The organism is Rhodococcus sp. NPDC060084, assembly GCF_042730335.1.
GTDB lineage: Bacteria > Actinomycetota > Actinomycetes > Mycobacteriales > Mycobacteriaceae > Rhodococcus.
Window position 1 is genome coordinate 1 of the sequence record NZ_JBHWWX010000021.1, and the last position, 55,894, is coordinate 55,894.

Here is a 55,894-nt window from a genome sequence, read left to right on the forward strand (position 1 = left end):
ATCCCCGAGAGCTTCAGGGATCGCGGCGCCGCCGACTGCGGTGTGCCTCAGTCCTTGGGTCCACCTGCCACGTAGATGACCTGCCCGGAGACGAACCCCGCACCCTCGGATGCGAGGAACGAGGCGGTGTGTGCGATGTCGTCGGGCTTGCCGACACGCGCGACCGGGATCTGTGCCGCGGCGGCCTTCTTGTAATCCTCGAACGGCACCCCGACGCGCTCTGCGGTAGCGGCGGTCATCTCGGTCTCGATGAAGCCCGGCGCAATCGCGTTGGCGGTGACACCGAACTTGCCCAGTTCGATGGAGAGTGTCTTGGTGAAGCCCTGCATGCCCGCCTTGGCCGCAGAGTAGTTGACCTGTCCGCGATTTCCCTGCGCCGACGTGCTCGACAGATTGACGATACGTCCGAACTTGTTGTCGACCATGTACTTCTGCGTTGCGCGCGACATCAGGAACGCACCGCGCAGGTGCACAGCCATGACGGAATCCCACTCGTCGACCGTCATCTTGAACAGGAGATTGTCGCGGGTGATCCCGGCGTTGTTGATCAGCACGGTGGGCTCGCCGAGTTCCGTGGCGACCTTCTCCACGGCCGCAGCGACGGATTCTTCGTCGGCGACGTTCGCGCCCACGGCGAGCGCCTTGCCGCCGGCCGCCTCGATGGCGGAGACCGTGTCGGCGCAGGCGCCGGCGTCGAGGTCGAGAACAGCGACCTGGAGGCCGTCCTGGGCGAGTCGCTTGGCGACGGCAGCACCGATACCGCGTGCGGCTCCGGTGACGATGGCGGTGCGGACTGTTGAGCTCACTGCAAACCTCCGTGGGGGTGGATCGTCGGGATGGGTGGAGCGGTCAGTTGATGGTGAGGCCGCCGTCGACCGCGATGGTCTGACCGGTCACGTACGCGGCCGCCTCCGAGACCAGCCACACGGCAGTGGCGGCGATTTCCGCCGGGTCTCCGGTGCGGCCCAGGATGATTCGGGATTTCATGGTTTCGAGGTATCCCGGCTGGTATTCGTCGGTCATCTCGGTCCGGAAGAACCCCGGCGCAAGTGCGTTGACGCGGATGCCCTTCCGGGTGCCCCACTGCTGCGCGAGGTCGCGGGTGAGGCCGATGATGCCGGCTTTGCTGGCGGCGTAGGCGGCCTGCGGAAGACCCGCCGTGGTCAGGCCCAGCACCGACGAAATGTTCAGGACGGAGCTTCCGGGCTGCATGACGCGGCCGGCGGCCTGTGCCGCCCAGTACGACCCGTTGAGATTGATGTCGATGACGCGGCGGAACTGGTCGGGGGTTTCCTTGGTCGCGGGTACCGCGGTGCCGATCCCTGCGTTGTTGATGAGAATGTCGACCTTGCCGAGCTGCTCGACAGCCGTGTCGACCATGCGTTGCGCCTGGTCGGGATCGGCGATATCGGTCTCGACGGTTACCGCGCGGCGCCCGGCGGCACGGACGAGTTCGGCGGTCTGCTCGAGCCTGTCGACGCGGCGCGCCGCAAGAACGACGTCCGCCCCGGCCTCGGCGAGCGCCTGCGCGAACGCGACACCGAGGCCCGAGGATGCGCCGGTGACGATGGCGACGCGGTCGTCGAGACGGAATCTGTCGAGCACAGACATGCGATGATCTCCTCGGTGTGACGGGGCCTACACAAGATGTATAGCCCAGTTCTGGCGGTTTTACAAAGCAGAAAGCTCTTGAAACCCGTTAGGCCGCATGTCTTTTCAGACATGCGGCCTAGCGGTGGAATAGCTGGGGCCTATATCGGCGAGATCAGCTCAGGCGTTCGAGCACCATCGCCATACCCTGACCACCACCGACACACATCGTCTCCACACCGAACTGCTTGTCCTGCTCACGCAGATTGTTCAGCAGCGTGTTCGTGATGCGAGCGCCCGTCATACCGAACGGATGCCCCAGCGCGATCGCACCACCGGAGATATTGAGCTTGTCCTCGTCGATCCCGAGTTCGCGCGCCGACCCGAGCACCTGCACCGCGAACGCCTCGTTGATCTCGAACAGATCGATATCCGAGATTCCCATCCCCGCATTGGCCAGCGCCCGGCGAGTCGCGTCGATCGGGCCCAGACCCATGATCTCCGGCGACAAGCCCGACACCCCGGTCGAGACGATCCGCGCCAGCGGCGTCAACCCGAGGGCCTTCGCCTTGGTGTCGGACATGATCACCAGCGCCGCCGCACCGTCGTTCAGCGGGCATGCATTGCCTGCGGTGACCGTGCCGTCCGGCCGGAACACCGGCTCGAGCTGGCTGACCTTCTCGTACGTGGTGCCGGGACGCGGGCCGTCGTCGGTGGAGACCACCGTGCCGTCGGGGAGTGTGAGCGGCGTGATCTCCTTCTCGAAGAACCCCGACTTGATGGCTTCCTCGGCCCGGTTGTGCGAGCGGACGCCCCACCGGTCCTGGTCTTCGCGGGAAATCCCCGTGTAGGACGCGACGTTCTCGGCGGTCTGACCCATCGCGATGTAGACGTCGGGCAGTGTTCCTTCGGATCGCGGATCCGTCCAGGCCGTACCGCCCTGGGCAAGAGTTTCGGTCCGCGCCTCTGCGTCCGCGAACAAGGGGTTCTTGGTGTTCGGCAGGCCGTCGGCGTTGCCGGTCACGAAGCTCGACACCGACTCGACACCGGCGGAGATGAACACGTCGCCCTCGCCGGCCTTGATCGCGTGCAGCGCCATGCGGGTGGTCTGCAGCGACGACGAGCAGTACCGGTTGACGGTCACGCCGGGAAGGAAGTCGTAGCCGAGCTGCACGGCGACCACGCGGGCGATGTTGAAGCCGGACTGGCCGGCGGGCTGGCCACAGCCGACCATCAGGTCGTCGATCTCCGCCGGATCCAGGTCCGGAATCTTCGCGAGTGCCGCGGCGACCATCTGCGTGGTCATGTCGTCGGGCCGGAGTGTCTTGAGAGACCCCTTCATCGCGCGCCCGATGGGCGAGCGTACTGCTGAGACGATCACTGCTTCGGGCATCGGAAGCTCCTTCGAGAGTTGTCGGTCGGGAATCGTCTGCCGGGACTACAGGCCGAGATCGCGGCCGATGAGTTCCTTCATGATTTCGTTGGTGCCGGCCCAGATCTTCGTCACACGGGCGTCCCGCCATGCCCGCGCGACACGGTATTCGTTCATGTACCCGTACCCACCGTGGATCTGAACACACGCGTCGAGGACCTCGGACTGGGTCTGCGCACTCCACCACTTGGCCTTCGCCGCGTCGACCGCGGTGAGCTTGCCGTCGGCGTGGGCCTCGACAGCCTGGTCGACGTACGCTTCGGCGACCTCGATCTTGGTCACCAGTTCGGCGAGCAGGAACTTGTTGTACTGCATGGTGCCGATGGCCTGACCGAATGCCTTGCGTTCCTTCGAGTACTCGAGAGTCTCCAGGAGAATGTGCTTGGCATGGTGCACGTTGTTGACGGCGGAGCCGAGGCGTTCCTGCGGCAGCAGTTTCATCATCGAGATGAAGCCCATGCCTTCTTCGCCGAGGAGATTCGCGCCCGGAACCCGGACGTCCTTGAAGAACAGTTCGGCGGTGTCGGCCTCGGGCTGTCCCACCTTGTCGAGCTTGCGGCCGTTCTCGAAGCCCTCCATACCGCGCTCGACGACGAGCAGCGAAATGCCCTTGGCGCCCTTCGTGGGGTCGGTGCGGGCGGCCACGACCACCAGGTCGCAGTTGTAACCGTTGGTGATGAATGTCTTGGCGCCGTTGAGGATCCAGTCGTCGCCGTCGCGGACAGCCGTGGTCTTGAGGTTGGCGAGGTCGGAGCCGCCGGAGGGCTCGGTCATGCCGATGGCACAGATGAGTTCGCCTGTCGCACAACGGGGCAGCCAGCGTTCGCGCTGCTCCTCGTTGCCGAGGTGCACGATGTACGGAACCGTGATGTCCGAGTGGATACCCATCGAGGACGACAGCGCCATGTTGGCACGCGCGAATTCCTCGGCGACGATCGCGTTGAAGCGGTAGTCACCGGCCTCCATGCCACCGAAGCGCTCCGGGATCTCGAGCCCCAGGAAGCCCGCCTTACCGGCTTCGAGCCAGATGTCGCGGGGAATCTCGTGGCGATCGATGAGTTCCTCTGCACGGGGCAGTACGAACCGATTGACGAACTCCCGGGCCGAGTCCCGGAAGGCCTCGTGATCGGGACCGTACAGGGTGCGTCGCATCCAAAGCTCCTAGAGTGAAATAAGCGAGTGCTTATTTTCTAAGCACTCGCTTATGATGAAGCGTTGTGGTGAGCCTGTCAACCACACGAGCAGGCAAGAACTGGAGTAAACCGTGACCACACCGAGCACCGGCGTCATCAGCACCTCGAAGGCAGCCGCGCGCCTCCGCGAGGCCGCAATCGAGGCGTTCGCGGAACACGGTTACGGAGGCACGACCACCCGGCAGATCGCCACCCGGCTGGAGATGAGTCCCGCCGCGATGTATCCGCACTACAAGTCGAAGGAAGAGCTTCTCTATGCCATCTCCTACGAGGGGCACGACCTCGCCCTGCGGGTAGCGCGGGACGCCGACATCCCCGGCGCCGACGCCGTCACGCGCCTCTCCTCCGTCATCGGCCGGTTCGCCGGATGGCAAGCCGAACATCACCGGCGCGCGCGAGTCATCCAGTACGAACTGAACGCCCTCGACCGCGACCACTACCGCATCATCACCGGGCTGCGCCGGCAGACGACCCAGGTCGTCAGGGACGTGGTCGACGCGGGGCTCGAGTCCGGTGAGTTCACCGTCCCCGACGCCGAAGGCGTCACCCTCGCGCTCATGTCGCTGTGCGTCGACATCTGCCGGTGGTATCCGTCCGGCCGCTACAGCGAGCCCGAGGCCATCAGCACCCTGTACGCCGATCTCGCACTGCGCCTGGTGGGTGCGGTGCGCTAGCATCTCGCCACCAACAGATCGGGGGGTCGTGGTGGGGGAACATCGAGTCGTGTCGCGTTCCGGCGGCGAAGGAGCCGTCACCGGTTCACAGCGCGCGTACGCGCTGACATTCGTCGGACAGGGGCGGTAGCTGCATGTCGGACGACACTCCGCTGGAAGAACTCCTCCAACCTCTTATCGGCTCGGGTGTGCCCGGGTCGGTCACCAGGCGACAGGCCCGGCACGACGAACTCGCCGCGCGACTCGACGCGGGATTCGATCCCGAATACATCCGCGACTTCGAGAACTTCCACAGCATGGAGCATGCCGAGATCTATCGCATCGCCCAGACCATCAGCCCTATCGCGATGACCACACTGGCCGGTGAATGGGCCGAGCTGGGAAAGGGTTTCAGCCTTGCGGTCTCGCTCGGCACCGTGATGATCCGCGACCGGATCGCGCGGCACTGGGAAGGAGACGCAGCAACGGCGGCGGCCGAAGCCACCCGGCGTTTCGGCGAATCGGCTCAGCAACTGTGCGACGCAGCGCAGGCGGTCGCCCAGAAGTTGCACATCGCCGCGGATGTCGGGGAACGGGTCAAGTCGTCCGTTCCGCCGCCCACCGCCCGGATTCCGATGGCGTTCACCGCGCTCGATCCGGTGGCCGGGGCCGAGGCCGCACGACAAGCGGAAGCGATCCGGGTGCAGTCGGTGCATGTGATGGAATCGCTGTACAAGCCGTACTACCGGGATTCGGGTGCGGCGGTTCCGGTGCTCCCGCCGCCGTTTGTGGCGGCCACGGCGTCCGGCGGAGAGGTTGCCGGTGGCCGGCAATGGGGCGCCGCGAGCGAGTCCGGCCGAGATTCCGCGGGCGTGGATCCGACGGCGGGAGGGTTCGGCTCGAACCGCCGCGAAGACCTCGATTCCGCGACGTCCCGTACGGCCGACGGACCCCACGACAATTCGGAAGACCGTTCCGCGAAGCGCGAGAATGCGGCGCAGCCAAGCCCGTTCGAAGCTTCCGGCTCCGATCCGGCAACGACCACACCGGCCGGCGCCTCGGGACCGTCACCACTGCCCGGTCAGCCGTATGGTTCCGGGGCCTCCGGATCTCCTGCCGGCCTCGGAGCCTCCGGCGGCGCCGGCAGCGCAGGTGGCGGTGTCTCGTCACCCTGGGCTCAGGGGCTCGGCGCCGGTGCCCTCGGCGGAGCGGCACCTGCGGGAACCGACCGCTCGGCACCACAGGCAGCGGCCGGGTCACGCAACGGTGGCGCACGCCCGATGGGCATGTATCCCGGCATGATGCCGCCGAGTTCGGCGCAGGGTAGCGACGACCAGCGCCGCGTCCCCGGTTACCTCGTCACCAACGACCACGGCAACGAACTCATCGGCTCGATACCGGACACCGCGCCGCCCGTGCTGGGGGCGGACCCGACATGAGCCGACGCCTGACACCGGATCGGTTTCGGTCTCTGTGGACCGCCTCGGGAGACGACGACCTGCCGTTCCCCCTGCGGTACCGCTCCGCGGCCCGGTGGGAAGACGAACATATCGCCGACCTCCGCGCAGCCGAACGATGGCGGCAACAACTCGACGACCCTGTCCTCGAACGCGCGCTCCACATTCTGCGCGCGGGTGAGATCGCGATCGAGATCTATGCGAACTCGTCCCGTCCGGGCGAATCGCTGTTCGTCGCGGGTGCCGTCGCCGGAGAGGACGCCGTTCTGGCCCGGCAGCACGTGAACGCCGGAGACATCGAGGTCACGACCATGCCGATCGGCCGGCTTCCCGGGTCGATCGCCGCATTGCTGCCCACCGTTCCACCCGGCCGGATACCGGAGCACACCGCGCCGACACGCTCGCTCCTGGATCTGCCCGTCAACACCGCCGTGCGTCTCCCGCTCGGCGGTGGGGCGGCACCGGCCGTTCGCGACGTCCTGTTCCGACCCAGGACGGCGACCGGCAGCATCCGGCTTTTTCTCCGCTCCCCCGGCACAGGTCCTACCGGGGCGGGTGACGTGGGCTGGTTCGACATCGTCGACGACGGCCGGTATCTGTTCGTCCAGGGTGCCGACACGCGCGTGGCTCCCGGCACGACCGAAGCGCTGCACACCGAGTTGTCGTCGCGTCTGGACGTCGCACGCGCCGCACCGCGAACACAGTTCCGCCGGCCGCTGCAACCGTACTGACCAGCCTTTGCGGCGATCCGCCGACGTCCACTGTCGTCTACCCTGAAGGCCATGACGGATCGGGACCGCACCCCCGACGGCCGACCGCAGAACGCACGTCCCCGTGACGCGCTCGGCCGTCCCCTGCCACCCGGCGAAGAGGGCGTCCCGCGCGTCCCCGACGACCTCGATCTCGACACCGAGGAGACCATTTCCGAAGGGCAGCGACTGCTCGATCAGGGGCATCCGTTCCACGCCCACGAAGTGTTCGAATCCATGTGGAAAAAGGCTCCGCCCGAAGAACGCCCGCTGTGGCAGGGTCTCGCTCAGCTCGCCGTGGGCCTGACCCACCTGCTGCGCGGCAACCCCCGAGGCGCCGCCTCGCTGCTACAACAGGGCAGGTCGCGTATCCGCCACTACGAGGACGCACCACCGTACGGCCTCGACATCGACGGATTGTCCGCGTGGGCAACTCATCTCCTGACCGAGATCGAACGCGGCGACCCCACCGACGAACCACCGATCCCGATGCTGAGGATGCCCTGATGCCGATTCTCCCCATGTTCCCTCTGGGTACCGCACTACTCCCCGGAGCCGGCCTACCGCTCCACGTCTTCGAGCCGCGTTACCAGCAACTCGTACGCGACTGCTCGACCGCGCCGGACGGCCCGCGTTTCGGCGTGGTGCTCATTGCACGGGGACACGAGGTCGGCGGCGGCGATCAGCGCAACGACGTGGGGACCGTCGCGAGAATCCTCCTCGACACCGAAATCGGCGGCGGACGGCACGTTCTGGAATGCGTTGCGGAAGAACGGATCCGCATCGATCACTGGCTCCCGGACGATCCGTATCCGCGCGCGGAGGTGGAACCGTGGCCCGATACCGACTCGGGGCCGGTCGACATGGCGCCGCTGATGGAGGCACTCGAGCGTCTTCACGATCTCCTCGACCGCCTGACCGACGGCAATGCTCCACCGCTGCCGTCCCCCACGGAGCTTCCCGACGATCCGGGCGCGCGGTTGTTCGCGATCGCGCGTCACATTCCCATGGGTGAGGCGGATCGGTATGCGGTGCTCGCGACACCCGGCCCGGCCGAGCGCGTGGAGGTGCTGACCGAATCGGTCGCGACCGCCATCGACCTGGCATCGTGGAAACTGCAGAACTGACACGCCACACCTGCCGACTATGTCCGGCGATCGACGCCGTGCGCCACGGATCCCGGGGTACGGTTGTCGGACGGTTGTCCCGTCGACTCCATCGCCAGGAGAAGCCCGTGTCCGACGAAACCGATCTGTCCTATGAAACCGATCCTGATCGGGCACAAGCATTCCTCGACGAGATCGCAGTCGAGTATCGCAGTGATCCCGCGGTCGAGATGGGCACGATGTTCCGCAGCCCGGGCCTGCGCGTGGGAGGCAGAATCTTCGCGTTTCTCGGTGGGGATCAGCGCTTGATCGTCAACAGCCGGACCATGAAGGAGTGGGTTGCTTTCCCACTCGACGGAAACGACCTTGCCGGCACCTTGGACACCTGGCGGCACGCCGCCCGGGAAGCGCACAACTTCGTCGCCCGGATCTGACCTCCGCCGCTCAGCCGACGACGACCACCACGAGTGTCCGCGGACCGTGCACCCCTTCGACACGTTCGAGTTCGATGTCGCTGGTCGCGGAGGGCCCGCTGACGAGTGTGGTGGGCCGCTCGGGCACCAGCCTCGCCAGCGCCTCGGGCACACCGACTTCGAGGGTATCCAGTCCCACCAGGCACACGTGGAGGTCGGGCACCAGCGTGAGTGCTCGCCTACCCTGATCCGGGCTTCCGTCGAGGAAGATGGTGCCCGTTTCCGCACACGACACAGCCGATCCGGTGAGCACACCGTCGAGTTGCCCCAGGTCGGGAGCGGGCACTTCCGGAGAGTCGACGACGATCCGGCCATCGAATTCCGCGAGCCACGACCGGTCCAGTCCGGGCGGCACCCCGAGGCTCTGCACTCCGAGTTCGGTGAGAATCCCGGAGAGCGCACTCGCAAGTTCCGCGGAGGTGTGACGATGCACGGTCGCCTTGTAGTCACGCACCCTGTCGGCGAACATCTCGTAACGCTGGTCGTCGGGCAGTGTCCTTCCTGTCCGGTAGCGGCGGACAACCTCCCCGGGAGGAGAGTCCGACAGCATCAGTGCATCTCGGATACGCCCCATGACAACGTCTTTCGAACTCATGACTGTTCCCCCGATTGTCTCGCCCGTTCGAGGGTGACCCGGCGTTCTTCGGTGTCCCACCACTGACGGAACGTCTGTTTCGGAGGTGCGGCGATATCGCGGGCGTCGGTCCACCCGCTCAGCGGCCACGGCAGCGTCGTGATGCGACCCTTCCGTCCCGCGAGCAGTCGCGCGATGCCCGCGGCCTTCTGGGCTGCGGTCCATCGCGCGGCCGAAGACATCGCGAACGAGGCCGCCTTCATGGCCGCGGCCTCGGCGCCCGGCCGCGCGTGTTCGGCTTTCTGGTGCCGCAATTCGACCAGCAGGGACGGAATGTCGATTCGGACCGGGCAGGCGTCGAAACAGGCGCCGCACAGGCTCGACGCGAACGGCAGGGTGGCATTGGGGTCGTGGGGTTCGTCCATGCCGGCCAGTTGCGGGGTGAGCACCGCACCGATCGGGCCGGGATACGTCGACCCGTAGGCGTGACCGCCGGTGCGTTCGTACACCGGGCACACGTTCAAGCATGCTGAGCAGCGGATGCAGCGCAGCGCCGCTCGTCCGACGGTGTCCGCAAGGGTTGCGGTGCGTCCGTTGTCGAGCAGGATCAGGTGGAACGTCTGTGGTCCGTCCCCGGGGGTGACACCGGTCCACATCGAGGTGTACGGGTTCATCCGTTCCCCCGTCGACGATCGCGGGAGCAATTGGAGGAACACCTCGAGATCACGGTAGGTGGGCAGAAGCTTCTCGATACCCATGACGGTGATGAGGGTCTGCGGCAATGTCAGGCACATTCGTCCGTTGCCTTCGGATTCGACCACCGCGAGTGTCCCGGTTTCGGCGATGCCGAAGTTCGCTCCCGAGACCGCGACCGGCACCGTCATGAACTTGTGCCGCAAGTATTTCCGGGATGCTTCGGCGAGATGTGCCGGGTTCGCGTCGAGATCGGGATCCACGCCGTCCATCTCGCTGAGGAAGATGCTGCGAATCTCGGACCGGTTGCGATGGATGGCGGGCACGAGAATGTGCGACGGTGTGTCGTGGCCGAGTTGGACGATGAGTTCGGCGAGGTCGGTCTCGTGCGCGGTGATGCCCTCGGACTCGAGATGTTCGTTGAGACCGATCTCCTGGGTGGCCATGGACTTCACCTTGATGACTTCGTCCGCCCCCGCTTCCCGAACCAGTTGTGTCACCAGTGCATTGGCCTCGTCGGCATCTGCGGCCCAATGCACCACACCGCCCCGTGCGACGACGGCTGCTTCGAACTGCTCGAGCAACTCGGGTAGTCGCGCGAGCACGTCGTTCTTGATTCCCTCTCCGGCGACCCGGAGGTCTTCCCAGTCCGGTAATTCTTCGGTGACCGCCAGTCGCTTGCCGCGGATCGTGTGCGTCGCTTTACCGATATTGCGCCGCAGTTGCGCGTCGGCGAGTTCGTGTCGTGCTGCGGCAGGGAAGGTTTCGGTTCCGCGCACGTTTCCGGTGCCGCGCGGCGGGATCGGCGGCATCCCCAGCGAGGCCGCGGTCACGATCCCACCACCGGGGCGGGTTCGCGGACGGACGCGAGAATCTCGGCGAGATGCAGGGTGCGTGTCCCCATCCGCAGACGCGACATTCCCCCGCCGATGTGCATGAGGCACGACGAATCTCCGGCCGTGCAGACCTCGGCACCCGTCGAGGCCACATTTCTGATCTTGTCGCCGAGCATCGCGGTGGACGTCTCCGCATTCTTGATCGCGAACGTTCCACCGAACCCGCAACACACGTCGGCTTCGGGAAGTTCGACGAGGTCGATGTCGCGTACCCGGCGCAGCAACCGGAGCGGCTTGTCTCCCACCCTGATCATCCGCAACGAGTGGCAGGTCGGGTGGTAGGTGACACGGTGGGGGAACGACGCACCTACGTCGGTCACCCCCAGCACGTCGACGAGCAGTTCCGACAACTCGTACGTCTTGGCCTTCACCACCTCCACCCGTCCGCGGAGCGCCGGAGTTCCATAGCGGTCGGCCACGATGTGGTGCTGGTGACGGATCGACCCTGTGCACGATCCGGACGGCACCACGACCGCGTCGATCGCGGTGTCGCCGAACTCCTCGGCGAAGTTCTCCACGAGCGGCAGCGCGTCCGGCTGGTATCCGGTGTTGATGTGCATCTGGCCGCAGCAGGTCTGTCCGGGCGGGAACACCACCTCGTGTCCGAGTCTCGTGAGCAGGACAGCGGTGGCCTCGAGCGCGGACGGGAAGAGGGTGTCGCCGAGACATGTGCCGAACAGCGCGATCCGCATCGAGTTCTCCGCATCAATCTGTGGTCCGTCCCACACTATCGCCGGCGGCGGGAACCCTGGTGAAATCGTCTCCGAAAGTCGTGTATCGTTGGTCAGGCAACGCGGGGTGGAGCAGCTCGGTAGCTCGCTGGGCTCATAACCCAGAGGTCGCAGGTTCAAATCCTGTCCCCGCTACCACCACCGGCCCGGACTCTCACGAGTCCGGGCCGGTTTTGCTTTCCCCACGGTAGATTCGCTGTGCCTGCATCAGTAGCGGCCGCGGGGGCGACATGGACGACGTAGACAGCCCGGAACCGACGAGGGCGCCGCGGGGTGGTGCCCGGCGCGTCGAGCGCTCCGGACTTCCCCGCTGGTTCCGCCCCGTGATCCTCTACGTCCTGTTCGCGATCGCCGCGTACCAGATGTCCGGGTGGCTCTTCCACAATCTCAAAGGCTTCCTCGGGCTGCTGTTCCTCGCGTGGCTCTTCAGCATCACCGTCGAGCCCGTCGTGGACCGGATGGAACGCTTCGGGATGCGACGGGGGGCCGCAGCGGGACTCGTGCTGTTCGGGCTGGTCCTCCTGGTGGTCGGGTTCCTGTCGCTGTTCGGCGCGTTGCTCGCCGAGCAGCTCTCCCAGCTCGTCACCGCGTTGCCGGACGCGTTGTCCTCGGTCACCCAGTGGGCGAACCGCACGTTCGACACCAACTTTTCGGTCGATTCGGATGATCTCCGCATCACGCCCGACACGGTGCGCGAACTCGCCGCCCGGTTCACTCCGGGTGTGCTCGGTGTGGTGACTTCGCTCTTCGAAGTCGTGTTCCAGTTGCTGACGATGCTGCTCTTCGCGTTCTACATGTCGGCGGAGGGCCCTGCTCTGCGGCGCACGGTGGCGAGTTGGTTTCCGGCTCAGCAGCAACGAGTGATTTCGACCGTCTGGGAGATCTCGGTGGACAAGGCCGGCGGTTACGTCGTCTCCCGCCTCATTCTCGCGGCCTTCAGCACCGTGGCGACCGGCGTGTTCCTGGTCGCGCTGGATGTGCCCTACTGGCTGCCCCTGGCCCTGTGGACGGGCGTCGTCTCCCAGTTCGTCCCGACACTGGGCACCTACCTGGCGATCGCCTTGCCCGCGATCATCGCGGCAACGACGCATCCGATCAACGCCGTGTGGGTCGTGGTTTTCGGCACGCTCTACCAGCAGATCGAGAACTACGTGCTGCATCCGCGCGTCACCGCGCGCACCGTGGCCATCCATCCTGCCGTGGCCTTCGGCGCGGTGATCATCGGTGCGTCACTGTTCGGTGCCATCGGCGCGCTCGTCTCGGTGCCGGTCATCGCGGTGATCCAGTCGCTGATCGAAACCTTCGGCCGGCGTTACGAACTCGTGCCCGAAATCGCCGGTTCACCCGGGCCCGATGCGCCGGACGCGAACCGCGACACCGGAGACGCCGGAGACGCCGGAGACGCCGGAGACACGAGGGCACCGGACGAAGGATCAGGTGCGTGAAGCCAGGTCACGTGCCGCGAGGTGCGCGAACACCATGCTCGCCCCGATGGGGTTTCCGCCGCCGGGATACACGGTTCCGCTGACCGCCGCCATGGTGTTACCGGCCGCATACAGCCCGGGTATCGGTGCTCCGGAGGTGTCGAGCACACGGGCACAGGTATCGGTGCGCAACCCTCCCTTGGTACCGAGATCGGACAGTCCGAACGCCGCTGCGTGGAACGGCGGCGTGTCCACCGGCACGAGAGGCGACTCACCACCCGAGAACGCGCGATCGTAGGGTTCGTCCCCCCTGCCGAAATCCTCGTCGACGCCGGCAGTCGCGAAGGCGTTGAATCGTTCGATTGTCGCGGCCAGGACGTCGGTGGGAACACCGATCATGACGGCGAGTTCCTCGAGCGTGTCCGCGGTCTTCCACAGACCGGCCTCGACGTACTGCTCCGCCTCCGCGACCGGCACGTTGGTGGCCTGGACGGGTGGTGCTAGACCGTCTTTGTCGTCGTAGATCATCCAGAACGGCATGGTCAGCTTTCCGCTCTCCGCATGTGCGAGGGCGGCATGCCCGATCCGGTCGTACGGTGCGGATTCGTTGACGAAACGCTCACCCCGGTCGTCGACGAACACTCCACCGGTAAACCAGAGCGCGAACGCCGAGCGGCCGTCGGGGTGCGTCAGTCCGGGCGACCACCATGCCTCGTCCATGAGATCGACATCCGCGCCCGCCGCGATTCCCGCGCGGTGCCCCTTGCCGAGGTTGGACCACGGCCCCATCGAATCGCGTGAGTGGCCCGGGACTCCGAATTCGGCCCGCATGTCGTCGTTGCGCTCGAATCCACCGGCAGCGAGGACCACACCCCGCCGTGCGCGGATGGCACGTCGCTCACCTCCGTGCGAGACGATCGCTCCGACCACGCCACCGTTCTCGACCACGAGATCTTCGAGGGCGGTGTCGAGATGGGTGTCGGCGTTCGGGTATTGCCGAAGGGCGACGAGGAAACGGCCGACCAGCGCCCGTCCTCCGATGAGGGTGCTGCGGAGGCGCTCGCCGGCGCGTTCGCGACCGAGGGGGCCGCGGATGGATTCGTTGAGTTCGAGGTCGTCACGCACCCGCAGCGGCGCCGCGCAGATGTGCCGGCCGGTGGCGCTGGCGTTGGGTGCCTTGCCGAAGTAATCGGGCCACGGCAGCACCTGGAACTCGAAGTTGTCGTCCGCTTCGAGGTAGTCGATGAGGGGCGCGCCACTGGTGACGAACGTGTCCTGCAGGTCGCGGGGGGTGCGGTCTCCGACCACGGAACGGAAATAGGTACGGGCGTCGTCGAGGGTGTCCGTGTCACCCGCCCGCCGCAATACGGCATTGGTGGGGAACCACATTCCCCCGCCACCGGAATACGCAGCGGTCCCACCGAAGTGCTCGGAGGCCTCGATGAGTATCACCGAAAGACCTTCCCGGGCAGCGGTGTACGCGCCGCAGCACCCGCCCGCTCCCGATCCGACCACGAGTACGTCGCATTCCTCGGCCCAGTCCACCATTGCGTTCCTCCGTCGGTCCGGCGTCGGCAGATGCTAACCGTCCGGCACGCGGGGGCGGGAGCGTCGTGTCCCACCGGGCGGGAGACCCTAGACGGCGAGAGGCGCGGCGGTGGCGGCGAGCACGTCGTCCACGGTCACTCCGGGAGCGGTGTCGACGAGCACCAGACCCGCGTCGGTGACATCGATGACGGCCATGTCGGTGATGATGCGCTGGACGCAATGCCGCCCGGTGAGGGGCAGAGTGCACTCCTCGAGAATCTTCGGGTCGCCCTTCTTGGTGACGTGCTCCATCATGACGATGACGCGCTTGGCGCCGTGGACCAGGTCCATCGCGCCGCCCATCCCCTTGACCATCGCGCCGGGCACCATCCAGTTCGCGATGTCACCCTTCGCCGAGACCTGCATGGCCCCGAGAACCGCGACGTCGATCCGGCCACCGCGGATCATTCCGAAGGAGGCCGCGGAGTCGAAGTACGACGCACCGGGAACAGCCGTGATGGTTTCCTTGCCGGCGTTGATGAGTTCCGGGTCGAGTTCTTCTTCGGTCGGGTACGGGCCGACGCCGAGCACGCCGTTCTCCGAGTGCAGGATGACCTCGATATCGGGATCGAGGTAGTTCGGCACCAGCGTGGGCATGCCGATACCGAGATTGACGTACTGACCGTCGGACAGTTCCCGTGCCACACGGGCCGCCATCTCCTGACGGGTGAGCCTGCGGATATCTGCCTGGGTCATGCTCGCACCGTCCGATTCTCGATGCCGACCTCGACCGGGCCGACGTGCACCACACGCTGAACGTGGATGCCTGGTGTGTGGATTTCGTTGGGGTCGAGTTCGCCCGGCTCCACGAGGTGCTCGACCTGCGCGATGGTGATGCGGCCGGAGGCCGCGGCGGGCGGATTGAAGTTTCGGGCGCTGGCGCGGTAGACCAGATTGCCGTGGCGGTCGCCCTTCCACGCGTGGACGAGAGCGTAATCAGCGGTGATGCCGCGCTCGAGTACGTAGGTCTTCCCATCGAATTCGCGGGTTTCCTTCGGCTCCGACGCGGCGGCGATGTGACCGTGTCCGTCGTAGCGCAGCGGCAGGCCGCCCTCTTCGACGGCGGTACCGACACCGGCCGGGGTGAAGAATGCGGGGATTCCGGCGCCTCCGGCACGTAGCCGTTCCGCGAGCGTGCCCTGGGGCGTCAACTCCACTTCGAGTTCGCCGGACAGGTACTGACGGGCGAACTCCTTGTTGGAGCCGACATAGGACGAGATCGTGCGCCGGATGCGGCCCTTCTCGAGGAGCAGCCCGAGACCGAACCCGTCGGTGCCGCAGTTGTTGCTCACGGTCTCGAGATCGGTGGCGCCCTGTTCCAGGAGCGCGGTGATGAGTATCTCGGGGATTCCGACCAGGCCGAACCCGCCCACAGCGATGGTCACGCCGTCGGGGATGTCGGCTACGGCCTCGCCGGCTGAGGCAACAACTTTGTCCATGTATCCCAGAATAGACCCGATTGTGCGTAATGTGAACCGGTGTTCGCATTGTGAACACTCTCCGCGGCGCCTTGCACGTCGCGCTCCGGCGGATCTACGCTGTTCGCATCGCGTTCGATCGTCCACATAGCGAACGCTGAACCGGCCCGCTTGCCCGCAGCGACCCGCAGGAGACCACCGATGACCGTCCCGCTGCATGTCGAGCACATCGCGCGCACAGAGCACGGCAGGACGGTCCACGTCAGCACAGAAATCCGCAGCGGTGGATCTCCCGCGCGACACTCGTTCCTCGACTCCTCCTCGAAAGGCGCCGCCTCGTGAGCACCTCCGACCTGAACGACCCGCGCGAGGGTTCCGTCGCGTCGACCGATTACGTCCAATCGCTCGCGCGTGGACTCTCGGTGATCACAGCGTTCGGGGCCGACCACCCCAGACAGACCCTCTCGGACGTTGCACGGGCGACCGGCCTCACGCGCGCCACCGCGCGCCGGTTTCTGCTGACACTGGTCGAACTCGGCTACGTGCGTACCGACGGTTCACAGTTCTGGCTCACACCCCGCGTGCTCGAACTCGGCTACAGCTACCTGTCGGCACTGTCCCTGCCGGATGTCGCACGGCCCCATCTCGAAATGCTTGCCGAGAAAGTCCACGAGTCGACCTCGGTGTCGGTGCTCGACGGCGACGACGTCGTCTACATCGCGCGCGTGCCCGTCCGCCGCATCATGACGGTGTCCATCACCTTGGGAACCAGGTTTCCCGCACACGCGACATCCATGGGACGGGTACTCCTCGCGGGCTTGTCGCCTTCCGAACTCGAAAAGTACCTCACGCGAGCCGAACTCACCCCGATGACGTCTCGTACGCTCACCACCGTCGACGACCTGCGAACCGAAATCGAGAAGGTGCGCAGAGACGGGTACGCGATCGTCGACCAAGAACTGGAAGAGGGCCTGCGCTCCCTTGCCGCACCCATCCGCGACGAATCCTGTGCGGTGGTGGCGTCGATGAACATCTCCACCCACGCCGGGCGATACCCGGACGACACCGTCCACGACGTTCTCGTCCCCTCCCTGATCTCGACCGCAGAAGCAATCTCCCACGATCTCGTCCGCACCCGCACCAACTGAGACACCACCCCGAGGAACCCATGAACGACGTAGTGATCTGTGAACCCCTCCGCACCCCGGTCGGCCGATTCGGTGGCGTCCTGAAGGACATCGCACCCGAAGACCTTGCCGCGACCGTGATCCGGGAACTCGTGGCTCGCACCGGGATCACGGGATCGGACGTGGACGACGTGATTGTCGGCCAAGCCTCCCCCAGCGGTGAGAACCCTGCCATCGGCCGTATCGCCGCGCTGAATTCCGGCCTGGGTGTCGATGTTCCCGGCCTTCAGGTCGACCGTCGTTGCGGCTCCGGGCTCCAGGCGGTGCTCCAGGCCGTGATGCAGGTGCAGTCCGGCGGCAGCGACCTCGTCCTGGCGGGCGGCGCGGAGTCGATGAGCCAGGCCGAGTTCTACGCGACCGGAATGCGCTGGGGCGTGAAGGGAGAGGCAGTCGCCCTCAACGACCGGCTCGCGCGTGCCCGCGTGACCGCCGGCGGTCGCGATTTCCCCGTGCCCGGCGGCATGATCGAGACCGCCGAGAACCTGCGCGCCGAATTCTCTCTCAGTCGCGAGGACCAGGACGCGCTTGCCGTGCAGTCGCACCACCGCGCGGTTGCCGCACAGAAGAACGGAATCTTCGCGGAGGAGATCGTCCCGGTGCGCGTTCCCCAGCGCAAGGGCGATCCGATCACCGTCGACACCGACGAGCATCCGCGCGCGGACACGACCCTCGAGGGACTCGCGAAGCTGCGCCCGATCCGCGGCAGGATAGATCCGGATGCCACGGTGACCGCCGGTAATGCCAGCGGCCAGAACGACGGTGCCGCGCTCGCGGTGGTCACCACCGCGGAGAAGGCATCGAAGCTCGGACTGCGTCCGCTCGCGCGGCTCGCCAGCTGGGCCGTCGCCGGTGTCCCGCCACGGACGATGGGAATCGGCCCGGTCCCTGCCACGGAGAAGGCGCTCGGCCGCCTCGGCCTGACACTCGCCGACATGGACGTCATCGAGCTCAACGAAGCCTTCGCCGCACAGGCGCTGGCGGTCATGCGCGTGTGGGGGCTCGAGCCGGACGATCCGCGGCTGAACCCGCACGGATCGGGTATTTCGCTCGGCCATCCGGTCGGGGCGACGGGCGCTCGCATCCTCACCACCCTGCTGCGCGAACTCGACCGGCGGGAGGGCCGCTACGGCCTGGAAACGATGTGTATCGGAGGCGGGCAGGGACTCGCGGCGGTCTTCGAACGCATCGGTTGATCCGGCCACGAGCGCGGTCGCGCTCCGTAGCATCGGGGCATGAGTGATCTTCGGACGGACACACCGCCCACCACACGCCCCCGTACGGCCGCGCGACTCCTGCTCGCCGCCGCACTGGTCTTCGCGGGTCTGAGTCACCTGTTCTGGGGCCGTAAGGACTTCCAGGCCCAGGTGCCCGACTGGGTGCCCATGGACAAGGACGGGGTGGTCATGGCATCCGGAGGAGTGGAGATCATGCTCGGCGCGGGGCTGGCCGTCCTCGGTCGCGACCGGGTCCGGGTGGGCCGGATCGCCGCCTTGTTCTTCGCGGCGGTCTTTCCGGGAAATCTTGCGCAGTACCGCGGGCGGCGCAGCGCGTTCGGGCTCGACACCGACCGGAAGCGCCTGGTGAGGCTGTTCTTCCAGCCGGTGCTCATCCTCTGGGCGCTCTGGAGCACCGGCACGCCGCGCCGCTGACCCCGCTTACTCTTCGGGTGCCACGCGCACCAGCATCTTTCCGAAGTTCTTTCCCTCGAGCATCCCGATGAACGCCGCCGGTGCGTTCTCCAGGCCGTCGACGATGTCCTCCCGGTACTTCAACGATCCGTCGCGAACCCAGGCCGAGGCATCGCGCAGGAAGTCGCCGTACATCTCCTTGACGAACTCGGTCTGGATGAAGCCCCGGATCGTGAGGCTCTTGGTCAGCACCGACGAGAAGAACCTCGGCAGGCGGTCTGCCCGCTCCTCGACAGCGCCGTTGTACTGCGCGACCAGTCCACACACCGGGATTCGGGCGTAGGTGTTGAGCAACGGCCACACCGCGTCCTGCACCGCGCCGCCGACGTTCTCGAAATACACGTCGATACCCTCGGGGACGGCGTCCTTCAGCTTCTGCGCGAAGTCGGGATCGCGATGATCCAAGGCGACGTCGAACCCGAATTCTTCGGTCAGTGCGCGGCACTTCTCGGGGCCACCCGCGATACCTACTGCCCTCGCGCCCTTCAGCTTCGCGATCTGGCCCACCGCCGATCCCACCGGGCCCGTGGCGGCCGCCACCGCCACCGTCTCCCCGGGCTTCGGCTGCCCGATCTTCAGCAGTCCGGAATACGCTGTGAATCCGGGCATCCCGAGCACACCGACCGCGGTCGAGATCGGGGCCGCCGCCGGATCGAGCTTCCGCACTGCCCCGGCGTCGACCACCGCGTGCGACTGCCATCCGGCGCCCGCCAGCACATAGTCGCCGGCGGCAATGTCGGCGGCGCGGGACTCGACGACCTGACAGACGGTGCCCGCCACCATGACGTCACCGAGTTCGACGGGAGGGGCGTACGACTTGGCAGTACTCATCCGTCCCCGCATATACGGATCGAGCGACAGATAGACGACCCGCACAAGGAGCTGTCCCTCGCCGACCTCCGGCAGGTCCACGACCTCGGTGCGAAAGTTGTCGGTGGTGGGTGTGGCGTCCGGGCGCGAGGCGAGAACGATGCGGGTGCTCTGGGCTGACGTGGATGCACTCATCACTCCAGTGTGCCGCACATCGCCCGGCGGGCTCAGACGATCCGGTGCGCTTCTCCTCGGGGCGGCACATAGTTGGAGAACAACCGGGAGTGGACGACCTCGGTGAACGAGGGCCCATCTTGTTCGACCCGCCGGGCAGGCCTGGGCTGCTCCCTACGCACCGGCGACATGTTGGATGTGGATCGAATAGACACTTCGACTCCTCTCGGAAACGGGGAGGAAGGCGCTACCGAACACCGTCGCGCATCGACTCGACGGGTGTGCGACCCCCCTTGCGAATACATATACCCCTTCGACGGGCGCAACGCACGCGCGGGTTTCCGCGGCGTTCTCGTGTCGCCTCCGGTGCCACCGCCCCGGACGAGCACCTACCTGCCGTCACCTGCGCGTATGGGAGCGGTCACCGCCGAATTGAGTGCTGCCACTCGGCCTGTCGGCCGATCCGCGAGACCGGCCGGTCGCAGGGGAACCGTGCGAGAACCACCGGGGGGCAGATGAAACCACGAATCGGTTGCGTCGAACCCGGCCACGTTCAGCCGCACGTATTGAGCAGCGCCGTCGGTGTCCACCGTGACCGACCACCCGTTCGCGGATCGGTGCGCGGTCGCCCTCAGGCCGATGCTGCGCTCGACGGGACGGGCGGCGCCCCCGATGAGATGGACATTCTCGGCGAGCACGACGCCGGACGTGTCGACCAACCGGACGGAAGCAGCATCGAATGCTTTTGTCCCGAAACGATATGCGTGGTTCACGTCCGCGAAACCTCCGGTGACTACGTTCCACGACAGAGTGCGCGCGTCGTGGGCAGCGAGCGTCAGCGGCACTGTGATGTCGGTCGAGACGACACCTGCGGCGGTGTGGGAACGGAGGTGCAGGGTGGCATCGAGCGGACGGTCGGTGTCGTTGAACACCAGGATCCGTAACCCGTCCAGCCCGTCGTCGACGAGAAGCGCTGCGACAGGCGCGAACACGCGGCGTAGGACGAACCATGGAGCTTTCGGGACACCCGCATGGTCGAGAACACCCCATCCGGCACCCGGTTCCAGATCCCGGGCCGCCAGCACCAGAGCACCCCGGCAACCGGAGTCCGGCCGACGCCAGTGCTGGAGGACTTCGGTGAAGGCTTCGCATACGGCGGCACGGCCGAGATCGAGGTAGCGTTCGGGGTCGGACCAACGCTCGGCTGCGGGATCGGTGCCGAATACACTGCGCACGTAGTGATCCCGCACATCCTCGAAGTCCCACGACGCCCCGTTGTCGCGCGGAACTGCGGCCTTCCACGCCGGGTGGTGACCCGCGACGGCCACACTGCCGAATGCCGCCTCGACAGCGTCGTTTCCGGGAGGAATCGAGAAGGCGAGACATTCGGCGGCGAACCGCACGCCTGCCGCACGCACATCGGAGAGTGGCCGACGATAACCTCCGACCCCGAAGTAATGCGCCACACCGGAACTCACATCGATCGGCAGTGCGTCCGAGCCCGGAGGCGCGGAGGGTGACGACGACACCCAGACGACTCCCGGAGCGACCGCGTCCGCGATCGCCGGAAGCACGTCGTCGATGGCGGGGATGACCGGGCGCTGCACTCCGAGCATGGCCGGCTGCTGCTCCGTTTCGCTCCCACCGCACAGCACGACGAGTGCGGGGTTGCCCGAGTGCCTCAGCGCGAACGACCGCAACTCTTCCTCGAGCAACGTGCGGAACCCTACGTCGTCGGGCGGGTCGGTCGTGGCCAGCATGACGTCCTGCCACACCATGATTCCCAGTTCTGCACAGTCCGAATAGAAGTCGTCGCGTTCGTACACAGTGGTCCCGGGGATCCGGATCATGTTGATGCCGGCATCGACGCACCGCTCGAGCACTCGCCGTGCCTCCCGCGGTGTGTTCAGCCCGATCGGATCGGAGGGTGTCCACACGATGCCGCGACAGAACACGTCGATCCCGTTGACCTGCAGCGCGAATCGGTTGTCGTCGTAGTCTGCCGTGACGGAGCGGAAGCCAGCCGAACCGAGGTGAAGGGCCTTTCCGTCGAGGTGCAGGTCGACGCTGTACCCGGCCGGTTGCCCGTGGGTATGCGGCCACCACAAGCGTGCCTTCGGTACCACGGCGCGAGCACGAACGAGTTGCGAACCGTCCTGTCGGGAGACGATTTCCGCGCGGGCTTCCTGCTCATCCACCGTGACGAGGGCCGATGTCACCGCGGGTCCGGCGAGCACGACTTCGATCTCCACCACGCCGTCGCTCCCGTCCAGATGCGTGTGGACGCGACGGGAGATTGTCACGGGGTCGGTGCCGTCGAGGAGTCGGACCGGCCGCCAGGGCCCGACCGGAGCGGGCACCCCACCGAATACGGGTGCGCGGCCGAGGAGTGTCGTGCGGAACCAGCGAAGACCCTGGGCGGAGATCAACGACGAGCGCCACCGGCCACGGGGCCGCCGTGTCTTCAGTGCCGCGGCGAGAGACGGGAAGCGGAGGGCGATTCGAGCCGAGCGAGGCAGTTCGTCGAGGACCACGACGAGCGGGACGAACATCGATTCCGATACCGCGACACGCTGCGATCCCACCCAGATCTCTGCCTGGGTGGCGAGGCCGTCGAAGGACAGGCGCCACGGCCCGCGTCCGCGCGCGGGCACGTCGGTGACGAACCACCAGTCGCTCGCGTCGGTCTGCGCCTGTCGTGCCGCGTCCACCCCGTTCGCGTCGCGGATGGCTCCCGCCGCGGTGCCCGGGACGGATACCGGTAGCCACTGGTCGAGCGCGTCGAGTTCGTCGGGGTGGCCGACGGAACCTGGCTCCACAGCGGTGCATACCCACTGAGCTTGGGCAAGGAGATCCATGCTCGAGTGCTGTTCCTAGCGAGATCCGGCAGCGCGCGCGGCCGTCGTGATCGAGGCATCCCAGGCATCCGCCATCAGGCCGAGTTGTTCGGCGGGATCGACAGTCCGTCCGCGGGCGGCACGGGCCATGCGGAACTGCACGCTCTTCGCTCCCTCGGAGACCGACCGGAATCCCGGCGCGGCGGTTGCTGTGCCCGGATAGCCGTGGTCCTCCATGTATTCACATATGTCGGCTGCGAGTTCGGCGCTCGCCCCGCACTGACGCAGCACACCGAAGGTCCACCGGTGGAACAGTTCCATCCCGCCCGAGCTCAACTGGTCGACGTCGTCGAGGACGCGCTCGGCGAGCGCGCGCACCGGGTTGGCAACGGACCGATGGCGGAGGTGGCGGCGCACGACAGCGTCGAAGGCGTCGCATTCCGGAAGCGAGACACCGAGCCGCACCTGCTCGATGTAGGGCGGCCAGGTGGAAATCGGATCGTCGAGTCCGAACACACCGCGGAAGTCGTCTGCGGCGAGCCGATGGTAGCCGCTGTTGTGGAAGTACTCGAGAACTTCCGCTTCACGGTCGATGAGGTTCGGCACGATGGTCGTCTTCGAATGCTCTCGGCGGTAACCGGTTCCGTCCGTGTCGGGCAGCCAGAAGGCGTCGACCTCGACAGTCGACAGCAGACCTGCATCCGCGTTCGCTTCGAGATGTTCGATAGGCCGGCGCGACACGTTCATCTCCGCGACCTCGATGCCGTACAGGGAGAACAGGTCCTCGGGCTTGAACTTCAGAAACGTCCACTGGCTGCCGTCGAAGCGCGCGGAGAAGGCACACGCCGCGGCCGGTACGGGGTCGAGTCCGAGCGAGTGCAGCACTTCGACCCAGAGGTCGACGTAGCAGTTGGTTTCGGTCCACACCCGGTCTGCGCCGTGGATCGCATGCGGAACGTAGTCCTCGACCTGGACGTCGATGAGCCGTCGGGTCACGGAAACATCCTGTTGCGCACCGAGTCCGGCCAGTTGCCGACGGCAAGGCCGTGCGTGCGCAGCATCGCCAGCGCGATGCGCTCCATTCCGAAACCTACGCACGCACTGTGTGCGACTTCGCCGTCCGGCGTGACGATGCCGAAGGTGTCCCCGAAGTGATCGCGGTGGCAGTTGCACGACACCACGGCGGTGCCGTCGTCGAGGTCTCCGTAGAGCCGCACCGTCAACTCGGTTTTGAGGTTCTCGTGGCGCTGATTCGCCGCGAGCATGCGTCCGGCCCGGCCGAAGAACGGGTCGTTGGCCGGCACCGCGGTGGCGTCGAGGCCGAGCGAGTCCAGTACCTCGAGTCCGCGCCCGATCCAGGTGTCGCGGTGCTGCGCGGCGTCGTCGGCGGTGCCCAGACGCACGAATTCGTGCATGCGGAACGCCTGCATGCGTGCCGGATCGATTGCCGGTTCGTGCCGGAAACAGTAGCCGTACACATCGAGCAGTTCGCCGCCCTCACGCAGGGTTCCGCTGTACTTCGCGTAGGCGGGGTGGCATGCCGCCGAGACCAGGACGGTGTCGGCCGGTTCGAGCCAGGCATCCCACGCTTCGCCGCGCGCGCGAGCGGCGAGCAACTCGGCGTGTTCGGCGTTGGTCCCGGCGAACGTCGTCACGGCACCGGTCAGATGCGGGAACGAGGCGATGTAGTCGGTTCGCTCGAAACTGGTGCGCGGGAAGACCGGAGGGAAGCGCAGGCGAGTCGCCGCCGCGCCCGGGCCGGCCGCGACCACGACCCGGTCGATTCCGTCGACGATGTCTTCGAATTCGCCGGAGCGGCCGTAGAGCCCGGGAACCGCGGTGTCGACGAGCAGTCCCGCGGCGAGCAACTGCTGCTGGAAGTCCAGCCGTGCCCGTTCGAGTTCCGTGCGGTCCCCGACGGCCGTGCTGGTCATATCGTCCCTCGGTATGCGATCGACATCTGGGCAGAGTTGTTCATGATGCGGTCGTTGTTGACCATCACCGCGGCACCGTGCGCGTCCCGCAGGAGCCTGCCGAGCGAATAGGGGCCGTCTTCCCGGTAGCCCGCGATTCCGCAGATCAGCATCGACCGGTTCACGAGGTCGACGACGGCGGTGGAGGCACTGACCTTGAGATTGTTCATCGCCAGCGAGAACCCCATCCCCGTCAGCGATTCGGCCTCCACCGAACCTGCTTCCGCAGCCGTGGTCCGGTCGAAACGTCCCGCGGCCGAGAAGACGAGATCGGCGAACTGCTGGTGAGCGGCGGCCGCCTCCGCGAGACGCAGCGCACCGGGCGGAGTGACGCCGGGCTGCTTGCGGGCCGCCGACCGCACGTGCGCGCGGGATTTCTCCATGGCGGCATCGGCGATTCCCAGCCACACGGCCGACCACACACTGTGAGACACGGGCAGCATGGTCCGTGACGAGATCTCGGAGTACGCCGCACCCACGATCAGATCCGCGGAAGTCTTTGCGGACAAGACGAATCCGGGACTGCAGGTGCCACGCAACCCCAGGGTGTTCCACGGTCCGGTCGGCTCGAGAGTCACGCCGTCACGGGGGCACACGACGAGAACCTGGTCGCTCGGCGGGCTGTCGGTGGTACGGCGTGCCGTCACCAGGACCGCGTCGGCGTACTCGCCGTACGAGATGACCGGGGCGTTCTTGACGACGGACACGGAATCGTCGACGCGCTCGACTGCGCAGAGGCTACTGCGCACGTCGCCGCCCGTGCCGAGTTCGGTCGTCGCCGACGCGATGAGGTAGTCGTGCTGTGCGGCGTCGGCGACGAACGCGGCCACACCCGGCGTCGAATGCCGCACGAGCGAGAGGATCTGCGTCTGGTGCATCGCGAAGATCATCGCGGTGGAAGCGCAGTAACGGCCCAGGATGCGCGCGATCTCGCACAGGTCGCTCAGCGATGCGTCCTCGCCGCCCTGCGCCGCCGGAACGGCACACGTGAGCAGTTTGTGGGCGCGCAGCGCGTCGACGGCCTCACGAGGGAACCGGGCTTCGCGATCGACTTCGTCCGCCCACACCGCAGCGATGTCGCGGCCGACGATCTCGGCTCGCTCTCGCAACGACAACTGTGTGGGCGCACTGCCGAACGCAGCGTCGACGACGCTCACCCGACACCCAGTTCGGTCAGGGCGGAGCGGATGGAACCGACGCTCGCAAAGGTGCTCTTACGCAGGAGTTCGTCGGGAAACTCGATGTCGAATGCGTCTTCGAGAGCGAGCATCACGTTGACGCTCGCGTGCGAGGTCAGTCCCAGTTCGTAGAGATCCGCAGTGAGATCGAGTTCTGTGGCGTCGACCGACAGCTTGGCGTGCTCTCCGAGCACCTTGCGGATTGCCTGTTCAGTCATGCCTGTTCTCTTTCTGTCACTGCTGTGCGGGTCGCGGCCACGGTTGCGAAGGCGTAGTCGGGCTCGTGGGAGAGCGAGACCTGGAAATCGGTCAACTGTTCATCCGACGCGCGCGCGGCAGCGTTACCGTCCAGGTGCACGGCACATCCGCCCCACGGCGCACGGCGTATTTCGATGGAGCGCCACGGAATCGCGTCGTCGCGCGGGCGGAGCACTTTCATCACGGCTTCTTTCGCCGCGAACCGTGCGGCAAGTCGCTGAACGCGGCCTGCCCCGGTGCACACCGTGAGTTCGTGCGGTGTGAAGACCCGTCGCAGGTACCGATCGCCGAAGAGGTCGATGCTCCGGGCGACGTCGGCGACCGTCACCACGTCGCAACCGATGCGAGGCGTCGTCGTCGGGGCCGGGCCGGCATTCACGGGCTGCTCCGGCGTGCGGAGAAGGACAGTGGTCGAAGAGGTTCGGCCACGGCCACTTCGGAAGAATTCATCAGGTTCCGCCCGGCATCTGTGCGCTCCGACATGTCCCCCCAACGAGCCCCGACGCCCGTTTTGCGCAATTCGACGTGACTCTAGAGCTGTGCGTGCGCGAACTCAATCCCGCCGCGCCCACATGTGTCCCGGTTCACAAGTAGTCAGGACCCCGGCCGTGACGACGGCCGGGGTCCTGAAGAGCGAGTCCCTACGCGGACACGCGCACGGGTTCTGTGCCCGCCTCGTCCGCCGACGCGGACACCGGCTCCGGAGGAGCAGCGACCGGCGTGGGTTCCTGCGCGTAGTAGAAGTGCGGGCGGCGGTGGCCCAGGAAGGACCCGCACCACGACATGACCGCGATGTAGCGATTACGGAAGCCCACGAGGTACACGAGGTGCACGGCCAGCCACAGCACCCACGCGATGAAGCCGGTGAGTTCGACCTTCCCGACCCGCGTGATGGCGCGGAAGCGGTTGATGATCGCCATGCTGCCCTTGTCCTTGTACTTGAAGGGCGTGCCGGCCGGGATCTTGCCCAGGATCATCTTGGCGACGTGCCGGCCGCCCTGCATGGCGAACGGCGACTGCGCCGGCAGGTTGTCGAGCGTGACCATGTCGCCGATGGCGTAGATGTTGTCGGCGCTGCCCACCGTGAAGTCCGCGTCGACCACGAGCCGTCCTCCGCGGACCGTCTCGCAGCGCGTGCGCTCGGCGAGCACTGCGGCGAAGTCGTTGGCCTGGATGCCGGCGGACCAGATGATCGTCTCGGCGGTGAGACGACGCGATGCCTCGGTGGTCGGCGTGGACAGGGTCGCGCCGTGCTCGTCGATGTCGGTCACGAGGGTGTTGAGCACAACCTCGACGCCGGCTTTTTCGAGCGATTCCTTCGAGTACTCGCTCAGCTTGCCGCCGAACGGCGGGAGCACCTTGTCTGCACCTTCGACGAGCGTGACGGTGACGTCGTCCGCGGTGATGTTGTGGATCGCATCCGCGAAGTAGCGCTGTGCGAGTTCCTTGATCTGGCCGGCGAGCTCGACGCCGGTGGGCCCTGCCCCGACGACGATGAAGCTGAGCAGATTCTTCCGATGTTCCGGATCGGAGGTCGTGTGCGCTTCCTCGAAGCAGCGGACGATCTGGCGGCGCAGCCGCTCGGCATCGTCGACGGTCTTGAGCGCGTACGTCAGGTCGGCGAACTCATCGCGGCCGAAGTACGCCTGGCGGGCACCGGTCGCGGCGACGAGGTGGTCGTACCCGAGGGTGTGCCGAGTGCCGCCGGCTTCATAGGTGACGGTGCCGGCATCCGGATCCACGTCGACGACCCTGCCCAGCCGCACATCGGCCTGCGGGTACTTCGCGAGGATCGCGCGGACGGACGGTGCGATCTCGCCGGGCGAGATGACACCCGTCGCCACCTGGTAGAGCAGAGGCTGGAACAGGTGCTCGGTGGTCTCCGAGATGAGGACGAACGGCTTGCCGGCCTTCGCGAGTTTCTTCGCCGTCGCCAGTGCTCCGAAGCCGGAACCGACGATGACAACCTCTGTCCGGTCGATGATGTTCGCCTCTTCCTTTCCTGTCCCACCCACGCCAGCGATACCTCCACTCGAGTTCATGTATTAGTCCAACCTAGGTTTCCGACCCCTCCTGTATCCAGTAACCTGGGATATTCGGGGAACTGTTATCTGTTCTGCTCATAAGTAGGGGCGTGATGGACTTCCGGCAACTGCGGTACTTCCTCGCCGTGGGAGAAGAGACGAGCTTCTCGAGGGCAGCCGAACGATGCTTCATCTCCCAGTCGGCGATCAGTCACCAGATCGCGAAACTCGAGCAGGAGGTGGGCGCGAAGCTGTTCGAGCGCTCGACGCGCTCGGTCAAGCTCACCCCGGCGGGGGTACGGCTGATGCCCATCGCCGCCGAGGTGCTGAGCCTCGAGGCCCGCGCGCTCGAAGTCGGGCACGAGCCGCGGGGAAGTATCCGGATCACGGCGAACATGAGTTTCGCGTCGCAGAGTCTCGACGCCATCTCCCGCGTACGCGAGCGCCACCCCAACCTCGACGTCGAGTTCGTCATCAAGGACTTCACCGATCGGGTCAACGCTGTCGCGTCCGGCGAAGCCGACCTCGCCCTGATCCGCGGCGACGTGGACCGGCCCGGCCTCGAGGCGATTCGCCTCGGGATCGAAGATCTCGTCATCGTCACCTCGACGAGACACCCGTTGTCCGCCTTCTCCACCGTGGACATCGGAGAACTCGCGCACTATCCGTTGCTGCTGCCACCCCGGAACAACCAGGTTCTGCTGCACCGCGTGATCGAGGACGCGTTCGTCGAGGTCGGTCGCCGCGTCCGGCTCGGTCCCCCGATCGCCAGCGACCACACCGCCACCCTCGAGGTCATCACCAACCCACGGGCCTGGACGGTCCTCTACGCCGGCACCGCCGCCGAGACACCGCACAAGGGCCTGAAGTTCATGCGCGAGACCGACCACCGGCTGCGCGTGCCGGTGTGCGGTGTCCTGCGAAGCGGGGCGACACCGACACCGGAACTCGAATTTCTCGTTCAGGCGCTGGCCCACTCGATCGTGCCCACGACGACCACCCCTCCGGCCGCCGCACGCGGTGCCGGGAGCTGACGCCGGTCACGCGACCTCGCGGTCCGCCCGGTTCACCGTGAGGTTCAGATGCTTCCACCCCGCAACGTCCCGGCGAAGCTGGCGGTCATGGGTCGCGAGCACCACAGCGGCGTCGGTGACCTCCAGGGCCTCGGTCATCTCGTCCACGAGGGTGATCGACAGATGGTTCGTCGGCTCGTCGAGCAGCAGAACGTGGGGCCGGGTCGCGAGCATCATCGCCAGGTCGAGCCGACGCTGCTGGCCCATCGACAAATCCCGCACCCGCTTGTCGAGATCCCGCTCGTCGAGCAGACCGAGATCCTCCAGGGGCACGGTGCGGTCCTCGGGCACCACACCGTGGGCGGTGAGGAGTCCGATGTGGGTGTCGTACACCTCGCGTACCCGCTTCCCGGACGGCGGTGCCGACTCCTGCGCGAGTCGCCCGACCCTCACCACCGGGTCCACGACCAGCGTTCCCGACGTCGGCTCGATCGTCTGTGCGAGCACGGCGAGAAGTGTCGACTTCCCGGCACCGTTCGGTCCCGTCACCATCAGCCGCGACCCGGCAAGCACCGCGAGCGAGACCGGCCGGTCGAGCCGGCCCGCGACCGCGATCTTCTCCGCCCTGATCAGCGGCGCGTCGGGCTCGAGCAAGTCGAGTTCGGCGCCGAGTGAGGGCATCGTGAACCGCAGCGGAGGGACAGGCGTCGTGATCTCCTGCTCGTCGAGCGCGTCCTGCCGGCGGTGGACGGATCGAACCAGGCCGGGAGCGCGGGTCGCGCGCTGGTGTTTTCCCGTTCCCTTGTCCGGTCGCCAGCCGTCGATCAGCCTGTCCCGGGCGTGCTCGAGCTCGCCGGTGAGCCGGGCACGCTCGGCCTCCTGCCGGTTGTATTCCTCGACCCATCGCGCGTATTCGGCCTTTCGTCCCTCGCGATAACCAGCGTAGCCACCGCCGTAGAGGCGGGGGCGCCCGTCCCGGCTCGGGTTCAGGTCGAGGATCGAAGTCGCGACATCGGACAGCAAGGCCCGGTCGTGGCTGACGAGGACGAGACCGCTGCGGGTCTGTTGCAGTCGCTCGGTGAGGTAGTCGAGACCGTCGGCGTCGAGGTGGTTGGTGGGCTCGTCCAGCAGAAGGAAGTCGTGTTCCGCGCCGAGCAGGGCTGCGAGCCGCACGCGGTAGCGCTGCCCCACGGACATCTCGGACAGGAGCCGGGACCGATCGGTCACAGCACCGAGTGCCTCGAGGGCCGCATCGACGCGGCGATCGGCGTCCCAGGCCTCGAGTTGCTCGGCTGCCTCGAGCGCGTTCGCGTAGGTCTCCGCGGCAGCCGACCTGCCCTCGGACAGCCCGACGGCACTGTCGTCCAGCGCGCGCAGGGCTGCACGGGCCGCGGCGAGTTCGGTGTCGATCAGGTCGCCGACCGTACGACCGCCGCTGACGGTCATCTCCTGCTCTGCGACGCCGAGCGACCCGAATCGTCGAACGGATCCGGAATCGGGTTCGAGGCTGCCCGCGAGAATATGCAGCAGCGTGGACTTTCCCTGTCCGTTCTCACCGACCACGCCGATCCGGGAGCCGGGTGAGACAGCGAGGTCGACGCCTTGCAGGACGGGGTGGCCGCCGCGGGCGATGTGGACGTCGAGTGCTCCGAGTTGCGCGCGCGAACGGCGAGGCAGTGTGATTGTGGTGGTCATGTTTTCCTCCGCATACCGGGCACCTCGTCCCCACTGTGGTGGGGTGGAGTCGCTCGGTTTCCGACGAACGGCCGGGTCAGCGGCCGAGGGACACAGGCAACGGCCCGCTTCTCCGATTCCCGTCGCGCGGGCGAGGGAAGGGGCGGGCCGGCGGGCGTCAGTGGAAGAGGAGTGCCTGGATCACGACATCCAGGGTACCGATGCACAACAGGGCGTCAATCGGATTGATTCCCGACCGGTAACTCCGTTTCATCCGTGGCGAGTCCCGAGACGCGAGCCACACACGTGCAAGGATGCGATGGCCCCCACGTCGACCATCCGGCAGGAGACCCCATGCAGCACCGCGAGTCCTCGTTCACCGGCGGAAACGGCACTCGAATCGTGTACGACGTGTGGTCGCCGGACGGTGAACCCACCGCGCTGCTCGTCCTGGCGCACGGCCTCGGTGAGCATGCCCGTCGCTACGACCACGTCGCCGAACGGCTCACCGAACTCGGCATCGTGGTGTACGCACCGGACCATCGGGGACACGGCCGATCCGGCGGCAAGCGACTGCACGCGCGCACCATGAACGACTTCACCGACGACCTCGACGCACTGTTCGACATCGCGACCGCGGCCCATCCCGGCCTGCCGACGTTCCTCCTCGGCCATTCCATGGGCGGCGCGATCGCACTCGCGTACGCACTCGATCACCAGGACCGGCTCACCGGACTGGTGCTGTCCGGACCGGCGCTCGTGGTCACGTCCGGCACGCCGAAGCTCGTTGTGGAACTCGGAAAGCTGATCGGTCGGATTCTCCCTGCTGTACCGGTGCAGAAACTCGACAGCGCAGCGGTGTCGCGCGATCCCGCGGTGGTCGCCGCATACGACGCGGATCCTCTCGTGCATCACGGTTTGGTGCCCGCCGGCCTCGCGCGGGTCCTCGTGCTCAACGAGGAGAGTGTCGCGGAGCGTCTGCCCGGCCTGACGTTGCCGCTGCTCGTGCTTCACGGCTCCGCCGACACATTGGCCGACCCCGCGGGGGCACGCGTGGTTGTGGACCATGCCGGATCGGAGGACCTGACGTCGAAGTTGTACGACGGGTTGTTCCACGAGGTGTTCAACGAACCCGAGAACGACCGTGTGCTCGGCGATCTCGTCGAATGGTTGCAGCCACGTCTCCTGAAGACGACGAAGCACTAGCCTGCGTTCAGGCGGCGCGACCGTCGTCCAGCGCCACGACGGCGCGGCGTGCGAACGCAATGCTGAGCGTGATGAGTTCCAGGGCTTCGGGCAAGGCGCGCGCAAGAACCGGCCACGCATGGACCTGCCCGCGCCACAGGTGGGTTTCGACCACGCGACCCGCCTCGGCGAGGCGGTGCGTCATGATCTCGACGTCGGGGCGGGTGAGTTCGTATTCGGCCGCACAGAGAAACATCGGCGGAAACAGTGCGGGGTCGGCGTCGACCGGGTTCATTTCTCCCTCGATCGCGTCCTCCCCGATCCACCGAGGGCGTAGTTTGTCGAGCGCCTTGATCGGCAGATACGCATCCCTGGCCATGTAGGCCCGGTCGTGATCGCCGAGATCGAGATTCAGCAGTGGCGAATACCCGATGACCGCCGCCGGCCGCTGAAGTCCGCGACGTGCCGCGATCTCGGCCACCTTCGCAGCCAGGTACCCACCGGCGGAGTCTCCTCCCACGATGATGCGCGTCGGGTCGTCCGCGATGCCGAGCAGTGCCTCGTACGCGCTCATCGCGTCCTGCACCGATCCCGCAACAGGCACGACCGGAACCTGTCGGTAGTCCATCGAATACACCGGTGCACCCGATTCGAGCGCTAGTTGCACGCACAGTTGCCGGTGGGTGGACGGTCCGCAGAAGATGAATCCGCCGCCGTGGAAGTACAGGATAGTGGCGTCCTCGAGCGGATCGTCCACGGGTTTCGGCGACATAATCTGCTCCGCCGGGACACCGCCCAGCTCGGTCTCCGTGACATGGACATTTCTCGGTGTCGGAGTGACCTTGTCGACGAGCCAGGACAGCCGCCCGAGCACAGCGATCCCGAAATCGTTGCTGGGCCAGAGGGTGAGCACGGGCTTGAACAGAAGTCGGGCAACCCACAGGACGATCAATGCGATCCTGCTCGTGCGTTCGTGCCACGTGACCGGAGCGGAAGTGCGCATGAGAACACAGTAAATGGCACACCGCCCGAGTGCGGCGGCGTTACCGGACCTGGAGAAGAGGTACGAGAAGTTCGTCAGCGGTGAGTGCGCCGTGCTGGCCGGGCAGCGCTGAGAGCATCCGCTCGCCGTGGGAACGGATCACGGTCGCCTCGTCGCGGCCGATCACGACGATGTCCCCGATGCGGCCGGTGACGGAAGGGTCCGGGTCGGGCCCGAACAGTCCCGCCGACAGTACTTCGTCGCGGGTGCCGACCCAGAAGTCGTCGCCGAGTTCGTTCGCCCACCGTTCGAGGACCCGGTCTACGCGCCCCGTGTGAATGTGCCGGCACCGCGGCTCACCGGCGACGACGTCGACGTCCTCCTCGAGACCGCGATGACGGTCGAAATCGACGCGGCGGCCGCGAGAGGAATCGACCATGCCGTGGTCCGCCGTGACGAGCAATCGGGTTCCGTCCGGCAAAGCGCCGGCGAGTTGTTCCACGAAGCGGTCCACGACGGTCAGTTGCGCCAGCCACGCCTGGGAGTCGGGCCCGTAGACGTGTCCGAGCGTGTCCACTTCCGAGAGATAGCAGTACACGAGGTTCCGCTCACCGGCGCGTGCGGCCGCGACGACCTCCGCCAGCAGGTCACCGTAGGCGGACACCCCGACGAATCTGCCACCACGCAGGACTGCCCGGGTCAGCCCGCTGCCGTCGAACGCCCTGGGAACGACGGTCGTCACGGCCAGCCCCGCAGCGTCTCCGCGTTCGAAGGCCGTGGGATGGGGCTGGACCTGTTCGGGCACGAGCGTGTCGCGTTGATCGAGGGAGGTCCCCGCCGCCGTCCAGCTCAGCCAGTTGACCGCGGTCTCGGCTTCCTCGACGTACGACTGGTATCCGGTGATGCCGTGGCGCCCGGACGGCAATCCGGTGCCGAGCGACGCGATGCTCGCCGCGGTCGTGGTGGGGAATCCGGCACGGATCGGCCGACCGGGAAGGTCGGTGAGATACGGCGCCGTGTTCCTGTTGCGCCGCAGCAGTTCCCATCCCATACCGTCGACCAGCAGGACGACCGTGTGCGCGCTGTCCGTGAGGCCGAGGCGGTTGCGTTCACCGGGAACCCCCGCGGACGCGAGTACCGACGGGATCACGTCGGCGAGCGTGGGTTCGGCGTAGACATCGCGCAGCGGGAGAGTCATGGTCCGAGTATGTCCTGTCGTCGTCGTGGCGGCAGATGCAATGACCCCGCAGACCACCTCACTCGCGTCTACCCGAACTTCGGCATCCGCCCACGCAGCGAACTCGCAGTCCGGTTCCGGCAGGAGGAGTGAACCGCACGGCCGCAGCCGGTCTCACGCACCGACGTACTCCGCAAGGTGCTTGCCGGTGAGCGTCGAGCGGTCGTCGACGAGTTCGCGTGGTGTGCCCTCGAAGACGATGCGGCCGCCGTCGTGGCCTGCACCGGGACCGAGATCGATGATCCAGTCGGCATGGGCCATCACCGCCTGGTGGTGCTCGATGACCACGACCGATTTTCCGGAGTCCACGAGCCTGTCGAGCAGGCCCAGCAAGTTCTCGACATCGGCGAGGTGCAGGCCCGACGTGGGCTCGTCCAGGATGTAGACGTCGCCCTTTTCGCCCATGTGGGTCGCGAGCTTGAGTCGCTGGCGTTCGCCGCCGGACAGTGTGGTGAGCGGCTGACCGATCTTGATGTAGCCGAGACCGACGTCCGCGAGACGCCTGAGAATCTTGTGCGCTGCCGGGAGCGACGAGCCGTTCGCGCCACCACCGAAGAACTCCTCGGCCTGCGCGACCGACATCGTGAGCACCTCGTCGATGTCCTTGCCGCCGAACTTGTACTCGAGCACCTCCGCCATGAACCGCTTGCCGTCGCACACCTCGCAGGGGGCCGCTACTCCGGCCATCATCGCCAGGTCCGAGTACACGACTCCGGCACCGTTGCAGTTGGGGCATGCCCCTTCGGAATTGGCACTGAACAAGCCCGGTTTGACGCCGTTCGCCTTGGCGAACGCCTTACGGATCGGTTCGAGCAGTCCGGTGTAGGTCGCCGGGTTGCTCCGGCGCGAACCCTTGATCGCGCCCTGATCGATCGAGACCACCCCGTCGCGGTGAGCGACCGACCCGCTGATCAGTGAACTCTTCCCCGATCCGGCAACGCCGGTCACCACGACGAGCACTCCGAGGGGTATGTCGACGTCGACGTCGCGGAGGTTGTGGGTGTCGGCGCCGCGCACCTCGAGGGCGCCCGTCGAGGTACGGACGGACGGTTTCAGCGACGCGCGGTCGTCGAAGTGCTTGCCTGTGAGGGTGCCGCTCGTGCGCAACTCCTCCACGGTGCCCTCGAACACGATCTTGCCGCCTTCTGTGCCGGCGCGGGGGCCGAGATCGACGACGTGGTCGGCGATCGCGATCGCCTCCGGTTTGTGCTCGACGACCAGTACGGTGTTGCCCTTGTCGCGCAGTTGCAGCAGCAGGTCGTTCATCCGTGCGATGTCGTGCGGGTGCAAGCCGATCGTCGGTTCGTCGAAGACGTAGGTGACATCGGTGAGCGACGACCCGAGGTGACGAATCAGCTTGGTGCGCTGAGCCTCACCACCGGACAGCGTGCCCGCGGGGCGGTCGAGGGCGAGGTATCCCAGGCCGATCCCGACGAAGGAATCGAGGGTGTCGCCCAGCGACTTCAGGAGCGGGGCCACCGACGGTTCGTCGAGCCCGCGAACCCACTCGGCGAGATCGCTGATCTGCATCGCACAGGCGTCGGCAATGCTGATGCCGTCGATCTTCGACGATCGGGCTCCTTCGTTGAGCCGCGTGCCGTGGCATTCGGGGCACGTCTGGAACGTGATCGCGCGGTCGACGAACGCCCGGATATGCGGCTGCATCGCTTCTCGGTCCTTGGACAGGAACGACTTCTGGATCTTCGGGATCAGCCCCTCGAACGTCACGTTGATGCCGTCGATCTTGATCCGAGTGGGTTCCTTGTAGAGCAGATCGTTCAGTTGCTTCTTCGTGAACTTCGCGATCGGTTTGCTCGGATCGAAGAATCCGCACCCGCGGTATATGCGCCCGTACCAGCCGTCCATGGTGTAACCCGGGATGGTGAGCGCACCCTCTTCGAGCGACTTGCTGTCGTCGTACAGGGCGGTCAGGTCGAAGTCGGACACCGTGCCCATGCCTTCGCAGCGCGGGCACATGCCGCCGGTGACGGTGAAACTCCGGCGTTCCTTCACCGTTCTTCCGGACTTCTCCACGGTGACCGAGCCGGCTCCGCTGATGGAGGCGACGTTGAAGGAGAACGCCTGCTGCGAGCCGATATGGGGCTTCCCGAGCCGGCTGAACAGGATGCGCAGCATGGCGTTCGCATCGGTCGCGGTGCCGACGGTGGAACGAGGGTTGGAACCCATCCGCTCCTGATCGACGATGATCGCCGTGGTCAGGCCCTCGAGCACGTCGACGTCGGGTCGCGCCAGGGTCGGCATGAAGCCCTGTACAAAGGCGCTGTAGGTCTCGTTGATCATCCGCTGCGATTCCGCGGCGATCGTGGCGAACACCAGCGAACTCTTTCCGGAGCCCGAGACACCCGTGAACACGGTCAACCGCCGTTTCGGGATCTCGAGACTGATGTCCCGAAGATTGTTCTCGCGTGCGCCGTGTACGCGGATCCAGTCGTGGCTGTCGGCGGGGTGGGTCCGGGACGAACCGGGCTTTTTTCGCGTGGCAGAGCTCATGGGTCTCCATCCGTCCTCGACCAGGGCCTAACGTATGTATAGCAAAAGTGTGGTGCACCCGGGGGAACCCGCGCGACTGCTCGTCCTCGACGACATGGGTCCGCCCTGCCGCACACAGCGGCAGACCAGGTCGCTGCCGCCATGCTTACCTATGACCGCCCGGTGCAACAACTTTCGTGTTGCCGGTGACTCGGGCTCGGTCGTGAGTGATCGCTCAGCGTCCGATTCACGACTGGTCGAGACGGGTGACCACACCTCGGTCTCCATCCACGCGTACACGGTCGCCGGTCTCGAGCGATCGGGTGGCCACCAAGGTGTTCACGACGCAGGGCAAGCCGTATTCGCGGGCCACCACAGCGCCGTGGGACACCGAGCTGCCGATGTCGGTGACCAGCGCCGCGATGACGGTGAAGTACGGCGTCCACCCGACGTCGGTCACCGGCGTCACGAGGATCTCTCCCCGCTGCAGCTCGCGCGCATCGCCCATCGATTGTGCGACCCGCACAACACCTTCCACGGTGCCGCGACTTGCGGGTCGGCCGATGATCTCATCACCGGTGACACCTGGCGCAGGCCGGGCGATCAGCGGGGTCGGTCGTCCGACAGACACATCGTCGAACTCGAGAGAGTTCTGGAACGCCAGCGCTTCCCGACGCTTCAGCGCGTTCTGCACGAGACCGGTGATGTCGTCCGAACCGACGACGCGTGTCAATTCGGCACGGTCGAAAAAGAACACCAGATCCGAGTCGGGCAGTCGCCCGGTCTCGGCCAGCACCTCACCGAGGTGGCGGTAGCCCAATTTGAGCGCATGCGCCATGAGCGCCATCTTCGATTTCGTCTCCTCGCGCCCGCGTGCGCCGCCCTGTGCCAACCGGGCAAGAAACCTGATGGGGAAGGATCTTGGTGCTTCGACGTGGGTGCTTCCCGATTCACGACGAGTCGGATCGAGCGCCGAACGGACCATCACCTGCATCATCGCGCCCAGGCCTTCAGGATCCTCGGCCCAGGAGGGGTCACGCATGCACAACTCGCGGTATCCGCGGTGACCGTGACGGGTCAAGAACTGTCGCAACGCTGTGCCTGCGGCGCTTCGTGTGGACTGCAGCTCGTTGACCGCGGCGTCCGGCTCTGCTGCCGAGAACTGCTCGGCGACCCCCTCGGTGGCGGCTATGGCGCGTACCACCGAGTCGAGCTCCACGAGCATCATCGCACTCTCGACATCGGAGGCTCCGGCCATGAGCCGGGTTGCCTCGGCACGACCCTCGTCCTCGCTTCGTCCGTTCTTCACCGCTTTTCTCATCAGAACACTTTCGAGAATGTTGGCCGCAACCGCCGCGCGCGATGACGACCGCACATGTGTCAGCGTGATGTCGCAATACTGCTGCACGCCGGATTCCAACTGGCCCATCACGCGTCGTGGGTCGTCGCTGGTCGGGATCTGAAACGCGGCGATCTGGTCTTCGAGGCGCCGAATCGCGGGGCCGGCGGACAACGCATACGTGGTGAGCCGGACCGTGTTGATCAACCTGTGCACAAAAGGTTTCGGGGGTTTCGGCTTCAGCTCGTCAACCACCCGCCCGCAGATCGAGGTGGAGAACTGCTCCAACGAATTACCCAGGAGTCCGGAGCTCAGAGCTGTCCCCTCGGTCAGGTTCAGAAACATGTGGCCATGGAAGTAGCCCACCTGGAGCCACGGCTTCTCGTAACTCTGCTGTGCCCGCGCCACCACCTGCGTCATCTGCATCGCGTAGTCGATGGCAAAGCCGGAGACCGATGCGGTCAACGGGCAGAATGCACCCGGCATCATCTCGCCGATGTTGCAACGCGTGTATACGTGGTCTGCGCCCGCGAGAGGCGAATCCATCTCTGCCAAATCGCCGGGCAGGGTGGTGATCGGTCGAGCCTGCAGCCACCACAATGTGCCGGATCGGTCGATCGCCCACTCGAGATCCATCGGCCTGCCCCAATGTTGCGCAGCACGCAGGGCGCCGGACCTGATATCGGCGACCTCGTCCGGCGACAGGACCGGCACCTCACCGACATCGCGGACGGCCGGGTTACCGTCCGAATCCAGGACGATGTGGTCTGAGGACGCCGTACCGTCGACGAGCGCTTCACCGAGACCGGCGACGGCGTCGATCACCGTGAGGTCGCGCCGGCCGGTCGCCGGATCGGCGGTGAACACAACCCCGGCGGCGCGCGCGTCCACCATCTGCTGCACCACCAGATGCATGGTGGCCGTGGGTTGCCCGCTGTAGGCCGCGGCGCGTCGCGAACGCACGGAGGCGGCGCACCTCTGCACGGCCGCGGCGAAGTCATCGACGGAGTTCACGCCGAGCACGGTGTCGTATTGTCCGGCGAACGACTGGTCGTCGCCGTCTTCCCCGACTGCCGAGGACCTGACAGCCACTGGTACAGCACCGACTGCGGCCATGCGCGAGAAACATTCCCCCGCATCATCGGTGCTGACCCACTCGGTAGCATCAGCAATGACGAATCCCACCGGTACCGGAAGTCCGAGGCGGCGCAACTGCGCGAGTCCGGCCGCTTTGCCGCCGTAGCGGTCATCGGTGACCTCGTCGAATTCGATTGCGTTCAGGGGCATGGTGATCCCCCCAATGCGTCGACGATTTCGGCGAGCGCCTCGACCTCGATAGGACCCGGTTGATACAGGCAAATCCGGTCCGACACACCGTCGACGCGATCACGGATGTGCGCGGCGACCTCTTTCGGGGTTCCGCACGCGGCGATGGTGTGCAGTATGTCGTCGTCGATCAACGAGGCCATCTCCCGCCAGCGGCCCTGCTTGGACATTGCGTTGAGTTCGGGTTGCAGATCACCCCAGCCGTGGGCGTCGAGCACCGGCCGGTAGGCCGGGGTGGAGCCGTAGAACGCCAGCAGCATCCGGGTCGAGGCATGGTCGTCGTCCCGTCCGGTACCCACCGACACGATGACCTCGGGCACCACTTCGAAGTCGTCCTCGCTGCGGCCGGCAGCCGCCAGCCCGTCGCGAACGGCCGGCAGCGTCGTCTCGTGCAGGAACCGCTTCGATCCGAAAGGCATCACCAACAGACCGTCGGCCACTTCTGCGGTGGCTTTGGTCAGCCGAGGCCCGAGCGCGCCGAGATAGATCGGCGGCGGACCGAACGGGTTCGGTCCGGGCACGAAGGTCGGTGTCATCAAGGTATGGCGGTAGAACTCACCGCGGAAGTCCAGTGGCTCCCCCTCGTTCCACGTCGCGAAGATCGCGCGCAACGCCCCCACCAATTCCTTCATTCGCGCGACCGGATGATCGAACTGTGTGCCGTAGCGCTTCTCGATCTGCGCCCGCACCTGTGTGCCCAGACCCAGGATGAAGCGCCCCTCGCTGAGCAGTTGCAAATCGTTTGCCTGGTGGGCAAGTTGAATCGGATTGCGGGGGAATGCGATCGCGACGTTCGACATCAGGTCGAGACCCTTGACCGACGACGCCAACACGAGAGGTGTGAACACGTCGAACGGTCCCTCGAAGGTGAATACACCGGATGCACCGGCTTCCTGGAGCACTTGCGCGCGCTCGACCGCATCGGTGGGCCCGAACAGGGCTGTCATGATCTTCACTGAAGCGGCGCCCGATCCGCGACGTCTGTCCAGTCGGAGAAGCCCGACGGGTGGTGCGGACCGATCACACCGTGCTCGAACAAGCCCGCACCTTCGCGGACCGTCCCGTCGGCTTCGGTGCACACAGCTTTGCCGACGTGGTCGATGAGACTGAAGGGCGCTCGGGCCATCACCTCCGGGTCCGTGAGGTCGAAGCTGACGCGTTCGGCGAAGGGGCCGCCCTTCCAGCTGCCGTGTGCCCACGAGGAGTCGCCCCCGTACCCCGACCCGAAAGCAATAGGCGCGAACAACTTCGATTCGACATCCAGCTGAATTCGGTCCCCTGCACGGTTCATGAACTCGACGTGGGCGCCCCGGGGAATCCTGGTTCCGGTCCGGTAGTCGATGGTGGCGCGCACTCCGTCGAGTTGTTCGACGCGCCCGTCCCGCCAGCGGCGCGTGCAGTCGTAGAGGCTGCGGTGGCCGTCGGAATCCTCTTGCAGGATCAAGAAGAGTTGATAGTCGTCGAAGGCCAGAGGTAGGTAGAGCCACCACATTCCGGCGAACGAAGCGTCTGGCCGACCGGCTGGCTCGGCCTCACCGACAGGTCTGATCCCCCACGATCGGTCACGGCTCGCCACGCTGGTGTCATGACCGACTTCGAGCCGTTCGCCGTCGACGTCGATCCACCCCTCCCAGGACCCGACCTGGGCGAAGCGACACGCCTGCAAGGTCACTCGCCGCTCGGTGAGCATCTCGTGCGGCTTCTCCAGCGCAGCAGGAAACAGCCCGCGCCAGGTGAGGTCTGCGGAAATACCCTCGGTCTGTGCCAGTGTCAGGTGCAGCTGCTGCAGTGGCTCGACGACTTCGAGACAGTACCCGTTGACGTTCTGGTGAAGGCGGTCGTCGTCGATGGCGTCACTGAGGTGAAGCGCGGTCTGCATATCGCCGAGACGGACGACGAAGTAGGCGTCTTTCACGCCGAGGCGCGGGTAGTAGCCGACTCCGGTGAGCGCCATGAAGCGGCCCTCCCGATCGAGCACGTTGAAATACGACCGGTCGTAGAAGTTTCGATCGGACATGGTCGGCCACGTCAACGGCGCAGGTGCCTGATGGATCGGAAACTCGTCGAGCGGGCTCAAGTTCACAGGCACTCCCTCAAATACGATGCAGATCGTATTGGAAATATGATGCAGTCATGACAGCAGAAAGCCCAAAGGATGGCAAGAGGTCTGCGCAGCCGTCGCCGGGACGGCCGCGCGACAGCAGGATTGATGCCTCGATCATTGCCGCCACCCGCGAATTGATTCTCGAGACGGGCTATTCCGCGTTGTCGTTGTCGGCGATCGCCGCGCGCGCCGGGACCACCACCGCTGCCATCTACCGGCGATGGTCGGGCAAGGCGCAACTTGTCCACGAGGCAGTGCTTTCTGCCGAAACGATTACCATGCCGGACGATTCGGGAGATATCCGCAACGAAATCAGGGTTCTGGTCGAGACGATCCGGGTCATCTTCGACCGCCCCGAGGTGCGATCGGCATTGCCGGGTCTGATCGCCGACACCGTTGCCGACACGGAATTGCACAACATGATGATCGCGCGATTGGCCGGGAATCTGACCGCATTCGAGTCTCGCTTCGGTTCGGAGCGTCGCGACGACGACCAATTACCCATGCTCGTGGAGGTGGTCGCGGGGACCGCGATTTTCCGTATCTTGATCCGCCGGGACGCCGCCCTCGACGACACCTGGGTGAACGAGATGACCGAGATGATCACCGGCCGCTGGCCCCCCGCGTGACGGAACCACTCGCCGTATCAGCGAATCAAGTCCGCATCCTTACTGCCGTACGCTGCGCGGAGTTCGGGTTCGACGACCTTGCCACCGGGATTGCCGGCGTGTCAGCTCGATTCCTGGATGCGAACCATGTTGCCGGCGGGGTCGCGGAGGGCACAGTCACGAACCCCGTACGGCTGGTCCATCGGCTCTTGCACGATCTCCGTGTCGCCGTCCTGCAGACGCGCGAAGGTCCCGTCGAGATCTGCGGTGGACAAGATGATCGAGGCGAAGGTTCCTTTCGCCATCATCTCGGCGATGGTGCGGCCCTCGTCTTCGGTGATTCCGGGGTCGGCGGTGGGCGGGTACAGGACGACGGAGGGACCGGTGCCGTCGGCGGAGCCGACCGTGATCCACCGCATCCCGCCGTAGCCGACGTCGTTACGAACCTCGAAGCCGAGAGTGTCGCGATAGAACGCCAGCGAAGCGTCCGGGTCCGAGTGGGGAAGGAAGGTGTGATGAATGTTGATGTCCATGACGATCACCGTAAGTCGGATGCGGCCACCGATGCTTCTCGATTTCTGATCGGTCGTGTGACCTGTTTGGCCACGCACGACGGCATGCCGTCCGTCGCGAGTGCCGCCTCCCGCCGGTATGTGCTCGGAGGGACACCGACCAATTCGGTGAAGCGCGTACTGAAGGTCCCCAGAGAAGAAAAGCCCACCTCGAAACAGACCTCGGTGACGGTGCGATCGCCACGACGGAGCAGAGCCATCGCGCGCTCGATACGACGCGTCATGAGATACGAGTACGGCGATTCACCGTAGGCGATCCGGAATTGCCTGCTGAGGTGCCCGGCCGAGATATTCACCCCGCGGGCCAAGGCCTCGACGTCCAGAGGCTGTGCGTATTCGCGGTCAATCCGATCACGAACCCGCCGCAACAGCGCGAGGTCGCGCAGACGCTGTGCTGTGTCGGGTTTCCCGGTCACGGGGATATCCTGCCACGCCTCGCACCGTCGGGACCACGGCCGGAAAAATCGCGTCGAGGTGGTTCGTCTCGTCTGCGTCCGGGAACAACAACCGGGAGGCGCCACGGCATGACAGTCTGACCGGTACGCCCGTATCTGGACGAGAGGAATTCACCGATGGCACGTCCGGTTCGCGTAGTCGTTCTCGGCTCGGGTTCGTGGGGCACGACCGTCGCCGGTCTCGCCGCGAAGAACACGCCGACGCTCTTGTGGTCTCGAAACAAGGAAACCGCCGACGAGATCAACGTCGATCACCGCAACCGCCGCTACCTGGGCGACCGGAAGCTTCCGGACACCCTGCGTGCCACCGCGGACATCGACGAGGCCGCCCACGAAGCGGACGTGCTCGTCGTCGGGGTGCCGTCGTACGCTGTGCGCTCCACACTCGAGCCGCTCGTCCACGAACTCCGAGCGTGGGTACCGATCGTTTCCCTTGCGAAGGGGCTCGAACCCGGGACGCGGTTGCGGCCCACGCAGGTGATCAGCGCGTGCCTCCCCGGCCATCCCGTCGGGCTGCTTTCCGGCCCCAACATCGCGAGCGAAATTGCGGACGGCAAGGCTGCCGCCTCGGTCGTGGCGATGCAGGACGACTCCGTCGGCACGGCTCTCCAGCCCCTGTTCGCATCCACGCTGTTCCGGGTCTATCGCAACACCGACGTCCTCGGCTGCGAACTCGGCGGAATCCTCAAGAACATCGTCGCCATCGCCGCGGGCATGGCGGAGGGACTGCGCGTCGGTGACAACACGCGCGCGATGGTCCTGTCGCGCGGTCTCGCCGAGATGACGCGCCTCGGGGAAGCGATGGGCGCCAACGCCCGGACGTTCGCCGGCCTCACCGGCATGGGGGATCTGATCGCCACGTGTACCAGTCCGGCCTCCCGCAACCGGAGGCTCGGCGAAGCGCTGGCGCGCGGACTCAGTGTCGACGAGGCTGTGGCCGAACTCGGGCAGGTCGCCGAGGGAGTGAAGACGGCGCCCACCGTCATGGAGTTGGCTCGCGAGGCCGGAATCCAGATGCCCATCGCGGCAGAGGTGGCGGCCGTGGTCGGAGGACACCGCAGCCCCGCGGACGCGTATCGCGGTCTGCGCCGGGTCACACCCGGCGACGAGGAGGATGTCGTCTGATCGGCGATTATCCGGCAGTCTCGGAATTGCACTAGAAAGCGGTACACCCGCCGAGACGACCGGGCGCCGCAAGTTTCTCGTCGAGATGAACGGCCCACCGGGATGACCACCGCGCCTACCGTGGAGGTCTGAGGCGGAACACTCCGACGGGAGACCGATATGCGAGTGGTGAACATGGTGACCGGCGCGGCGAAGGGCGTCGGCTCGGCGGTCGGGATCCGCACCGGCACCGAGGAACCGCGGTACGAAGTCCAGGCGACGACTCACGGGCTCGAAGTCCGCAGGTACGGCCGTCGTATCGCTGCCGAGACCACGGTGCACGGCGACGAGGAACGTGCCCGCGACGTGGGATTCCGGCGTCTGGCCGGCTACATCTTCGGCTCGAACAGAGGCAAGTCGACGATCGCGATGACCGCGCCCGTATCCCAGGCCGGAGCCTCGGACGACTCGTCGGTCATCCGGTTCTTCATGCCGGCGAAGTGGGCCATGGAGGACCTGCCCGACCCCGAGGACCGGTCCGTGGAACTCGTCGAGATCCACGACGAGACGATGGCGGTGCTGCAGTTCAGCGGCGACCGCAGCCGCGCCGCGGTGGCGGAGCGCACCGCCGAGTTGCTGAGAACGCTGGAGGCGACGGAGTGGCTCGCTACCGGCCCACCGGTGGCATGGTTCTACGACCCGCCCTGGACGGTTCCGTTTCGGCGTCGCAACGAGGTGGCGGTCCCGGTCGCTGCTCGCTGATCCACGAGAGGCCGATCCGCGCGAGGCGGAAGATACCGTCGGGTACCGCGGCCCGGCCGGTATGCGAAGGTGATCGAATGACGAGTTCTGCCGACGTGTTGTCGAACCTTCTCGACTCCCGCTACAGCTGCCGCGCCTTTCTGTCCAAGCAGGTCCCGCGCGACGACATCGAGCGGATGCTCGGGATGGCTCAGCGGACGGCATCGTGGTGCAACTCGCAACCCTGGCGCGTCCACCTCACCAGCGGCACCGCGACCGATCGGTTGCGGGACGCGGTGTACACGCAGGCCGCGTCGGGAGCCATGGATCCGGACATCCCGGGTCCCGCCGAGTATCGCGGGGAGTACGCCGAGCGCCGGCGCAACGCCGGGTATGCGCTCTACAACGCGCTGGGGATCGCGCGCGACGATTACGCGCGACGCGGCGAGCAGATGCTCGAGAACTTCCTGTTCTTCGGGGCGCCACACGTCGCCGTCGTCAGCACCGACAAGGCGCTCGGTGTGTACGGCGCCGTCGATTGCGGTGGTTACGTGTCGAACCTGCTTCTCGCGGCGGAGTCGCTCGGGATTGCTGCGGTACCGCAAGCCGCGGTGCCGATGGCATCGACAGCATTGCATCGCGAATTGGGCATCGGCGACGACCGCGACATCGTGTGCGCGGTGTCGTTCGGGTACGCCGACGAAGCACACCCGGCCAATACCTGCCGCACCGATCGCGCCACCCTCGAGGCGACTGTCGAGTGGGTGGACGAATAGCCCGAGGAGGTGTCGCGGTCCGGGTCCGGCTCAGTCGGTTTGACTGCGGAGATACCGTCCGAAGTGCGGCACCGTGAAACCGATGAAACCTCTTTCGGCGGAATAGATCAGGCCTTTCTTGATCAATCCGTCGCGCGCGGGAGACAGTGAGGCCGGCTTGCGGCCGAGTTCGGCGGCGATCTTGGACGTTGCGATGGGTCCGTCGTCGCCCGACAGGTCCGCCATGGCTCGCATGTATTCACGCTCGGCCGGAGTGGCCCGCTCGTACCGCGAACCGAAAAACCCTACGGCCAGTTCTTCTTCCGCGGTGGGGGCCGCGACCCGTACGTCCGCTGCGGTGATCGGGCTGTCCGCGGCCAGATCCCAGGTGGCTTTCCCGTATGCCTGGACGAAATACGGATAACCGTCTGCCGTTTCGTACAACAGATCCAGTGCGTCCCTGGTGAATTCGACGTCTTCTCGCTGGGCGGGCGCAATGAGTGCGTGATCGGCGGCATCCCGGTCGAGGCGGCCGATCCGGTGGTAGGTGAACAATCGTTCGGAGTACGACTTGGACGCGGACAACACGGCCGGCAGGTGCGGCAGTCCGGCTCCCACGACGATCAGCGGAGCGGTGTCCTGACTCAATTCGTGGCACGCACCGCAGATCGCCGACACGTCGTCCGGACCGAGGTCTTGCATCTCGTCGATGAACAAGGCGATTCCCACCCCGACGTCCCGAGCGAGGCCGGCGGCGTCCACGAGCAGTTCGACCAGGTCGATCTCGATGTCACCGGAATCGGCGCGACCTTTCACCGCCGGTGCGTCGATTCCGGGCTGCCAGCGTTCGCGCATCCCTTTGTCCGCTGTGGCGCGCAAAGCGAAAGATTTGAGTACACCGAGGAAGTGGTCGACGGATTCGGGATCCGGATGTGCGGCCGCGATCTCACGCACCGCCATGTGCAGGGCAGACGACAGCGGGCGTCGCAAACCCTGGTCCGGGCGCGCCTCGATCTTGCCCGTACCCCAGCTCTTGGCTATGGCAGCGGAGCGCAGGTGATTGAGCAGAACGGTTTTCCCGACACCGCGCAGACCGGTGAGCACGACGCTGCGTTCGGGCCGGCCGCGGGAGATGCGCTCGAGAACGACGTCGAACGCCGCGAGTTGCTTCTCTCGGCCGGCGAGTTCGGGCGGGCGCTGCCCCGCGCCGGGGGCGTACGGGTTGCGGACCGGATCCATCGGTCGATGGTAACGAGCTGCGCAGCTGTTTCTGGGTTGCTCTAGCGCGTGTCGTAGAGAGCCGAATGCAGATGTACGCATAACCGACTTTGACATCCATTTTCATTACGGGATATTTCTGTACCCATGAAAACTCCCTCTCCGCGCGGAATCGCGCTCACGGTCGCGCTCTCCGCCGCACTGGCCGCCGGATGCTCGGCGCCTGCCCCCGCTCCTGCGCAGGAGCCCGGCAGCGGACCCGAGCAGGCCCCGGCCGAGGTCTCCGCCGCCGAACCGCGTCTCGCGCTCACCTACGACGGCGGGGTCCTGATCGTCGACGAAACGAACTTGACCGTGGTGGACGACGTCCCGCTCGGCGGATTCACCCGGCTCGCCCCCGCAGGCGACGGCCGCCACGTCATGATCTCCACGGAGGGCGGGTTCCGGGCGCTCGATACCGGCAGTTGGTCGGAGCGCCACGGCGACCACCGCCACCACTACTCCGGCCCTGCCGCGCTCACCGAGACGGTCTTCCCCGCCGGGAAACCGGGACACGTTGTCGCCCACGGGGGTACGACAGCACTGTTCGACGACGCCACCGGACGGGCCGAGTTGATCGATCCTTCCGGTCTCGCTGCTACAGAAGGCGTTACCGACTCCGAGTCCTACACCGCCCCACACGCACACCACGGGGTCGTGGTCGCACTCGCGGACGGATCGCTTCTCGTCACGCTCGGAGACAGTGATTCTCGCACGGGCATAGCACTTCTCGATTCGAGCAGGCGCAAGATTGCCCGCACCGAAGAATGCCCCGGCGTACACGGCGAAGCCGTAGCGGAGGGCGAGACCATCGCCTTCGGGTGCCAGGACGGCATGATGATCTACCGTAACGGCACTTTTACCAAAGCCACGAGCCCTGACGACTACGGCCGTATCGGCAACCAGGCCGGATCTCCGGCCTCCCCCGTCGTACTGGGCGACTACAAGACCGATCCGGATGCAGACCTCGAACGGCCCGAAACCGTTGCGCTCGTAGACACCCGTACCGCCGAGATCCGGCTGGTGGACCTGGGCACGAGTTACACCTTCCGCTCGCTCGGCCGCGGCCCCGACGGTGAAGCGGTCGTACTGGGCACCGACGGAGCCCTCCACGTGCTCGATCCGGAATCGGGGGAGACGATCCGCCGCATGGACGTCCTCGCACAGTGGACCGAACCCGAGGACTGGCAGACGCCGCGACCGGCGCTCTCGGTGAGCGGACGCACCGCGTTCGTCACCGATCCCGCGACCGACTCGCTCCACGCGGTGGACCTCTCCTCCGGCGACATTCGCACCGGTTCCCTTCCACACACGCCGAACGAGATCAGCGGGACGTGACCCACGTCCGGAGAATATTCGCCTATCTAGCGTTATTTCTAGAGCGCTGAATATTCTCCGGACGTCTCAGTCGTGAGAGAGATCACATTTAGAAGCCGGCGAACAGGGTATGCCAAAGCGGCTGCGGGACCATGCTTCTCGTCCCTCCACGGAAATTACAACGATTGTGTAACGTAGCCACATCTGTTTCCGACCCGGAGGTACCCGCCCGTGCTGTTGACCGAAGTCCGCTCCCGACCTGTGCAATCCGCGTTGATCGCGGTGGGTCTCGTGGTCTCGGTCCTGGCGGTGTGGGGCTATATGCGTGACGCGACCACCGAATACCTCATGGACCTCGACGTATTCCGCGACGCCGGCTGGGCTTTCCTCCACCACACACCGCTCTACACCGAGGGCTTCTTCAGTCATTCCGGGTTCCGGTTCATCTACCCACCGTTCGCGGCCTTCCTCTTCGCTCCGATGGCTCTGGTGAGCAGCGCCGTGCTGCAGGTGGTGTGGACGGCCGGACTCATCGCACTCGTGTGGTGGATGCTGCAGGTGATCTACCGTCGCCTGGACATCGGTCACGCCGGCCTGATCGCGTCGGCCACGCTCGGTGTCGTCCTCTTCCTCGAACCGTTCCGCTCGAACTTCGCGTTCGGCCAGATCAACATCGTGCTGATGGCGCTCGTCGTCGCCGACGTCCTCGGGGTCATCCCCAAGCGCTTCCGCGGTGTGGGTATCGCCCTGGCCGCCGCGATCAAGGTCACTCCGGCAGCATTCGGCCTGCTCCTGTTGCTGCGCCGGGATCTGCCGTCGGTAGCGCGCGCGTTCGGCGCGTTCATCGCGACCGTCGCGTTCGGCTACTGGCTGCGGCCCGAGTCGACCGTCTTCTTCTGGACCGAGGAATTCTTCGCGACCGATCGTGCGGGCGACCCCGGATTCTTCCGGAATCAGGCACTGACCGGGCTCATCGCGCGATTCGACTTGTCCGAGGGCCTCAGCAAAGCCCTGTGGCTGGCCGGCGCCGCGCTGATCGTGGCCGCCACCGCGTGGGCCGCCTACCGCTTCCTCCGCGCGGACGAACCCGTGGTGGCGCTCGCGCTCGTCGGCCTCGCGTCGCTGCTCGCCGCACCCATCGCGGTCACCCATCACTGGGTGTACGCGCTGTTCCTCGTGCCGCTTCTCGTCGCACCCCGGTATCGCTCCTGGTGGCCCGTCCTGCTCCCCGCCACCCTGGTCTTCCTCGCCGGGCCCAACCACCTGCTGCGCGACGCGGCGTCGCGAGGATGGGTGGAACAACTCCTTCTCGAAGTACTCGGCACGTCGCAGTGCCTCGCAGCCATCGCGGTGTTCGTCGCCGCGGTGATCGCGGCGCGCAGCCGCCGCCCGGCACTGGCCGAAGAATCCGGAGTGTCCGAAGACGTACCGGCGGCGCAGCAGGAGGCTCAGCCCCACACGGTGGACGCGACCAGATAGAGACCTGTCCCCACCACCGTGCTGAGAGCGGCGTTGCGGCGCCACACGTGCACCGCGACGGTTCCCGCCAGGCCGACGGTCGCGGGCAGCCACGTCGTCTGCCCGACGTCACGCAGTGTGTACATCACCAGGATCACCATGACCCCCGCGGGCATCGTGCGGCCGAGAAAGCCGACGAAGGCCGAGTCCCGCAAAGCGGACAACGCCACGAAAGGCGCCGCGCGCAGCGCCACAGTCACCGCGAACATCACGAACAACGCGGTGAATACGTATCCGGCACCCGGCAGCGAGTCAGGCACGAGTCGTCGCATTCCGGTAGACGAACCGGACGAACAACGCCGCGACGAACAGCGTCAGGCCGATCACCAGCATCTGCTCTTTCGCGACCAGCATCGCCACGAGACCGCACACCAGTGCGATCACGGGCGCGGGCACGTCCTGGTTCGCACGGAACGCATCGATCGCGAGCACCGCGAACAACGCGGTGAGGGCGAACTCGAGACCCTCCAGTCCGGCGGGCAGCACCGCTCCGATCAGCGCACCGACCGTGCCCGACGCGACCCACACGATCTGGCACACCACTTGCACGGTGAGGATCCGGGTGCCGGACAGGTCGTCGCGTGCCTTGGGCGCGACGATCGCGTACGACTCGTCGGTGAGCGCGTAGACGCCGTAGAGCCGTCCGATGCGACTGCGGATCCGGTGCAGCGGAAACGACAGTCCGTAGAAGACATGACGGAAATTGACCAGCAGCGTCGCGGCGGCGATCGACGCAAGGGGCGTCGCGGCGCCGATCAGACCGATCGCCAGGAACTCCATCGACCCCGCGTAGATCACGGTGGAGAACACCGGCGCCCACCACCACTCGAACCCGCCCTGCGTGAGCACCACGCCGAACGCGAGTCCGAGGGGGACGAGGCCGAGGCCGACGGCCCACGAATCGGCGATACCCGCACGGATCTGCGTGGTGCGAGGGTTGAGCATGGCTCCCAGGTTATCGACGGGCGCATTGCCCTCCGCGCGCACCGTACGATGACGCGTCCGTCCTCCCCGACAGTTCGACGGGGCCGCACTCGGCGGCCCGACACGGAAAGGTGACCGGTGGCGTCCACCCTCGATTCCTTCACGAATGCGGTGCAGTCCGCGTGGCAGGCCGTCTCCACAGTCGATGAGCCGGCTCCGACATGGCTGGTGGTCGGTACCGCGGTCATCGCCCTTGCGCTGGTGTGGGTGCGGCCGCTGTGGCTCAAGACCCGGCATGTCATCACGCAGGCACACGAGGGCTCCCACGCGCTCGTCGCCGCTCTCGTCGGGCGGAAACTCTCCGGGATCCGGCTGCACAGCGACACCTCCGGTGTGATGGTGTCCTCCGGAAACCCCCGCGGACCCGGAATGATCGCGACGACCTTCGCCGGGTACACCGGCCCCGCCGTCCTGGGCTTCGCGGCCGCGACGCTGCTGACCCTCGATCGTCCCGCCGCGGTGCTGTGGTCGATCCTCGCAGCGCTCGCGGTCCTGCTGCTGCTGATCCGCAACCTCTACGGGTTCATCTCGGTGGTTCTCGCCGGCGCCCTGGTCGGTGCGGCCGCCTACTTCGGTGATCCCGTGGTCCGCTACGCAGCCGCGTATCTGATCACCTGGATTCTGCTCCTCGGCGCGACGCGTCCGGTTCTGGAACTGGCACGCACCCACCGGCAGGGTCGCGGGCGCGGCTCGGACGCCGATCAGTTGCGGGGGCTCACCCGGATACCGGCCGGGATCTGGATCGCGATCTTCGCGCTCGTCACGGCGGGGACCGCCGTGTACGGGACGGTGCGGGTCGTGGTGACCCACCTCGGGTGACCGCCCCGCGGTCGCACTGCCGGCGCTCGGCCGGTCAGAAGATCCCGATGGCTTCCGCGGTGTCGAGAACGACCTCCGAGGCGTGCCACTCGGCCCACATCGCGGCCTCGCCCGCGCCCTCCGTGGCCGGGGACATCAGTGCCCGGCTGCTGGCCCATGCCACCGCGCGCACCGTCTGGAAGAAGATCCCGGAGGCACGCTCACTGCCGATGACGTCGCCCACGATCGACACCGAGAAGAGTTCGGTGAGATCGGTTCCGTAGTCGGCCTCGATCTCGCGGATGATGTTCGGCGTCGCCGTGCCGAGGACCTCGCCGTACCGGTTGAAGTCGTCCCACCGTTCAGCCGGGGTCTCGACCGCGGCGAGCGCGGCGGGCAGGTCGAGCAGCAGATGCGCGCTCATCCCGCTGGTGGCCACACGACCGCCGGAGTGCTCGCAGTCCGTCGCGGTCCGGTAGTAGAGCTCCCACGGCGCGGGCACCGGCTCGCCCGTCGCATGCGCGTGCACGCCTGCCAGGTAGCGCTGCACGAAGTCCACGGCGAGGTCCTCGGCCCACTGCGAATCGTCGTAGTCGCCGCGCTCGATCGAGGGGACGGTGGTGTCGAGGATCTCCTTGTAGACGACCGCGAATCCGCCGCGCGGGTCTCCCGCGTCACCCCACAGCTCGGCGATCTCGGTGACGTTGTCGCGAGCGTCCTGCAGGGTCCGGTTGTTCTCGGGTGCCGATATGTCCGCTATTTCCGCCATGACCCCGGCGTCCACGCGGGGCGCGCAGGCGGAAGCGGGGCGCGCCTGGGCAGTGGACGTGGCCGTACCGACGAGGAGACCTACGGCCATCGTGACAGCGGTGAACGCAGAGACCATGAAGCCAGCCGGTTTTTTCATGAGGATCAAGGCTAGCCCGGTCCACCTGTTTCGGACAAACGCGGCCATTCGTCCTCGGATCACCGATCCGAGGAACGCGCCCGGCCCGAACGGGCCCGGCAGGAATCCCGATCATGGGGACGGACGCCGAACCGGACGGAGCTGAGCGGGTCAGCCGAAGTCGACCTGCCGGTGCGCATTGGCCAGCGCGGTGACCACCCCGGTCCCGAACGGACCGAGCCTGTCGAACAGCACGGCCGTGCCCACCGCGACCCCGTCGGTGCCGATGTGATTGTCCGCCTCCACACCCACTTCGAGGCCTTCGGGGAGGCGCGACAACGCCAGCGTCACGTCGGCGTTGATGAATCCGACACCCTTGTCGCCCCAGTTGGTCACGAAACTCGTTCCCTCACCCACCATCGCGGTGTTGACGAAGGGCGACTGTTCTTCACCGACGATCACCGGGAGCTGCCTCGACCACAGGCGTTTGCGATCCGCATTCTGGTGTTCCGACCGCCCCCTCGACCACCGTCCGTCACTGCTGTACCAGGAGTAGGTGTCCGTGGCCGGAGGGGAATCGAGTACTTCCCGGGGTGGCTCCGGATGCTCGTCGCGGGTCCAGACCGATCCCGGAGGCTGCTCCGACCGCCGCAGGTACACGACCGTTGCCCGTGCGGACACCTTCCCGCCCTGGATCAGGCTTGCGTCGGCGACCCGAATCCGGTTCCCGTCCCGCACCCGGGTCGTGGTGAAGGTGATCGGCTCGTTGCGGACCGGTGCGAACAGATCGAGAGTGAAGCGCGCCGGCACGAATCCGTCCGGCGCGTGCGCATTCTCGAGTTCCCGGGCGATCAGCCCGCTCACACACGGCCCGTTGAGCATGGTGTCCGACCACGGACTGGCCGCATATTTCGTCGGCGTGTAGATACCGTCGGCTTCGGTGAAGAATCCACGTTCCGGGCGTTGGGGCATTTCCGGATTCTCGCAAGTGCAGGTGTGAGCCCGTTCACCGGGGACGCCCCCGGAGGTGGCACCGAAAGCGATGGGCGAAGATGAGCGCGTGCGCGCACACGAGGTAGATACGGCCCGGGCACCGATCCCACTGCTCGTCGATGTCGACACCGGCATCGACGACGCCCTCGCCCTGCTGTACCTGCTGGCGAGCCCGGAGGCGGAGATCGCCGCAGTCCTGTGCACCGCGGGAAATGTCCCGGTGCACCAGGTGGCGACGAATACCCTTGCGTGGCTGGAGGTGTGCGGCCGCCCGGATATCGAAGTCGCGGTGGGATCGGCGGTGCCCCTCGTCGCACCGTTGATGACGACCGAGGATACGCACGGCCCCCGCGGTGTCGGTTACGCGGAACTGCCTGCGCCGACGCGCGACCCCTCGGCACGCTCCGCTGCCGAGGCCTGGGTCGAACTCACGCGCGAGCGGCCCGGGGAACTGACCGGACTCGTCACCGGACCGCTGACGAACCTCGCTCTCGCTGTGCGTCTCGACCCCGGTGTTCTCACCCGGCTCCGCCGACTGGTCGTGATGGGAGGTTGCTTCAATCACCCGGGCAACACCACGCCGACTTCGGAGTGGAACGTCGCGGTCGATCCCGAGGCCGCGAAAGTCGTGTTCGATGCCTTCGCGGGACTCGCCCCCGAGCGGCGTCCGCTGCTCTGCCCGTTGGATACGACCGAGTCGATCGAGATGCATCCCGCGCACATCGCCCGGATCGCAGAGCTCGCGGGAAGTGTTCCCGGAGAAGACTTGTCGCCGGACGATCCCCGCGGCCGGCGATCACGGGCGTCCGTTCCTGTCGTACGCCACCTGTCCGATGCGTTGCGGTTCTACATGGAGTTCCATCGAGACCAGAACCTGGGATACCTCGCCCACGTGCACGATCCGTTCGCCGCGGCGGTGGCACTCGGCACCGTCCCCTTCGTGACACGACCCGCCACCGTCGATGTCGAACTCGACGGGCGGATCACTCGGGGCACGACGGTCGCCGACTGGTCGGGAATCTGGGGACGAGAACCCGATGCCGACATCGTGGTCGGTACGGAACCCGAATATTTCTTCACTCATCTCGTCGAGCGAGTCGCACTTTATGTGCGCGAGTTGTACGTACCCGGGAGTAACAACTAGCGTCGCGTTTGCAACATTTCGGGGACAAGGAGAATAGCGTGGCGCAGAAAGTGCGCGTCGAGTATTTCGACGACATCGACGGTCAACCCATCGCCGATGGTCTGGCGCAATCGTTTCGGATCTCCGTGGACGACGTGGAGTACGAAATCGACCTCCGTCCGGCCAACGCGGATAAGTTCTGGGCCGTTCTACGTCCGTGGCTGAAGAAGCCCCCCGGCGCACGCACACCGGCCGCGCGCGCCGATGTCACGGAACGGGTGATCAAGCCGTCCCGGCCACGGGCGGCCCGCAAGCGCAAGACCATTCCGTCCACCCGCTCCCCGGAACAACTGGCGGCGATCCGGCACTGGGCCCGCAACGAAGGTTTCGACGTCAGTTCGCGGGGCCGCATTCCGTCGCACATCCTCGAGCGGTTCGAGGCAGCGCACTCCTGATCAGGAAGTCAGGTGATGTCGATCGTCGCGGTGGATGGTCACCGCGGCGACGACTACACCCACCACCACGCCGATGAGGGTGTCCCCGACTCGGCTGAGCGCGATATCGGCACCGAGTGGTTCGCCGATTCCGGTGAGTAACAGTGCCATTGCGGTGACGAAGATACTTGCGACGGCGTAATTGCGGGTGACGAACAACTCGGTGATCGTCTGGAGCAGCACGATGACCGCGACGACCGGCCAATAACCGAGATCGAGTACCAGCACCGCCGCCGCGATGAGAGCCCCGACGACGTTGCCGAGCAGACGTTGAATCGCACGGGCGACGGTGTGCCGGTAATTGACGCCCTGCAGGGCGGCCATCGCGCCCATCGTCGCCCACAGCGGATGCTCCAACCCGACGGCCGCCGCGAAGCCTCCCGCGAGTGCCGAAGCTGCCAGGACGCGGCACGCGCCGATGAACAGCGCCCGGTCTCGCAGGAGCAGCGCTCCCTCACGGACGAAACCCCGGGGGCGCTCGAGGTCCGGCACGGCCGAGATGTCCTCGCGAGGAATATCGATGGTGGGGCGCGTCTTCCGCAGTTCCGCCTCGAATCGGACGAAGTCGGCGCGGCGTCCCGCGAAGGTATCGTGTGGCCCGCTGTCGATCACTGCTTCCGCGGCGACCACGAGTGCCAGTAGTTCGGCGGTGTGTGAATCCCTGCGGCTGCCGAGCGCGATCACTTCCCGCGCCCGCGCGGCCGCCACGCGGGCGGCGGACACGGCTGCTTCACCCTCGGTCTCGAGAGCAGCGGTCGCCGCGAGGGCACGCGCCACGGCGACGCGCGCCGGCCCGTGTGGATTCCAGAGCGCCGGGAGCAGCGCGACGATCCA

Annotated in this window: 55 protein-coding genes and 1 tRNA gene (1 of these 56 cut by a window edge); 23 read left to right on the top strand and 33 right to left on the bottom strand. The window is 66.5% G+C overall.

The annotated features are described in order from the left end of the window. Nucleotides 1-47: 47 nt before the first annotated feature. The 4 genes from fabG to ACFWBU_RS12755 form a co-directional block, all read right to left on the bottom strand. The gene (gene fabG, locus ACFWBU_RS12740; protein WP_378528430.1) at nucleotides 48-806 is read right to left on the bottom strand and encodes a 3-oxoacyl-ACP reductase FabG; all 759 of its coding nucleotides are present in this window, start codon (nucleotides 804-806) and stop codon (nucleotides 48-50) included. A gap of 43 nt (nucleotides 807-849) precedes the next feature. Then, nucleotides 850-1,611: an SDR family NAD(P)-dependent oxidoreductase gene (locus tag ACFWBU_RS12745; RefSeq protein WP_169622829.1), complete on the bottom strand. Its 762-nt coding sequence runs from the start codon at nucleotides 1,609-1,611 to the stop codon at nucleotides 850-852. Between the two features lie 154 nt (nucleotides 1,612-1,765). Beyond that, nucleotides 1,766-2,983: an acetyl-CoA C-acetyltransferase gene (locus ACFWBU_RS12750; protein WP_378528432.1), complete on the bottom strand. Its 1,218-nt coding sequence runs from the start codon at nucleotides 2,981-2,983 to the stop codon at nucleotides 1,766-1,768. 45 nt (nucleotides 2,984-3,028) lie between these two features. Beyond that, on the bottom strand, nucleotides 3,029-4,174 hold the full coding sequence (locus tag ACFWBU_RS12755) for an acyl-CoA dehydrogenase family protein (protein ID WP_169622962.1): 1,146 nt from the start codon (nucleotides 4,172-4,174) through the stop codon (nucleotides 3,029-3,031). A gap of 112 nt (nucleotides 4,175-4,286) precedes the next feature. Between ACFWBU_RS12755 and ACFWBU_RS12760 the strand changes: the two genes are divergently transcribed. The 6 genes from ACFWBU_RS12760 to ACFWBU_RS12785 all read left to right on the top strand — a co-directional run bounded on the left by ACFWBU_RS12760 (nucleotide 4,287) and on the right by ACFWBU_RS12785 (nucleotide 8,614). Next, nucleotides 4,287-4,889: a TetR/AcrR family transcriptional regulator gene (locus ACFWBU_RS12760; protein ID WP_169622961.1), complete on the top strand. Its 603-nt coding sequence runs from the start codon at nucleotides 4,287-4,289 to the stop codon at nucleotides 4,887-4,889. Between the two features lie 134 nt (nucleotides 4,890-5,023). Then, nucleotides 5,024-6,307 carry a hypothetical protein gene (locus tag ACFWBU_RS12765; protein WP_378528433.1) on the top strand — a complete coding sequence of 428 codons (1,284 nt, stop codon included), beginning with the start codon at nucleotides 5,024-5,026 and terminating at the stop codon, nucleotides 6,305-6,307. Continuing rightward, a complete protein-coding gene (locus ACFWBU_RS12770; RefSeq protein WP_378528434.1) occupies nucleotides 6,304-7,056 on the top strand; it encodes an ESX secretion-associated protein EspG in 753 nt (250 codons plus the stop codon). Before ACFWBU_RS12765 ends, ACFWBU_RS12770 begins: the two co-directional genes overlap by 4 nt. Nucleotides 7,057-7,107: 51 nt before the next feature. Then, entirely contained in the window at nucleotides 7,108-7,581 is a 474-nt protein-coding gene (locus ACFWBU_RS12775) for a DUF309 domain-containing protein (protein WP_169622958.1), read from the top strand. After that, nucleotides 7,581-8,201, top strand: coding sequence for an LON peptidase substrate-binding domain-containing protein (locus ACFWBU_RS12780; protein WP_169622957.1), 621 nt, complete (start codon nucleotides 7,581-7,583; stop codon nucleotides 8,199-8,201). The genes ACFWBU_RS12775 and ACFWBU_RS12780 overlap by 1 nt, the downstream gene beginning before the upstream one ends. A 107-nt stretch (nucleotides 8,202-8,308) precedes the next feature. After that, the gene (locus ACFWBU_RS12785; protein ID WP_378528435.1) at nucleotides 8,309-8,614 is read left to right on the top strand and encodes a hypothetical protein; all 306 of its coding nucleotides are present in this window, start codon (nucleotides 8,309-8,311) and stop codon (nucleotides 8,612-8,614) included. Nucleotides 8,615-8,624: 10 nt separating this feature from the next. On the opposite strand, the gene ACFWBU_RS12790 is transcribed toward ACFWBU_RS12785, so the two are convergent. Genes ACFWBU_RS12790 through ACFWBU_RS12800 form a run of 3 tightly spaced genes read right to left on the bottom strand, consistent with a single transcriptional unit; the run spans nucleotide 8,625 to nucleotide 11,508 of the window. Next, a complete protein-coding gene (locus tag ACFWBU_RS12790; protein WP_169622955.1) occupies nucleotides 8,625-9,248 on the bottom strand; it encodes an LUD domain-containing protein in 624 nt (207 codons plus the stop codon). After that, a complete protein-coding gene (locus ACFWBU_RS12795) occupies nucleotides 9,245-10,732 on the bottom strand; it encodes a lactate utilization protein B (RefSeq protein ID WP_169622967.1) in 1,488 nt (495 codons plus the stop codon). Before ACFWBU_RS12795 ends, ACFWBU_RS12790 begins: the two co-directional genes overlap by 4 nt. Before the next feature lie 17 nt (nucleotides 10,733-10,749). Continuing rightward, nucleotides 10,750-11,508 carry a (Fe-S)-binding protein gene (locus ACFWBU_RS12800; RefSeq protein ID WP_169622954.1) on the bottom strand — a complete coding sequence of 253 codons (759 nt, stop codon included), beginning with the start codon at nucleotides 11,506-11,508 and terminating at the stop codon, nucleotides 10,750-10,752. A 100-nt stretch (nucleotides 11,509-11,608) separates the two neighbouring features. On the opposite strand from ACFWBU_RS12800, the gene ACFWBU_RS12805 reads away from it, so the two are divergent. Continuing rightward, nucleotides 11,609-11,685 (top strand) — tRNA-Met (locus tag ACFWBU_RS12805). A 92-nt stretch (nucleotides 11,686-11,777) separates the two neighbouring features. Further along, entirely contained in the window at nucleotides 11,778-12,992 is a 1,215-nt protein-coding gene (locus ACFWBU_RS12810; protein ID WP_169652870.1) for an AI-2E family transporter, read from the top strand. Here the strand turns inward: ACFWBU_RS12810 and ACFWBU_RS12815 are convergent. From ACFWBU_RS12815 to ACFWBU_RS12825, 3 genes are all read right to left on the bottom strand, one after another. Then, nucleotides 12,981-14,519: an FAD-binding protein gene (locus tag ACFWBU_RS12815; RefSeq protein WP_378528436.1), complete on the bottom strand. Its 1,539-nt coding sequence runs from the start codon at nucleotides 14,517-14,519 to the stop codon at nucleotides 12,981-12,983. The genes ACFWBU_RS12810 and ACFWBU_RS12815 overlap by 12 nt on opposite strands. Before the next feature lie 87 nt (nucleotides 14,520-14,606). Continuing rightward, nucleotides 14,607-15,254, bottom strand: a complete 648-nt coding sequence (locus ACFWBU_RS12820) for a CoA transferase subunit B (RefSeq protein WP_169622951.1) — start codon at nucleotides 15,252-15,254, stop codon at nucleotides 14,607-14,609. Then, nucleotides 15,251-15,997 (bottom strand): CoA transferase subunit A, encoded by a 747-nt coding sequence (locus ACFWBU_RS12825; protein ID WP_378528437.1) that lies wholly within the window; start codon nucleotides 15,995-15,997, stop codon nucleotides 15,251-15,253. Before ACFWBU_RS12825 ends, ACFWBU_RS12820 begins: the two co-directional genes overlap by 4 nt. 180 nt (nucleotides 15,998-16,177) lie before the next feature. Between ACFWBU_RS12825 and ACFWBU_RS12830 the strand changes: the two genes are divergently transcribed. The 4 genes from ACFWBU_RS12830 to ACFWBU_RS12845 are packed head-to-tail and all read left to right on the top strand — an operon-like array spanning nucleotide 16,178 to nucleotide 18,812. Next, nucleotides 16,178-16,318 (top strand): hypothetical protein, encoded by a 141-nt coding sequence (locus ACFWBU_RS12830; RefSeq protein ID WP_169652868.1) that lies wholly within the window; start codon nucleotides 16,178-16,180, stop codon nucleotides 16,316-16,318. Continuing rightward, on the top strand, nucleotides 16,315-17,124 hold the full coding sequence (locus tag ACFWBU_RS12835) for an IclR family transcriptional regulator (RefSeq protein ID WP_346765388.1): 810 nt from the start codon (nucleotides 16,315-16,317) through the stop codon (nucleotides 17,122-17,124). Before ACFWBU_RS12830 ends, ACFWBU_RS12835 begins: the two co-directional genes overlap by 4 nt. A gap of 20 nt (nucleotides 17,125-17,144) precedes the next feature. After that, nucleotides 17,145-18,356: an acetyl-CoA C-acetyltransferase gene (locus ACFWBU_RS12840; protein WP_169652867.1), complete on the top strand. Its 1,212-nt coding sequence runs from the start codon at nucleotides 17,145-17,147 to the stop codon at nucleotides 18,354-18,356. Nucleotides 18,357-18,395: 39 nt separating this feature from the next. Next, complete coding sequence (locus ACFWBU_RS12845; RefSeq protein ID WP_169622947.1) at nucleotides 18,396-18,812, top strand: hypothetical protein; 417 nt, start codon at nucleotides 18,396-18,398, stop codon at nucleotides 18,810-18,812. Between the two features lie 6 nt (nucleotides 18,813-18,818). Here ACFWBU_RS12845 and ACFWBU_RS12850 read toward each other — a convergent pair whose 3' ends face one another. The 8 genes from ACFWBU_RS12850 to ACFWBU_RS12885 all read right to left on the bottom strand — a co-directional run bounded on the left by ACFWBU_RS12850 (nucleotide 18,819) and on the right by ACFWBU_RS12885 (nucleotide 28,063). Beyond that, a complete protein-coding gene (locus ACFWBU_RS12850) occupies nucleotides 18,819-19,856 on the bottom strand; it encodes an NADP-dependent oxidoreductase (protein ID WP_169652866.1) in 1,038 nt (345 codons plus the stop codon). Between the two features lie 368 nt (nucleotides 19,857-20,224). Next, nucleotides 20,225-22,654 (bottom strand): glycosyl hydrolase, encoded by a 2,430-nt coding sequence (locus ACFWBU_RS12855; protein WP_378528438.1) that lies wholly within the window; start codon nucleotides 22,652-22,654, stop codon nucleotides 20,225-20,227. 54 nt (nucleotides 22,655-22,708) lie between these two features. Next, on the bottom strand, nucleotides 22,709-23,668 hold the full coding sequence (locus ACFWBU_RS12860; RefSeq protein WP_169622944.1) for a DUF1839 family protein: 960 nt from the start codon (nucleotides 23,666-23,668) through the stop codon (nucleotides 22,709-22,711). Then, the gene (locus ACFWBU_RS12865) at nucleotides 23,665-24,606 is read right to left on the bottom strand and encodes an amino acid--[acyl-carrier-protein] ligase (protein WP_169622943.1); all 942 of its coding nucleotides are present in this window, start codon (nucleotides 24,604-24,606) and stop codon (nucleotides 23,665-23,667) included. Before ACFWBU_RS12865 ends, ACFWBU_RS12860 begins: the two co-directional genes overlap by 4 nt. Further along, nucleotides 24,603-25,802, bottom strand: a complete 1,200-nt coding sequence (locus tag ACFWBU_RS12870) for an acyl-CoA dehydrogenase family protein (protein ID WP_378528440.1) — start codon at nucleotides 25,800-25,802, stop codon at nucleotides 24,603-24,605. Before ACFWBU_RS12870 ends, ACFWBU_RS12865 begins: the two co-directional genes overlap by 4 nt. After that, nucleotides 25,799-26,041, bottom strand: a complete 243-nt coding sequence (locus ACFWBU_RS12875; protein WP_169622941.1) for an acyl carrier protein — start codon at nucleotides 26,039-26,041, stop codon at nucleotides 25,799-25,801. The genes ACFWBU_RS12870 and ACFWBU_RS12875 overlap by 4 nt, the downstream gene beginning before the upstream one ends. Next, nucleotides 26,038-26,460 carry a holo-ACP synthase gene (locus tag ACFWBU_RS12880; protein WP_378528441.1) on the bottom strand — a complete coding sequence of 141 codons (423 nt, stop codon included), beginning with the start codon at nucleotides 26,458-26,460 and terminating at the stop codon, nucleotides 26,038-26,040. Before ACFWBU_RS12880 ends, ACFWBU_RS12875 begins: the two co-directional genes overlap by 4 nt. Before the next feature lie 262 nt (nucleotides 26,461-26,722). Beyond that, on the bottom strand, nucleotides 26,723-28,063 hold the full coding sequence (locus ACFWBU_RS12885; protein WP_169622964.1) for an NAD(P)/FAD-dependent oxidoreductase: 1,341 nt from the start codon (nucleotides 28,061-28,063) through the stop codon (nucleotides 26,723-26,725). Between the two features lie 155 nt (nucleotides 28,064-28,218). On the opposite strand from ACFWBU_RS12885, the gene ACFWBU_RS12890 reads away from it, so the two are divergent. After that, complete coding sequence (locus ACFWBU_RS12890) at nucleotides 28,219-29,139, top strand: LysR family transcriptional regulator (protein ID WP_169622940.1); 921 nt, start codon at nucleotides 28,219-28,221, stop codon at nucleotides 29,137-29,139. A 6-nt stretch (nucleotides 29,140-29,145) separates the two neighbouring features. Here ACFWBU_RS12890 and ACFWBU_RS12895 read toward each other — a convergent pair whose 3' ends face one another. After that, a complete protein-coding gene (locus tag ACFWBU_RS12895; protein WP_169622939.1) occupies nucleotides 29,146-30,813 on the bottom strand; it encodes an ABC-F family ATP-binding cassette domain-containing protein in 1,668 nt (555 codons plus the stop codon). Between the two features lie 333 nt (nucleotides 30,814-31,146). Here ACFWBU_RS12895 and ACFWBU_RS12900 point away from each other — a divergent pair, with 333 nt between their 5' ends. Further along, nucleotides 31,147-31,998, top strand: coding sequence for an alpha/beta hydrolase (locus ACFWBU_RS12900; protein WP_169622938.1), 852 nt, complete (start codon nucleotides 31,147-31,149; stop codon nucleotides 31,996-31,998). A 7-nt stretch (nucleotides 31,999-32,005) separates the two neighbouring features. Here the strand turns inward: ACFWBU_RS12900 and ACFWBU_RS12905 are convergent, their stop codons facing one another. From ACFWBU_RS12905 to ACFWBU_RS12930, 6 genes are all read right to left on the bottom strand, one after another. Next, entirely contained in the window at nucleotides 32,006-32,980 is a 975-nt protein-coding gene (locus tag ACFWBU_RS12905) for an alpha/beta hydrolase (RefSeq protein WP_169652860.1), read from the bottom strand. A 40-nt stretch (nucleotides 32,981-33,020) separates the two neighbouring features. After that, the gene (locus ACFWBU_RS12910) at nucleotides 33,021-34,157 is read right to left on the bottom strand and encodes an alkaline phosphatase family protein (RefSeq protein ID WP_169652859.1); all 1,137 of its coding nucleotides are present in this window, start codon (nucleotides 34,155-34,157) and stop codon (nucleotides 33,021-33,023) included. A gap of 153 nt (nucleotides 34,158-34,310) precedes the next feature. Continuing rightward, nucleotides 34,311-36,707 (bottom strand): excinuclease ABC subunit UvrA, encoded by a 2,397-nt coding sequence (locus ACFWBU_RS12915; protein WP_169622935.1) that lies wholly within the window; start codon nucleotides 36,705-36,707, stop codon nucleotides 34,311-34,313. Between the two features lie 226 nt (nucleotides 36,708-36,933). Beyond that, on the bottom strand, nucleotides 36,934-39,312 hold the full coding sequence (locus ACFWBU_RS12920; RefSeq protein WP_358473794.1) for a PEP/pyruvate-binding domain-containing protein: 2,379 nt from the start codon (nucleotides 39,310-39,312) through the stop codon (nucleotides 36,934-36,936). Next, on the bottom strand, nucleotides 39,303-40,307 hold the full coding sequence (locus ACFWBU_RS12925) for a TIGR03617 family F420-dependent LLM class oxidoreductase (RefSeq protein ID WP_169622933.1): 1,005 nt from the start codon (nucleotides 40,305-40,307) through the stop codon (nucleotides 39,303-39,305). Before ACFWBU_RS12925 ends, ACFWBU_RS12920 begins: the two co-directional genes overlap by 10 nt. Next, nucleotides 40,304-41,440: a hypothetical protein gene (locus ACFWBU_RS12930; RefSeq protein ID WP_378528442.1), complete on the bottom strand. Its 1,137-nt coding sequence runs from the start codon at nucleotides 41,438-41,440 to the stop codon at nucleotides 40,304-40,306. Before ACFWBU_RS12930 ends, ACFWBU_RS12925 begins: the two co-directional genes overlap by 4 nt. Nucleotides 41,441-41,484: 44 nt before the next feature. Between ACFWBU_RS12930 and ACFWBU_RS12935 the strand changes: the two genes are divergently transcribed. Further along, nucleotides 41,485-42,084 carry a TetR-like C-terminal domain-containing protein gene (locus ACFWBU_RS12935; RefSeq protein ID WP_169652855.1) on the top strand — a complete coding sequence of 200 codons (600 nt, stop codon included), beginning with the start codon at nucleotides 41,485-41,487 and terminating at the stop codon, nucleotides 42,082-42,084. Between the two features lie 101 nt (nucleotides 42,085-42,185). Here ACFWBU_RS12935 and ACFWBU_RS12940 read toward each other — a convergent pair whose 3' ends face one another. Together ACFWBU_RS12940 and ACFWBU_RS12945 are read right to left on the bottom strand one after the other, a co-directional pair. Beyond that, nucleotides 42,186-42,596 (bottom strand): VOC family protein, encoded by a 411-nt coding sequence (locus ACFWBU_RS12940; RefSeq protein ID WP_206038849.1) that lies wholly within the window; start codon nucleotides 42,594-42,596, stop codon nucleotides 42,186-42,188. A gap of 5 nt (nucleotides 42,597-42,601) precedes the next feature. After that, nucleotides 42,602-43,051 (bottom strand): helix-turn-helix transcriptional regulator, encoded by a 450-nt coding sequence (locus ACFWBU_RS12945; protein WP_169622929.1) that lies wholly within the window; start codon nucleotides 43,049-43,051, stop codon nucleotides 42,602-42,604. A gap of 156 nt (nucleotides 43,052-43,207) precedes the next feature. Between ACFWBU_RS12945 and ACFWBU_RS12950 the strand changes: the two genes are divergently transcribed. The 3 genes from ACFWBU_RS12950 to ACFWBU_RS12960 all read left to right on the top strand — a co-directional run bounded on the left by ACFWBU_RS12950 (nucleotide 43,208) and on the right by ACFWBU_RS12960 (nucleotide 45,711). Then, a complete protein-coding gene (locus ACFWBU_RS12950) occupies nucleotides 43,208-44,215 on the top strand; it encodes an NAD(P)H-dependent glycerol-3-phosphate dehydrogenase (protein WP_169622928.1) in 1,008 nt (335 codons plus the stop codon). Between the two features lie 159 nt (nucleotides 44,216-44,374). Further along, entirely contained in the window at nucleotides 44,375-44,956 is a 582-nt protein-coding gene (locus tag ACFWBU_RS12955; RefSeq protein ID WP_169652853.1) for a heme-binding protein, read from the top strand. 77 nt (nucleotides 44,957-45,033) lie between these two features. After that, nucleotides 45,034-45,711, top strand: a complete 678-nt coding sequence (locus ACFWBU_RS12960) for a nitroreductase (RefSeq protein ID WP_169622926.1) — start codon at nucleotides 45,034-45,036, stop codon at nucleotides 45,709-45,711. Nucleotides 45,712-45,741: 30 nt separating this feature from the next. On the opposite strand, the gene ACFWBU_RS12965 is transcribed toward ACFWBU_RS12960, so the two are convergent. Further along, nucleotides 45,742-46,929, bottom strand: coding sequence for an AAA family ATPase (locus ACFWBU_RS12965; protein WP_169622925.1), 1,188 nt, complete (start codon nucleotides 46,927-46,929; stop codon nucleotides 45,742-45,744). Between the two features lie 126 nt (nucleotides 46,930-47,055). Between ACFWBU_RS12965 and aztD the strand changes: the two genes are divergently transcribed. Continuing rightward, nucleotides 47,056-48,285, top strand: coding sequence for a zinc metallochaperone AztD (gene aztD / locus ACFWBU_RS12970; protein ID WP_378528443.1), 1,230 nt, complete (start codon nucleotides 47,056-47,058; stop codon nucleotides 48,283-48,285). A gap of 210 nt (nucleotides 48,286-48,495) precedes the next feature. Next, nucleotides 48,496-49,743 (top strand): glycosyltransferase 87 family protein, encoded by a 1,248-nt coding sequence (locus ACFWBU_RS12975; protein ID WP_296550373.1) that lies wholly within the window; start codon nucleotides 48,496-48,498, stop codon nucleotides 49,741-49,743. Here the strand turns inward: ACFWBU_RS12975 and ACFWBU_RS12980 are convergent. Together ACFWBU_RS12980 and ACFWBU_RS12985 are read right to left on the bottom strand one after the other, a co-directional pair. Then, nucleotides 49,713-50,042 (bottom strand): branched-chain amino acid transporter permease, encoded by a 330-nt coding sequence (locus ACFWBU_RS12980; RefSeq protein ID WP_378528444.1) that lies wholly within the window; start codon nucleotides 50,040-50,042, stop codon nucleotides 49,713-49,715. The two genes, ACFWBU_RS12975 and ACFWBU_RS12980, sit on opposite strands and share 31 nt — an antisense overlap. After that, nucleotides 50,035-50,727, bottom strand: coding sequence for an AzlC family ABC transporter permease (locus tag ACFWBU_RS12985; protein WP_378528445.1), 693 nt, complete (start codon nucleotides 50,725-50,727; stop codon nucleotides 50,035-50,037). The genes ACFWBU_RS12980 and ACFWBU_RS12985 overlap by 8 nt, the downstream gene beginning before the upstream one ends. A gap of 117 nt (nucleotides 50,728-50,844) precedes the next feature. Here ACFWBU_RS12985 and ACFWBU_RS12990 point away from each other — a divergent pair, with 117 nt between their 5' ends. Next, nucleotides 50,845-51,585, top strand: a complete 741-nt coding sequence (locus ACFWBU_RS12990) for a M50 family metallopeptidase (protein ID WP_169652850.1) — start codon at nucleotides 50,845-50,847, stop codon at nucleotides 51,583-51,585. Nucleotides 51,586-51,619: 34 nt separating this feature from the next. Here the strand turns inward: ACFWBU_RS12990 and ACFWBU_RS12995 are convergent, their stop codons facing one another. Together ACFWBU_RS12995 and ACFWBU_RS13000 are read right to left on the bottom strand one after the other, a co-directional pair. Then, nucleotides 51,620-52,471: a DUF5995 family protein gene (locus ACFWBU_RS12995; RefSeq protein WP_378528446.1), complete on the bottom strand. Its 852-nt coding sequence runs from the start codon at nucleotides 52,469-52,471 to the stop codon at nucleotides 51,620-51,622. Nucleotides 52,472-52,621: 150 nt separating this feature from the next. Beyond that, nucleotides 52,622-53,422: an acyl-CoA thioesterase domain-containing protein gene (locus ACFWBU_RS13000; protein WP_169622918.1), complete on the bottom strand. Its 801-nt coding sequence runs from the start codon at nucleotides 53,420-53,422 to the stop codon at nucleotides 52,622-52,624. A 70-nt stretch (nucleotides 53,423-53,492) separates the two neighbouring features. Between ACFWBU_RS13000 and ACFWBU_RS13005 the strand changes: the two genes are divergently transcribed. Both ACFWBU_RS13005 and ACFWBU_RS13010 read left to right on the top strand, forming a co-directional pair. Continuing rightward, nucleotides 53,493-54,587, top strand: a complete 1,095-nt coding sequence (locus ACFWBU_RS13005) for a nucleoside hydrolase (protein ID WP_296550370.1) — start codon at nucleotides 53,493-53,495, stop codon at nucleotides 54,585-54,587. Nucleotides 54,588-54,625: 38 nt separating this feature from the next. Beyond that, on the top strand, nucleotides 54,626-55,021 hold the full coding sequence (locus ACFWBU_RS13010; protein ID WP_169652848.1) for an Lsr2 family protein: 396 nt from the start codon (nucleotides 54,626-54,628) through the stop codon (nucleotides 55,019-55,021). Here the strand turns inward: ACFWBU_RS13010 and ACFWBU_RS13015 are convergent, their stop codons facing one another. Then, nucleotides 55,022-55,894 carry the 3' portion of an FUSC family protein gene (locus ACFWBU_RS13015; protein ID WP_378528447.1) on the bottom strand. 537 nt of this gene lie beyond the right edge of the window, so 873 of the gene's 1,410 nt are visible here — the last part of the coding sequence; its start codon lies beyond the right edge, outside the window; its stop codon occupies nucleotides 55,022-55,024.

Bases quoted from the DNA above. Each gene is read 5' to 3' on its own strand.
- ACFWBU_RS12985 (WP_378528445.1), bottom strand. From the start codon at position 50,727: ATGCTCAACCCTCGCACCACGCAGATCCGTGCGGGTATCGCCGATTCG.
- ACFWBU_RS12895 (WP_169622939.1), bottom strand. From the start codon at position 30,813: ATGACCACCACAATCACACTGCCTCGCCGTTCGCGCGCGCAACTCGGA.
- ACFWBU_RS12830 (WP_169652868.1), top strand. From the start codon at position 16,178: ATGACCGTCCCGCTGCATGTCGAGCACATCGCGCGCACAGAGCACGGC.
- ACFWBU_RS12810 (WP_169652870.1), top strand. From the start codon at position 11,778: ATGGACGACGTAGACAGCCCGGAACCGACGAGGGCGCCGCGGGGTGGT.
- ACFWBU_RS12875 (WP_169622941.1), bottom strand. From the start codon at position 26,041: ATGACTGAACAGGCAATCCGCAAGGTGCTCGGAGAGCACGCCAAGCTG.
- ACFWBU_RS12950 (WP_169622928.1), top strand. From the start codon at position 43,208: ATGGCACGTCCGGTTCGCGTAGTCGTTCTCGGCTCGGGTTCGTGGGGC.
- ACFWBU_RS12920 (WP_358473794.1), bottom strand. From the start codon at position 39,312: ATGCCCCTGAACGCAATCGAATTCGACGAGGTCACCGATGACCGCTAC.
- ACFWBU_RS12795 (WP_169622967.1), bottom strand. From the start codon at position 10,732: ATGCCGCCGATCCCGCCGCGCGGCACCGGAAACGTGCGCGGAACCGAA.
- ACFWBU_RS12955 (WP_169652853.1), top strand. From the start codon at position 44,375: ATGCGAGTGGTGAACATGGTGACCGGCGCGGCGAAGGGCGTCGGCTCG.
- ACFWBU_RS12935 (WP_169652855.1), top strand. From the start codon at position 41,485: ATGACAGCAGAAAGCCCAAAGGATGGCAAGAGGTCTGCGCAGCCGTCG.
- ACFWBU_RS12995 (WP_378528446.1), bottom strand. From the start codon at position 52,471: ATGAAAAAACCGGCTGGCTTCATGGTCTCTGCGTTCACCGCTGTCACG.
- ACFWBU_RS12965 (WP_169622925.1), bottom strand. From the start codon at position 46,929: ATGGATCCGGTCCGCAACCCGTACGCCCCCGGCGCGGGGCAGCGCCCG.
- ACFWBU_RS12825 (WP_378528437.1), bottom strand. From the start codon at position 15,997: ATGGACAAAGTTGTTGCCTCAGCCGGCGAGGCCGTAGCCGACATCCCC.
- ACFWBU_RS12910 (WP_169652859.1), bottom strand. From the start codon at position 34,157: ATGACTCTCCCGCTGCGCGATGTCTACGCCGAACCCACGCTCGCCGAC.
- ACFWBU_RS12845 (WP_169622947.1), top strand. From the start codon at position 18,396: ATGAGTGATCTTCGGACGGACACACCGCCCACCACACGCCCCCGTACG.
- ACFWBU_RS12780 (WP_169622957.1), top strand. From the start codon at position 7,581: ATGCCGATTCTCCCCATGTTCCCTCTGGGTACCGCACTACTCCCCGGA.
- ACFWBU_RS12840 (WP_169652867.1), top strand. From the start codon at position 17,145: ATGAACGACGTAGTGATCTGTGAACCCCTCCGCACCCCGGTCGGCCGA.
- ACFWBU_RS12915 (WP_169622935.1), bottom strand. From the start codon at position 36,707: ATGAGCTCTGCCACGCGAAAAAAGCCCGGTTCGTCCCGGACCCACCCC.
- ACFWBU_RS12850 (WP_169652866.1), bottom strand. From the start codon at position 19,856: ATGAGTGCATCCACGTCAGCCCAGAGCACCCGCATCGTTCTCGCCTCG.
- ACFWBU_RS12770 (WP_378528434.1), top strand. From the start codon at position 6,304: ATGAGCCGACGCCTGACACCGGATCGGTTTCGGTCTCTGTGGACCGCC.
- ACFWBU_RS12820 (WP_169622951.1), bottom strand. From the start codon at position 15,254: ATGACCCAGGCAGATATCCGCAGGCTCACCCGTCAGGAGATGGCGGCC.
- ACFWBU_RS12775 (WP_169622958.1), top strand. From the start codon at position 7,108: ATGACGGATCGGGACCGCACCCCCGACGGCCGACCGCAGAACGCACGT.
- ACFWBU_RS12755 (WP_169622962.1), bottom strand. From the start codon at position 4,174: ATGCGACGCACCCTGTACGGTCCCGATCACGAGGCCTTCCGGGACTCG.
- ACFWBU_RS12890 (WP_169622940.1), top strand. From the start codon at position 28,219: ATGGACTTCCGGCAACTGCGGTACTTCCTCGCCGTGGGAGAAGAGACG.
- ACFWBU_RS12865 (WP_169622943.1), bottom strand. From the start codon at position 24,606: ATGACCAGCACGGCCGTCGGGGACCGCACGGAACTCGAACGGGCACGG.
- ACFWBU_RS12815 (WP_378528436.1), bottom strand. From the start codon at position 14,519: ATGGTGGACTGGGCCGAGGAATGCGACGTACTCGTGGTCGGATCGGGA.
- ACFWBU_RS12905 (WP_169652860.1), bottom strand. From the start codon at position 32,980: ATGCGCACTTCCGCTCCGGTCACGTGGCACGAACGCACGAGCAGGATC.
- ACFWBU_RS13005 (WP_296550370.1), top strand. From the start codon at position 53,493: ATGGGCGAAGATGAGCGCGTGCGCGCACACGAGGTAGATACGGCCCGG.
- aztD (WP_378528443.1), top strand. From the start codon at position 47,056: ATGAAAACTCCCTCTCCGCGCGGAATCGCGCTCACGGTCGCGCTCTCC.
- ACFWBU_RS13000 (WP_169622918.1), bottom strand. From the start codon at position 53,422: ATGCCCCAACGCCCGGAACGTGGATTCTTCACCGAAGCCGACGGTATC.
- ACFWBU_RS12940 (WP_206038849.1), bottom strand. From the start codon at position 42,596: ATGGACATCAACATTCATCACACCTTCCTTCCCCACTCGGACCCGGAC.
- ACFWBU_RS12960 (WP_169622926.1), top strand. From the start codon at position 45,034: ATGACGAGTTCTGCCGACGTGTTGTCGAACCTTCTCGACTCCCGCTAC.
- ACFWBU_RS12900 (WP_169622938.1), top strand. From the start codon at position 31,147: ATGCAGCACCGCGAGTCCTCGTTCACCGGCGGAAACGGCACTCGAATC.
- ACFWBU_RS12800 (WP_169622954.1), bottom strand. From the start codon at position 11,508: ATGCGGATCGCGCTGTTCGGCACATGTCTCGGCGACACCCTCTTCCCG.
- ACFWBU_RS12790 (WP_169622955.1), bottom strand. From the start codon at position 9,248: ATGAGTTCGAAAGACGTTGTCATGGGGCGTATCCGAGATGCACTGATG.
- ACFWBU_RS12765 (WP_378528433.1), top strand. From the start codon at position 5,024: ATGTCGGACGACACTCCGCTGGAAGAACTCCTCCAACCTCTTATCGGC.
- ACFWBU_RS12750 (WP_378528432.1), bottom strand. From the start codon at position 2,983: ATGCCCGAAGCAGTGATCGTCTCAGCAGTACGCTCGCCCATCGGGCGC.
- ACFWBU_RS12745 (WP_169622829.1), bottom strand. From the start codon at position 1,611: ATGTCTGTGCTCGACAGATTCCGTCTCGACGACCGCGTCGCCATCGTC.